46 protein-coding genes (2 of these 46 running past the window's edge) are annotated in these 57,671 nt (G+C 34.5%); 19 read left to right on the top strand and 27 right to left on the bottom strand.

Annotated elements, in window-relative coordinates; translation table 11 throughout:
• Both hemN and V7719_RS05200 read left to right on the top strand, forming a co-directional pair.
• Positions 1 to 1,289 carry the 3' portion of an oxygen-independent coproporphyrinogen III oxidase gene (hemN, locus tag V7719_RS05205; protein ID WP_335728814.1) on the top strand. It extends 76 nt beyond the left edge of the window, so 1,289 of the gene's 1,365 nt are visible here — the last part of the coding sequence; its start codon lies off the left edge, out of view; the stop codon is at positions 1,287 to 1,289.
• A gap of 52 nt (positions 1,290 to 1,341) precedes the next feature.
• Positions 1,342 to 2,163, top strand: a complete 822-nt coding sequence (locus V7719_RS05200) for a universal stress protein (protein ID WP_335728813.1) — start codon at positions 1,342 to 1,344, stop codon at positions 2,161 to 2,163.
• 82 nt (positions 2,164 to 2,245) lie between these two features.
• On the opposite strand, the gene V7719_RS05195 is transcribed toward V7719_RS05200, so the two are convergent.
• Together V7719_RS05195 and V7719_RS05190 are read right to left on the bottom strand one after the other, a co-directional pair.
• Positions 2,246 to 4,198, bottom strand: coding sequence for a S9 family peptidase (locus V7719_RS05195; protein ID WP_335728812.1), 1,953 nt, complete (start codon positions 4,196 to 4,198; stop codon positions 2,246 to 2,248).
• A gap of 21 nt (positions 4,199 to 4,219) precedes the next feature.
• Positions 4,220 to 7,462, bottom strand: coding sequence for a WD40/YVTN/BNR-like repeat-containing protein (locus V7719_RS05190; RefSeq protein WP_335728811.1), 3,243 nt, complete (start codon positions 7,460 to 7,462; stop codon positions 4,220 to 4,222).
• 201 nt (positions 7,463 to 7,663) lie between these two features.
• Between V7719_RS05190 and V7719_RS05185 the strand changes: the two genes are divergently transcribed.
• The 8 genes from V7719_RS05185 (at position 7,664) to V7719_RS05150 (ending at position 14,646) form a co-directional block, all read left to right on the top strand.
• The gene (locus V7719_RS05185; RefSeq protein WP_335728810.1) at positions 7,664 to 8,167 is read left to right on the top strand and encodes a c-type cytochrome; all 504 of its coding nucleotides are present in this window, start codon (positions 7,664 to 7,666) and stop codon (positions 8,165 to 8,167) included.
• Between the two features lie 6 nt (positions 8,168 to 8,173).
• Positions 8,174 to 8,752: a fasciclin domain-containing protein gene (locus tag V7719_RS05180; RefSeq protein WP_335728809.1), complete on the top strand. Its 579-nt coding sequence runs from the start codon at positions 8,174 to 8,176 to the stop codon at positions 8,750 to 8,752.
• Positions 8,753 to 8,779: 27 nt separating this feature from the next.
• Entirely contained in the window at positions 8,780 to 10,750 is a 1,971-nt protein-coding gene (gene nosZ, locus V7719_RS05175) for a Sec-dependent nitrous-oxide reductase (RefSeq protein ID WP_335728808.1), read from the top strand.
• Positions 10,751 to 10,862: 112 nt separating this feature from the next.
• Complete coding sequence (locus V7719_RS05170) at positions 10,863 to 11,462, top strand: hypothetical protein (protein WP_335728807.1); 600 nt, start codon at positions 10,863 to 10,865, stop codon at positions 11,460 to 11,462.
• Between the two features lie 30 nt (positions 11,463 to 11,492).
• Entirely contained in the window at positions 11,493 to 11,930 is a 438-nt protein-coding gene (locus V7719_RS05165) for a nitrous oxide reductase accessory protein NosL (protein WP_335728806.1), read from the top strand.
• Positions 11,931 to 11,934: 4 nt separating this feature from the next.
• Positions 11,935 to 13,170 carry a nitrous oxide reductase family maturation protein NosD gene (locus V7719_RS05160; protein ID WP_442969053.1) on the top strand — a complete coding sequence of 412 codons (1,236 nt, stop codon included), beginning with the start codon at positions 11,935 to 11,937 and terminating at the stop codon, positions 13,168 to 13,170.
• A complete protein-coding gene (locus tag V7719_RS05155) occupies positions 13,164 to 13,871 on the top strand; it encodes an ABC transporter ATP-binding protein (protein ID WP_335728805.1) in 708 nt (235 codons plus the stop codon). The genes V7719_RS05160 and V7719_RS05155 overlap by 7 nt, the downstream gene beginning before the upstream one ends.
• Complete coding sequence (locus V7719_RS05150) at positions 13,864 to 14,646, top strand: ABC transporter permease (RefSeq protein ID WP_335728804.1); 783 nt, start codon at positions 13,864 to 13,866, stop codon at positions 14,644 to 14,646. Before V7719_RS05155 ends, V7719_RS05150 begins: the two co-directional genes overlap by 8 nt.
• Positions 14,647 to 14,687: 41 nt before the next feature.
• Here the strand turns inward: V7719_RS05150 and deoD are convergent, their stop codons facing one another.
• The 12 genes from deoD to V7719_RS05090 all read right to left on the bottom strand — a co-directional run bounded on the left by deoD (position 14,688) and on the right by V7719_RS05090 (position 26,608).
• Complete coding sequence (gene deoD / locus V7719_RS05145) at positions 14,688 to 15,389, bottom strand: purine-nucleoside phosphorylase (protein ID WP_335728803.1); 702 nt, start codon at positions 15,387 to 15,389, stop codon at positions 14,688 to 14,690.
• A 46-nt stretch (positions 15,390 to 15,435) separates the two neighbouring features.
• Entirely contained in the window at positions 15,436 to 15,870 is a 435-nt protein-coding gene (locus tag V7719_RS05140) for an RrF2 family transcriptional regulator (protein ID WP_335728802.1), read from the bottom strand.
• 130 nt (positions 15,871 to 16,000) lie between these two features.
• Positions 16,001 to 16,420 carry a CBS domain-containing protein gene (locus V7719_RS05135; RefSeq protein WP_335728801.1) on the bottom strand — a complete coding sequence of 140 codons (420 nt, stop codon included), beginning with the start codon at positions 16,418 to 16,420 and terminating at the stop codon, positions 16,001 to 16,003.
• Positions 16,421 to 16,506: 86 nt separating this feature from the next.
• A complete protein-coding gene (locus V7719_RS05130; protein ID WP_335728800.1) occupies positions 16,507 to 17,952 on the bottom strand; it encodes a pyridoxal phosphate-dependent decarboxylase family protein in 1,446 nt (481 codons plus the stop codon).
• Positions 17,953 to 18,009: 57 nt separating this feature from the next.
• Positions 18,010 to 18,711 (bottom strand): sulfite exporter TauE/SafE family protein, encoded by a 702-nt coding sequence (locus V7719_RS05125; RefSeq protein WP_335728799.1) that lies wholly within the window; start codon positions 18,709 to 18,711, stop codon positions 18,010 to 18,012.
• A 12-nt stretch (positions 18,712 to 18,723) separates the two neighbouring features.
• Positions 18,724 to 19,170 carry a FixH family protein gene (locus tag V7719_RS05120; protein WP_335728798.1) on the bottom strand — a complete coding sequence of 149 codons (447 nt, stop codon included), beginning with the start codon at positions 19,168 to 19,170 and terminating at the stop codon, positions 18,724 to 18,726.
• A gap of 13 nt (positions 19,171 to 19,183) precedes the next feature.
• Positions 19,184 to 20,608, bottom strand: a complete 1,425-nt coding sequence (ccoG, locus tag V7719_RS05115; protein ID WP_335728797.1) for a cytochrome c oxidase accessory protein CcoG — start codon at positions 20,606 to 20,608, stop codon at positions 19,184 to 19,186.
• Between the two features lie 3 nt (positions 20,609 to 20,611).
• The gene (locus tag V7719_RS05110; protein WP_335728796.1) at positions 20,612 to 21,562 is read right to left on the bottom strand and encodes a cbb3-type cytochrome c oxidase N-terminal domain-containing protein; all 951 of its coding nucleotides are present in this window, start codon (positions 21,560 to 21,562) and stop codon (positions 20,612 to 20,614) included.
• Positions 21,559 to 21,744 carry a CcoQ/FixQ family Cbb3-type cytochrome c oxidase assembly chaperone gene (locus tag V7719_RS05105; RefSeq protein ID WP_335728795.1) on the bottom strand — a complete coding sequence of 62 codons (186 nt, stop codon included), beginning with the start codon at positions 21,742 to 21,744 and terminating at the stop codon, positions 21,559 to 21,561. The genes V7719_RS05110 and V7719_RS05105 overlap by 4 nt, the downstream gene beginning before the upstream one ends.
• A 24-nt stretch (positions 21,745 to 21,768) precedes the next feature.
• On the bottom strand, positions 21,769 to 23,952 hold the full coding sequence (gene ccoN, locus V7719_RS05100) for a cytochrome-c oxidase, cbb3-type subunit I (protein WP_335728794.1): 2,184 nt from the start codon (positions 23,950 to 23,952) through the stop codon (positions 21,769 to 21,771).
• Positions 23,953 to 23,955: 3 nt separating this feature from the next.
• Positions 23,956 to 24,144, bottom strand: a complete 189-nt coding sequence (gene ccoS / locus V7719_RS05095) for a cbb3-type cytochrome oxidase assembly protein CcoS (protein ID WP_335728793.1) — start codon at positions 24,142 to 24,144, stop codon at positions 23,956 to 23,958.
• A 91-nt stretch (positions 24,145 to 24,235) separates the two neighbouring features.
• Complete coding sequence (locus V7719_RS05090) at positions 24,236 to 26,608, bottom strand: heavy metal translocating P-type ATPase (RefSeq protein WP_335728792.1); 2,373 nt, start codon at positions 26,606 to 26,608, stop codon at positions 24,236 to 24,238.
• 107 nt (positions 26,609 to 26,715) lie between these two features.
• Between V7719_RS05090 and V7719_RS05085 the strand changes: the two genes are divergently transcribed.
• The 3 genes from V7719_RS05085 to V7719_RS05075 all read left to right on the top strand — a co-directional run bounded on the left by V7719_RS05085 (position 26,716) and on the right by V7719_RS05075 (position 30,111).
• Positions 26,716 to 27,393: a Crp/Fnr family transcriptional regulator gene (locus tag V7719_RS05085; RefSeq protein WP_335728791.1), complete on the top strand. Its 678-nt coding sequence runs from the start codon at positions 26,716 to 26,718 to the stop codon at positions 27,391 to 27,393.
• A 54-nt stretch (positions 27,394 to 27,447) separates the two neighbouring features.
• On the top strand, positions 27,448 to 28,575 hold the full coding sequence (locus tag V7719_RS05080; RefSeq protein WP_335728790.1) for a vWA domain-containing protein: 1,128 nt from the start codon (positions 27,448 to 27,450) through the stop codon (positions 28,573 to 28,575).
• 69 nt (positions 28,576 to 28,644) lie between these two features.
• Entirely contained in the window at positions 28,645 to 30,111 is a 1,467-nt protein-coding gene (locus V7719_RS05075; RefSeq protein WP_335728789.1) for a magnesium chelatase, read from the top strand.
• Here the strand turns inward: V7719_RS05075 and V7719_RS05070 are convergent, their stop codons facing one another.
• A complete protein-coding gene (locus V7719_RS05070) occupies positions 30,112 to 30,675 on the bottom strand; it encodes a YdeI/OmpD-associated family protein (RefSeq protein ID WP_335728788.1) in 564 nt (187 codons plus the stop codon).
• A 260-nt stretch (positions 30,676 to 30,935) separates the two neighbouring features.
• Here V7719_RS05070 and V7719_RS18790 point away from each other — a divergent pair, with 260 nt between their 5' ends.
• Both V7719_RS18790 and V7719_RS05065 read left to right on the top strand, forming a co-directional pair.
• Positions 30,936 to 31,100, top strand: a complete 165-nt coding sequence (locus V7719_RS18790) for a T9SS type A sorting domain-containing protein (RefSeq protein WP_442969052.1) — start codon at positions 30,936 to 30,938, stop codon at positions 31,098 to 31,100.
• A 426-nt stretch (positions 31,101 to 31,526) separates the two neighbouring features.
• Positions 31,527 to 32,336: a T9SS type A sorting domain-containing protein gene (locus tag V7719_RS05065; RefSeq protein ID WP_335728787.1), complete on the top strand. Its 810-nt coding sequence runs from the start codon at positions 31,527 to 31,529 to the stop codon at positions 32,334 to 32,336.
• A 205-nt stretch (positions 32,337 to 32,541) separates the two neighbouring features.
• On the opposite strand, the gene V7719_RS05060 is transcribed toward V7719_RS05065, so the two are convergent.
• Both V7719_RS05060 and V7719_RS05055 read right to left on the bottom strand, forming a co-directional pair.
• Positions 32,542 to 33,867 carry a M28 family metallopeptidase gene (locus V7719_RS05060; RefSeq protein WP_335728786.1) on the bottom strand — a complete coding sequence of 442 codons (1,326 nt, stop codon included), beginning with the start codon at positions 33,865 to 33,867 and terminating at the stop codon, positions 32,542 to 32,544.
• 13 nt (positions 33,868 to 33,880) lie between these two features.
• The gene (locus V7719_RS05055) at positions 33,881 to 36,079 is read right to left on the bottom strand and encodes a bifunctional alpha,alpha-trehalose-phosphate synthase (UDP-forming)/trehalose-phosphatase (RefSeq protein WP_335728785.1); all 2,199 of its coding nucleotides are present in this window, start codon (positions 36,077 to 36,079) and stop codon (positions 33,881 to 33,883) included.
• Positions 36,080 to 36,207: 128 nt separating this feature from the next.
• Between V7719_RS05055 and V7719_RS05050 the strand changes: the two genes are divergently transcribed.
• Positions 36,208 to 38,010 (top strand): glycoside hydrolase family 15 protein, encoded by a 1,803-nt coding sequence (locus tag V7719_RS05050; RefSeq protein ID WP_335728784.1) that lies wholly within the window; start codon positions 36,208 to 36,210, stop codon positions 38,008 to 38,010.
• 3 nt (positions 38,011 to 38,013) lie between these two features.
• Here the strand turns inward: V7719_RS05050 and V7719_RS05045 are convergent, their stop codons facing one another.
• The gene (locus tag V7719_RS05045; RefSeq protein ID WP_335728783.1) at positions 38,014 to 39,183 is read right to left on the bottom strand and encodes a DUF6265 family protein; all 1,170 of its coding nucleotides are present in this window, start codon (positions 39,181 to 39,183) and stop codon (positions 38,014 to 38,016) included.
• A gap of 9 nt (positions 39,184 to 39,192) precedes the next feature.
• Positions 39,193 to 40,476: a nuclear transport factor 2 family protein gene (locus V7719_RS05040; protein WP_335728782.1), complete on the bottom strand. Its 1,284-nt coding sequence runs from the start codon at positions 40,474 to 40,476 to the stop codon at positions 39,193 to 39,195.
• Between the two features lie 176 nt (positions 40,477 to 40,652).
• Between V7719_RS05040 and V7719_RS05035 the strand changes: the two genes are divergently transcribed.
• Together V7719_RS05035 and V7719_RS05030 are read left to right on the top strand one after the other, a co-directional pair.
• The gene (locus tag V7719_RS05035; protein ID WP_335728781.1) at positions 40,653 to 40,964 is read left to right on the top strand and encodes a BlaI/MecI/CopY family transcriptional regulator; all 312 of its coding nucleotides are present in this window, start codon (positions 40,653 to 40,655) and stop codon (positions 40,962 to 40,964) included.
• On the top strand, positions 40,961 to 42,373 hold the full coding sequence (locus tag V7719_RS05030; RefSeq protein WP_335728780.1) for an N-acetylmuramoyl-L-alanine amidase: 1,413 nt from the start codon (positions 40,961 to 40,963) through the stop codon (positions 42,371 to 42,373). Before V7719_RS05035 ends, V7719_RS05030 begins: the two co-directional genes overlap by 4 nt.
• 83 nt (positions 42,374 to 42,456) lie before the next feature.
• On the opposite strand, the gene V7719_RS05025 is transcribed toward V7719_RS05030, so the two are convergent.
• The 6 genes from V7719_RS05025 to purL form a co-directional block, all read right to left on the bottom strand.
• Positions 42,457 to 44,262, bottom strand: a complete 1,806-nt coding sequence (locus V7719_RS05025) for an acyl-CoA dehydrogenase family protein (RefSeq protein ID WP_335728779.1) — start codon at positions 44,260 to 44,262, stop codon at positions 42,457 to 42,459.
• Positions 44,263 to 44,289: 27 nt separating this feature from the next.
• Positions 44,290 to 45,483, bottom strand: a complete 1,194-nt coding sequence (locus V7719_RS05020; RefSeq protein ID WP_335728778.1) for an acetyl-CoA C-acyltransferase — start codon at positions 45,481 to 45,483, stop codon at positions 44,290 to 44,292.
• A gap of 4 nt (positions 45,484 to 45,487) precedes the next feature.
• Entirely contained in the window at positions 45,488 to 47,896 is a 2,409-nt protein-coding gene (locus tag V7719_RS05015) for a 3-hydroxyacyl-CoA dehydrogenase/enoyl-CoA hydratase family protein (RefSeq protein ID WP_335728777.1), read from the bottom strand.
• A gap of 1 nt (position 47,897) precedes the next feature.
• Positions 47,898 to 48,353 carry a MarR family winged helix-turn-helix transcriptional regulator gene (locus V7719_RS05010; RefSeq protein ID WP_335728776.1) on the bottom strand — a complete coding sequence of 152 codons (456 nt, stop codon included), beginning with the start codon at positions 48,351 to 48,353 and terminating at the stop codon, positions 47,898 to 47,900.
• 128 nt (positions 48,354 to 48,481) lie between these two features.
• The gene (locus tag V7719_RS05005) at positions 48,482 to 50,254 is read right to left on the bottom strand and encodes an AMP-dependent synthetase/ligase (RefSeq protein ID WP_335728775.1); all 1,773 of its coding nucleotides are present in this window, start codon (positions 50,252 to 50,254) and stop codon (positions 48,482 to 48,484) included.
• Between the two features lie 194 nt (positions 50,255 to 50,448).
• Positions 50,449 to 54,126 (bottom strand): phosphoribosylformylglycinamidine synthase, encoded by a 3,678-nt coding sequence (gene purL / locus V7719_RS05000; RefSeq protein ID WP_335728774.1) that lies wholly within the window; start codon positions 54,124 to 54,126, stop codon positions 50,449 to 50,451.
• Positions 54,127 to 54,294: 168 nt separating this feature from the next.
• Between purL and V7719_RS04995 the strand changes: the two genes are divergently transcribed.
• Positions 54,295 to 55,398 (top strand): bestrophin family protein, encoded by a 1,104-nt coding sequence (locus V7719_RS04995; protein WP_335728773.1) that lies wholly within the window; start codon positions 54,295 to 54,297, stop codon positions 55,396 to 55,398.
• Positions 55,399 to 55,453: 55 nt separating this feature from the next.
• Here V7719_RS04995 and V7719_RS04990 read toward each other — a convergent pair whose 3' ends face one another.
• Positions 55,454 to 56,593, bottom strand: coding sequence for an endonuclease (locus V7719_RS04990; RefSeq protein ID WP_335728772.1), 1,140 nt, complete (start codon positions 56,591 to 56,593; stop codon positions 55,454 to 55,456).
• A 97-nt stretch (positions 56,594 to 56,690) separates the two neighbouring features.
• Positions 56,691 to 57,671, bottom strand: partial view of an RsmB/NOP family class I SAM-dependent RNA methyltransferase gene (locus tag V7719_RS04985; protein ID WP_335728771.1) — the 3' portion only. The gene runs 234 nt beyond the window's last position; the window shows 981 of its 1,215 coding nt (coding positions 235–1,215); the start codon falls outside the window, past its right edge; its stop codon occupies positions 56,691 to 56,693.

Genomic DNA, 57,671 nt, shown 5'->3' with positions numbered 1-57,671 from the left:
ACAATGCTTCATTCTCACTAAAAAAGTGGAAAGAATCATTATCTGTGTCTTTTAACGAAAGCAATGCTTCGGAAGGCATAAGTCTTTACATTCATTTACCATTTTGCGAAAGCATGTGTACGTTTTGTGGTTGTAATAAGCGCATCACTAAGCGTCATGATGTAGAAGAGCCTTATCTTAAAGCAGTTTTAAAAGAGTGGAGTTTATATTGCGAACTCTTAAAAGGGCGTCCAAAAATTAAAGAGCTCCATATTGGAGGCGGAACACCCACATTTTTTTCTTCTGAAAATTTAGAGTTTCTTATAAAAGGTATTTTGAGAAAAGCCAATCTGGCTGAAGGTTACGAGTTTAGTTTTGAAGGACATCCTAATAATACGACCCGAGAACATCTTCAAACGCTTTACGATTTAGGTTTCTCGCGTGTAAGTTTTGGTGTTCAAGATTATAATGAAACGGTTCAAAAGGCCATTCATCGCATTCAACCATTTGATAATGTGAAACAGGCAACACTTGCAGCTAGAGAAATAGGTTATACTTCAATTGGTCATGACATTATTTTTGGTTTACCGTTTCAAACAGAAGTTCATGTCGCTAAAACCATTGAGCTTACTAAAGAATTGATGCCAGACCGTATTGCTTTTTACAGTTATGCGCATGTGCCATGGCTTAAAGGAAATGGGCAACGTGGTTATAAGGAAGCCGATTTGCCATCTGGTGCGTCAAAGCGCGCACAGTATGAATTAGGTAAGGAATTGCTAAGTAAGGCGGGTTACCACGAAATTGGGATGGATCATTTTGCTTTAGAAACCGATTCATTATATAAGGCTATGAAAGCCAATACCTTACATCGTAATTTTATGGGATATACAGCATCAAAAACACAAGCGATGATTGGTTTAGGTGTATCGTCAATTAGTGATAGTTGGTATGGGTTTTCTCAGAATGTAAAGGGTATTGAAGAATATTACCATTTAGTTGAACAAAACATTATTCCAGTATATAGAGGTCATATTTTAAGTAATGAAGATCTTCTAATAAGACAACACATTTTAAATTTGATGTGTCATTTTGAAACCAGTTGGACAGAAAAATCACTTTACATTGAAGAGTTAAAAGATATCGTTTTTAAGCTTAGAGAAATGGAAGCTGACGGCTTGGTAATCTTCGAAAAAGAAGGTATCAAGGTTACTCAAAAGGGACAACCATACGTAAGAAATGTGTGTATGGCTTTTGATGTCTTACTGCAACGAAAACAACCGCAAACCAGATTATTTTCAATGACCGTTTAAGTCATTACCACATTTATTTATAACATTAAAACAAACACTAAATATATTTATTATGGACAAGATAATAGTACCAATAGATTTTTCTGAATATTCTGAATACGCTCTAGAAACAGCAGCTATTTTAGCAAAACGAAATAATGCCGACCTTATCGTATTACACATGTTAGAACTCGATAAAGGAAGTCTTATCAGTTCTGGAAATGCACTAAACGAACAAATGGTGTTTTATTTAAAACTTGCCGAGCAAAAGTTTGAAGCCTATTTAGATAAGGCGTATTTAGAGAGTGTTAATGTGACGCCAGTTGTAAAACATTTTAAAGTTTTTAGTGAAGTTGCTGAAGTTGCTAAAGAACACAGCGCAGATTTGATTGTTATGGGGTCTCATGGTGCTAGCGGATTGTCTGAAATCTTCGTAGGATCTAATACCGAAAAAGTAGTGAGATATTCTGAAGTCCCAGTTTTAGTCGTTAAACAAAAACCAGAAAAATTAAACTTTAAAACCGTAACCTTTGCTAGTGATTTTTCTATGGAAATGGTGGAGCCTTACATAAAAGCACGCAAACTATTTGACAATATAAAATTAATTCATGTCAATGTACCAGGAGAAGGCTTTAAAAGTTCTGCTGAAATGGAAACTACAGTAGCTAACTTTCTTCAAAAAGCAGATGGTAATTTGAATAAGTTAAATGATGTGCATTATGCCTCTGATTATACCGTCGAAAGAGGGATTTTAAACGCATCAAACCTTTTAGGTGCCGACTTGATTGCTGTTCCAACTCATGGAAGAAAAGGTTTAGCACACTTTTTCACAGGAAGTGTTTCTGAAGATGTCGCTAATCATGCAACATTACCAGTAATAACATTTAAAATTTAGTTTTAGTTAGTTATTAGATTTTTACTAAAACAGAAAAGCTTGAGCAATTTGCTCAAGCTTTTTAATTTATTCTAATAAAACACTATTTTGTGTCCTCAACTTCAATTTCAGTACTTATTGTTTCGCCATCTACAGGCGCGTTTTCTTTTTTAAGATGCTTATCTAAAAACTTAAGTATTCTGCTGTAAGACTCTATTTGGTTCTCTTTTTTCACAAAACCATGTCCTTCATCTTCAAATAAAACATATTCTACTGGAACACCATTTTTTCTTACACCAGCAACGATCTCATCAGATTCAACTTGCAAAACTCTTGGGTCTTGTGCGCCTTGCAATACGATTAATGGTTTGGTTACTTTATCAGTGTGGAATAAAGGTGAAATACGCTTTAAACGTGTAGAATCTGCCGAATAAGGATCACCTAATTCTAGGTATAAAGATTCTCTAAACGATTCCCAATAAGGAGGAATACTCTTTAAAGTTCGCATCCAGTTGGTAACACCAAATAAATTAACACCGACATCAAATTCTTCAGGCGTATAAGTGAGTGCAGCCATCGTCATATAACCACCATAAGATCCGCCAATAATTCCAATTTTGCCACCATCAATTTCAGATTGCGTTGCTAACCAATTTTTGCCTTCTACACAATCTTGTAAATCTTTTTCTCCGTGGTTTAAGTCGTCCATTTTAAAAAAGGTTTTTCCGTAGCCACTACTACCACGATTATTCACGGCTAAAACGGCATAACCATGATTGACCATATACTGAATTAAAGAGCTAAATCCTTGACGAGTTTGTCCTCCAGGACCACCATGAACCCAAACCATTGCTGGCACTTTGTTTTCTTCTGAAGCTTGATGAGGTAAGTAATATATTGCTGGAACTATTGTGCCATCAAACGATTTAAATCGTATCACCTTAGCTGTTACTAAATCTTCAGCACTAATATCGTTATTAAGTACATTGGTTAATTTGTGTTGTTCTTTGGTTTCTAAATTGTAGGTGTATAAGTCTGAGGGTGAATTTGAACCGCCAACATACATACGCATCCATTTTTCATCATCGTTAAAGCTTACACTTGTAATACTTTTATCACCAAAATCTGGTAATTCAATTGGTGTCATGGTTGCTGCATCTAAAACTTCAATGGCATTTTTACCATCTTCATTAACATAAACCACTTTGTAAGTGCCTTGAGAAGTAAAACCACTTCCCATAATATCCCAAGATTTTTCAATAATTTTTTTCTTTTCTTTTGTTGTTAAATCATAGGACATGAGATACGAAAACTCACCACCATCATCAGTCGTATAATAGAACATCGAATTGTCTTTAGAAAAGTCTTGAGCCGAATTTGCACTCAGGTTTTCATTGATCTTAATCATTTCTTTAGTTTTTACATTATAAAGAGACAGGTCACTATCGTTCGTGTTTACCGATTTTGTTAACGCAAAATATTTCTCATCATTAGACATACCAGAAAAACTGAGTCCGCTGTCATTTTGATAAATCATTTCAGAAGCATAATCCTCAATCGACATTTTGTAGACATCAAAATATCTAGGATTTCTTTTGTTAGATCCAAAATATAAGTAATTGTCATCTTCAGACCAACCATAGAAACTTGATTTAGCTCCTACTTCTGGTGTGATGTCTTTGATGGTTCCGTCAAGTTCTCTTACGAATATGTGATCGATTTCATCTCCATTTCCGTCAGCACTTAATAACATTCTATTGTCATTTGGAAAATAGGATTCAGCATTTATCGAAGTGCTATCAGATGTGGTAATAGCTGTCATTTCTCCTCCTTTAGTAGGAATGGTGTACACGTTATAAATACCAGAACGGTTACTTGATACTAGTAAATTACTGTTATCTGCTGAAAAACTTCCGCCTCTAACAGCTTCATTGTCCATGAATTGTTCTATGGTATACTGCTGAATTTCACGTTCTACAATTGCTGTTTCTTTAGTCTCCTCTTTACAAGAAAACATCAGAGCTACTATGCATAATCCCAAAATTTTTGTTTTCATAATGTTTGATTTAGTGTTTGGTTAATCTAATTTAAATGTCTTAATATCTTTGAACGGATTGGCTTGGATCTGTTCCATTTTTGAACGATAAGGAGCCCAAGTATCATTAAAGAATGTATTTATTTCATTTAATACATCTTCGAGAGCTGCTTTTGCGTTTTTAATTAAAGTGGTTTCGGTTGTTGTAATTCCGTTTTGTCTAGATCCAACATAGCCTCTCGCTAGTCTTAATCGCTGCATAACAGTAACCTCTGGACTTCGTGTAATACCTTGACGCTTGTCTTCTTTACCTAAGAATTTGTCAACGATACTATCGATACTTTTAATAACTCCTTTAGACGATTTGATATCCTCTTTATACTTTTTTTTGTCTAATTTACTGAGTAATGATTGATAGTCTTTAGCAATGTTTTTGCTTTCAACCAATTGTTTCACGGCATCAGCAGCATTTTGCTGTATGATTTCTAGTTGTTTTGACGTCTCATAAACTTGGTTGATGTTTGCCATAGAAGCATTGACTCTTGGGTCTGATTCTATAGTTATCATCTCTTCGGAAGTTTGATCACCAAAATTCATCACTGCTTTATAAGTTCCTGGTTTTACCGAAACACCTCCAGGCTCATTATTACGCTTTCTAATAAGTCTGGAAGGAGAATATACACCTGCTTCATTCATAAACCAAGTCCATTTATACAAACCTGTAGAATCTGGTGCTTTTCGTTTTAATGTGCGAATTAATCGATCACCATCATAAATTTTAAGATGTATAGTGTCCCATTTCACTTTGGCTTCTTTAGCTTCGGAATCATTTTCTTCGTCCTCATCTTTCTCTTCTTCTTTTTTGTCTTTCTCATCATCGGAAGACTTTTTCTTCTCATCGATTTTTACGAAATATGAAAGTCTTGCACCATAGCCTCTGTTTTCACCTTGATACATGGCATCTGCTCCAAAACGACTTCCAGTTGGTTCTTGGTAAGCTGCTTGATAAGCCGTTGGTGGTTCAAAGAGTTCTAGTTTCTGATTGATAAGTTGTTTGTTTTTTGCTAATGCTCGTAACGGACGAATATCATCCAAAACCCAAGCAGCACGACCAAACGTACCAATAATTAAATCGTGTTCGCGAGGATGGATTACCAAATCTTTTACAGGTACAGTTGGGAAACCATTGGTCCATTTGGTCCATTTGTTTCCGGCATCAAACGAGATGTAAAGTCCGTCATCAGTGCCCAAGAACATCAAGTTTTTTTCTATTGGATCTTCAACGATTGAAAGTGTGTAGCTTTCAACATCTCCAGAATCGACTATGCGAGTCCATGTCTTTCCGTAGTCTTTAGTTCGATAAGCATAAGGTGTATAATTAAATCGTCTATAATCGTTAGCAATTAGTAAAGCTTCGCCTTTAGTTTTATTAGACGCTTTTATTTGAGCAATCCAACTTCCTGCAGGTAAGCCTTTGATGTTTTTTGTAACATCATTCCATGAATCACCACCATCTGTTGTATAATGTACTTTTCCGTCGTCAGTCCCAGCCCAAAGCATATTGCGTTCTAGGGTAGAAGGTTCAATCACCAAAATAGTGGTGTGATTTTCGGCACCAGTAGCATCCATCGTTAGTCCGCCACTTTCCGATTGTTTTTGTTTTTCTGGGTCGTTTGTACTTAAATCTTTAGAAATGATGGTCCAAGTATCTCCTTTGTCTGTTGATTTATGGACGAACTGACTTCCGAAGTAAATGGTACTATTATCAAACGGATCGATATTAATTGCAGAGTTCCAGTTGAAACGTAATTTGACATCAGGATCAGGATGAGTTGGTCTTACCATATAGTTATTTCCAGTTTGCCAATCGTAACGACTCACAAATCCTTGCTGACTCATAGACCAACCAAACCTTGAATCGTCTTTATCTGGAACCACATCAAAACCATCACCAAAACTAATTTCTTGCCAGTAGCTATTTCGAATACCTTGAGTTCGCCAAGTGTACGCTGGACCTCTCCAAGAGCCATTATCTTGCATACCTCCATAAACATTATATGGAATTTCGTTATCGACGCTAATATGGTAAAACTGCGCGACAGGTAAATTCCCTATAAATCGCCAAGATTTTCCTCCATCTTTTGTGATGTTCATTCCGCCATCATTTCCGTCTATCATAAAGCTTCCATCTGTTGGATGAATCCACCAGGCATGATGATCTGGATGGACACCGTTATCAACACCATAAGCAGGCATCAATTGCGTGAAGTTTTTTCCGCCATCTTCCGAAACATTGACATAGGTATAGACCGAGTATACACGATTTTCATTTTGAGGATCGACATAGATTTCAGAATAGTAAAACGGGCGATTTCCTATACCACCTGAGCCTCTTCCACTAGATTTATCATTTACTTTTTTCCAATTAAACCCACCATCTTCACTTTTGTAAAGTGCATTTTTCTTAGCTTCAACCAAAGCATAAATGATGTTTGGTTTGTTAGGTGCAATCGCTACACCAATACGGCCAAGATTGCCTTCAGGGAAACCTTCTTTATCTGTGATTTTTTCCCATGTTTTTCCACCATCATGTGTAATATGCAATCCAGAACCTTCACCACCCGAATTAAAGAACCAAGGATCACGTTTGTGTTCCCACATTGCAGCTATTAATTTGTTTGGGTTTGTTGGATCCATTATCAGATCTGCCGCACCTGTTTTGTTATTAGCGAATAGAATTTTGCTCCATGTTTTTCCACCATCAGTAGTTTTAAAAACACCACGTTCTGGATGCTCTCCCCAAGGCGAACCTATAGCTGCTACATAGACAATATCTGGATTTGTAGGATCGATAATCACACGATGAATATGCCGAGTATCTTTTAATCCCATAGCAGTCCAACTTTTTCCACCATCTAAGGATTTGAAAATGCCATAACCACCATTCAAACTATTTCTAGGATTACCTTCTCCTGTTCCAACCCAAATCACACTAGGATTAGATTGCTGAATCGCCACAGCACCAACAGAAGCTGTTACTTGATCATCAAAAATTGGTGTCCAAGTAATACCTCCAGACTGACTTTTCCAAAGACCACCAGAAGCCGTTCCTACATACATAACATTTGTATTCGAATGTACAACATCGATGGCTGTAACACGACCAGACATTCCGCCAGGACCAATGTTACGAGGTTTCATGTTTTTTAATACATCTAGAGAAATATCTTGAGCAAAGAGTGTTAGTGATGCTAAGAAAAGCATCAGGGAAAGTGATTTTTTCATTTCTGTTTGGTTTAGTTGCTTTAAAGATAAGAAAACATATGGTCAACTAATTAAAGAGGATAAACTTAAAGACAGTATTTATTAAGTAATAGGTTCTGAATTATGTTAAATTTTAATTAGGATAAAATTGTCCGAAATATGATAAATATCATATTAAGTACTCAGCTTAGTCACTAAATTTGCTTAATAAATCAAATACATATGAAGACAACACTAAAACTAATGACTGTATTATTTGTAACACTACTAATGAGTTGTGGAGGCAAGGAAGAAAAGAAGAAAGAGCCAATTTCTTTTGGTAGAAAGGAAGCTCCAGTTAAAATAGAAAAATCTAAAGAAACAATAACTCCTGCATCAAAAAGAATAACCTTAAATAATAAAGGTGTTGGTCCAATAACATCTTTGATTTTTGATACAGAGATAGACCAAAAAATGGCAACTGAAGGCGCAGAGGTTTTTAAGAAAATGTGTACGGCTTGCCATCGACCAGACAAAAAATTTATTGGTCCTCCACCAACAGGTATTTTAGAACGACGTTCTCCAGAATGGATCATGAATATGATTCTAGATCCTGAGGGAATGGTTAAGAACAATCCACTAGCAAAAGAATTATTGATGGAGTTTAATGGGTCTCCAATGGCAAATCAAAACCTAACAGAAAAGGAAGCTAGATCAGTATTAGAATATTTCAGAACACTTAAATAATTTATTATGAAAACAGCTAAAAGACTTATTTTAATATTTGCATTAGTCGCATTCGTCTGCTCATGTAAAAATAAAAACAAAGAAACATCAATTGTCTCTACAGAGACAGAAACAGAAGCCACATCTAATGAAAAAACTGGACAAGCTTTTATTAAAGATGATGAAAGTACACCAACAGTTTTAGATATCGCAATTGGTTCTAAAGATCATTCAACATTGGTAGCAGCGGTACAAGCAGCACAACTTGAAAATGTATTGGTTAATGCTGGTCCTTTAATGGTATTTGCACCAACTAACGAGGCCTTTGCCGCTTTACCTGAGGGAACAGTTGAAAATTTATTGAAACCTGAGAATAAAGACGCTTTGGCTAATATCTTAAAATACCACGTAACACCAGGGAACTATTCAAAAGACTTTTTAAAGAAGTTCAAAAAACTTGGACAAGCCAATAATCAATATGTTAAAATTGAAGTTATTGATGGAGAACCTATGATTGGAGGTGCAAAAATACTTGGAAGTGTCAAAGCAGGAAACGGTATTGTGCATGTCATTGATAAAGTATTGCTACCACCAACTGAAGAATAATAAAACACTAATCAAATTTATAATAAAATGAAAAACATAATAAAATCAACAATTGTAATTGTCGTTGTGTTATTTGCATTTACAAGTTGCAATAATTCACAATCATCAGACGGTAAATCTGGTGCGCTTGCGAGCAATGTTGCTGAAAGAGTGTACGTTGCTCCGGGAGAGCATGATGAGTTTTACGCCTTTATTTCTGGAGGTTATAGCGGTAACTTAACTGTTTATGGATTACCGTCAGGAAGAATGTTTAAAGAGATTCCTGTATTCTCACAGTTTCCTACTTCTGGATATGGTTATTCTGAAGAAACAAAACCGATGTTGAATACCTCTCATGGATTTATTCCTTGGGGAGATTCTCACCATCCAGACATTTCACAAACTAATGGAGAAATTGACGGTCGCTTTATTTTTATCAATGAAAATAATACACCAAGAATAGCGAAGATCGATCTAAAAACTTTTGAAACCACTGAAATTATAGAAGTACCCAATAGTGCTGGTAATCACAGTTCGTCATTTGTAACAGAAAATACTGAGTATGTTGTTGCAGGTACGCGTTTTTCTGTACCAATTCCACAGCGTGATATGCCAATTAAAGATTATAAAGGTAATTTTCAAGGTGCCTTATCTTTTATTAGTGTCGCACCAGAGACTGGAAATATGGATATAAAATTTCAAGTACTAATGCCAGGTTTTAACTACGATTTAGCACACCCAGGTCGTGGTGCTTCTCATGGTTGGTTCTTCTTTTCTACCTATAATACTGAAGAAGCAAGTACACTTCTAGAGGTTAACGCTTCACAAAATGATAAAGATTTTATTGCAGCTATAAACTGGAAAAAAATTGAAGAATACGTAAATAATGGTGGTGGTAAAATGATGCCAGCCAATTATGCACATAACGTATATGATGAGGGCACACATACGGCGACGTCTACGATGATAAAAGAGGTACGCGTTGTCAATCCTTCAGAGGTTCCTGGAGCTGTATATTTATTACCAACACCAAAATCACCTCACGGTTGCGATGTGGATCCTTCTGGAGAGTATATTGTTGGTAACGGAAAGTTATCAGCAAACTTAACAGTGCATTCGTTTACTAAAATGTTAAATGCAATAGAGAATAAGAAATTTGCTGGAGACGCTTATGGTATTCCAATCTTAAACTTTGAAGATGTATTAGCTGGTGTCGTCGAACAAGCAGGTTTAGGACCACTACATACAGAATTTGATGGTAAAGGGAATGGATATACCACCTTCTTTATTTCGTCTGAAGTTGTCAAATGGAAACTAGGCACATGGGAAGTTTTAGATAGACAACCTACTTTTTATTCTGTTGGTCACTTAACCATTCCTGGAGGAAATTCTGGAAAACCACAAGGGAAGTACATGTTTGCGATGAACAAAATAACGAAAGATCGGTATTTACCAACAGGTCCAGAGTTAGAGCATAGTGCTCAATTATATGATATTTCAGGAGATAAAATGGAATTGCTTTTAGATTTTCCAACGCACGGAGAACCTCACTATGCAGCTGCAATGCGTGCTGATATTATTAAAGAGCGATCTCAGAAAATCTACGATTTAGAGGAAAACAACCATCCATATGCCGCTAAATCTGATGATGATACAAAGGTGGTGAGACAAGGTAATGAAGTTCATGTTTACATGACCACTATTAGAAGTCACTTCTCCCCAGATAATATTGAAGGTATTAGGGTTGGTGATAAAGTATATTTTCATATCACAAACTTAGAGCAAGATTTTGATGTACCTCATGGTTTTGCGATGATAGGTCAAAATACGTCAGAGATATTAATTATGCCAGGGCAAACTAAAACTTCTATTTGGGAACCAAAACAAGTTGGAGTATGGCCATTCTATTGTACAGATTTCTGTTCTGCACTTCATCAAGAGATGCAAGGTTATGTTAGGGTCTCTGCAGCAAATGCTGATACGCCACTAAAATGGTCACTTGGAGAGGATATTGAATAAACAAATTAGGGAAATTTTGTTTTAGTGTTTATTTTCCTATGTAAAGGCGAGAGTTGATTTTCGCTCTCGCCTTTCTTTTTAAAACACTATTAAAACCACTAAATATTTTACGATGAAAAAGTCAAACATCATCATGCTTATTGCTTCCTTGTTACCTTTAGGTTTATTTCTTTTTCCTTTATGGAGAATTACTCTTGAAGCTCCTCAATATCCAATTCCATTAGCAATGAACATTCATATTAATGATTTTTCTGATGTCAATCCACACGATATTAAAAATATAAACCTGATGAATCATTATGTAGGGATGAAGTATATTCCAGATGCGATTCCAGAATTTAAGATATTTCCGATAGGAATCATAATCACAAGTATAATAGGTCTTCTTATAGCATTTAAAGGGAATTACAAATGGTTTTTAGGATGGTTTATTTTAATGATTGCTATGAGCGCAGCAGGTATGTATGACTTTTATTTATGGGAACATGATTATGGTCATAACCTGGATCCTAAGGCGATTATGAAATTTACGAATCCAGATGGTTCACAAATGGGATTTCAGCCACCGCTTTTTGGAAGTCGGGATATTCTGAATTTTAAAGCACGTTCTTACCCACAGCTGGGTGCTCTATTTTTAGCTCTAGGTATTGCCACAGGATTTATAGCTTACCTAATTGGAAAAAAAAACCATAAAAAATCGTTGACTATGTAGACAAGATCAAAACACTAAAACACTAAAATCATGCAAACACTAAAACACTATTTAATCATTGCACTGCTATTCCTTTTATTTAGCTGTAATGTCTCACCTAAACCCATAGATTATGGTAGCGATGGTTGTCATTTCTGTAAAATGACCATTGTAGATAAAGTTCATGCTGCAGAAATTGTAACCCAAAAAGGAAAGATCTATAAGTTTGATGCTACCGAGTGTATGATCAACTTTATGGATGAGTTTGATACTTCTGAGATTGCTCTTTATTTATCAAATAACTACTCTGCACCCGAAGCACTGACCGATGCGACAAAAGCCACATTTTTAATAACTGAAAATATCCCTAGCCCAATGGGCGCATTTTTATCGGCTTTTGAAAACCATTCTGATGCTCAAAAAACACAAGTAGATAAAGGAGGAACACTGTATAATTGGAGTGAACTACTAGCACATTTTAAAGACTAGTATCATGAAAAACATATTCATTTTTTTGATGGTCATTTTAATGACGAGTTTTGCTAATGCACTACAAATTGACGTTTGTAATACGTGTCCTATTTCAACATTAAAAGATGCCATTAGTCAAGCAAAAGATTTCGACACCATTATTGTAAAAAAAGGAAACTACAAAGAGCATAATATCGTAGTTGATAAACCACTAACTATAATTGGCAAAGACTATCCTATAATTGATGGCGAATTAAAAGGCGAGATTATCACTATCATTTCAGACCATGTGACCGTTGATGGTTTATTTATTATAAATGTTGGTACGAGTTATACTGAAGACTATGCCGCCATTCGGGTAAGGAGAAGTAAAAATTTTGTAATTAAAAATTTAGTACTTGAAAAGTTATTTTTCGGCATATATATCGAAAAATCAAGTTACGGAAAAGTCTTTCACAATAAAATTATTGGTGATGCTCTAGAAGAGTATAACTCCGGAAATGGGATACAATTGTGGTATAGTAACCATATCGAAATTGAACATAATTATGTAGAACATGTTCGAGACGGGATTTATTTAGAATTCTCTGATGACTGTGTAATCAAGAATAACGTGAGTGCTTTAAATATAAGATATGGTTTGCACTTTATGTTTTCAAATGATGATACTTATCAAGACAATACCTTCGAAAATAATGGAGCTGGAGTCGCTGTTATGTTCTCCAAAAAAATTAAAATGCTCAATAATACGTTTAAAGAAAATTGGGGTACAGCATCTTATGGTATGCTTTTAAAAGAGATTAATGATGCTGAAATTATAGGAAATACGTTTGAAGAAAACACTATTGGAATTAATATTGAAGGCTCTAATCGAATTATCTACAAACACAACAATTTCAAAAACAATGGTTGGGCAATAAAGGTACGTGGTGCTTGCTATGCCAATCAATTTATCGAAAACAATTTTTTATATAATTCTTTTGATATTGCCTATAACAGTAAGGTTAATGACAATGTGTTTGATAGAAACTATTGGAGCAATTATACAGGTTATGATTTAGATAAAGATGGTGTTGGTGATGTGCCTTACAGACCTGTAAAGCTATTTTCTTATATCGTAAATCGTACTCCAGAAACGATTATTTTATTACGTAGTATGTTTATTGATCTCATTGATTTTTCTGAAAAAGTATCACCGGTTTTTACACCAGATGATCTATTGGATAATCACCCACTAACAAAGAAAATAACATGGTAAGTATTCAAAATTTACATAAGAAATTCGGAAAGAATCACGTGTTAAGTGGTTTAGATCTGACCATTAACGAAGGCGGTATTTTTGCCGTACTTGGTCCAAATGGTTCTGGTAAAACGACATTGATTAAATCTATATTGGGTATGGTTATTCCTAACAAAGGAGAGATTAGTGTGATGGGAGTAAACGTAAAGAAAAGTTCAGACTACAGACATAAAATTGATTATTTACCACAAATAGCCAATTTCCCTAGTAATTTGAAAGTAAAAGAGTTAATCAAGATGATTAAAGATTTACGCAAACCTACCAATGAGGATGAACGCTTAATCGAACTGTTCAAGCTAGAACCTTTTTTAAATAAAAAATTGGGCAACCTATCAGGAGGAACGAAACAAAAAGTAAATATCGTACTCACCTTTATGTTTGATAGTCCGTTAATTATTTTAGATGAACCAACTACAGGATTAGACCCTATTTCCTTAATACGTTTGAAAGATTTAATTCAAGCCGAAAAAGCTAAGGGAAAAACGATACTTATTACGTCACATATTATGAGCTTTGTAGAAGAAGTGTCAGATGAAATTGTGTTTTTGTTAGAAGGTAATATTTACTTCAGAGGCTCAATTTCAGAATTAAAAACCAAGACCAATCAGCCAGATTTTGAACATGCTATTGCGTCTATATTAATCGATAACCATGCTTAAAATATTAAAATACAGTTTTTTTGATTTAATGCGTAGTCGTTGGAGTTACGTCTATTTTGCATTTTATTTATTGCTTGGTACTGTACTCTTGTTTTTAAATAATGATCTCTCTAAAGCAGTCATAACGTTAATGAATGTGATTATTGTTCTAGTGCCATTAATAGGAACCATCTTCGGTGTTATGTATTATTACAATTCTAAAGAATTCACCGAACTACTTTTAGCGCAACCCTTAAAACGATCATCCATATTTTTAGGACAATATCTTGGTGTGGCATTGTCGCTCTCAATGAGTTTAATTCTCGGATTAGGAATTCCATTTATATTATATGGATTATTTGAAAGTAATGCCATTTGGGATTTTTCACTACTATTAGTAACAGGAACTTTTCTAACCTTAATTTTTACGGCCTTAGCGTTTAATATTGCTTTATCAAATGAGAATAAAATCAAGGGCTTTGGTTATGCCATATTATTGTGGTTGTTCCTGGCAATTATTTATGATGGTTTATTCTTAATGACTTTGATATTTTTTGATGATTATCCATTAGATAAATTGTCGTTGGTTGGTACCATGCTAAATCCTATTGATTTGTCAAGAACACTTATCCTTTTAAAGCTTGATATCTCAGCGCTATTAGGTTATACAGGAGCTGTTTTTAAGCAATTCTTTGGAACCAGTTTTGGGCTTATCGTTTCTTTTGTCATGCTAACGATTTGGGTCATTTTACCCGTGTTGCGTATTATGTTTAAATCGAAAAGAAAAGACTTTTAAATATAACATTTACCTTCTTTTGTATATTCATATTTTAACAATCAATCTAGAGTAGACAACGCTATTTCTATCATAGTATTGAAAGTAGATTCTCTTTCTTCTGAAGTTGTATGTTCTTTAGTTACTAAAGAATCTGAAATGGTTAAAACAGAAAGCGCTCTTACATTGTATTTTGCAGCAACGGTATACAAACCAGCGGTTTCCATTTCTACGCATAATACACCAAAATCGGCCCATTTTTTATAGTCATCAAAATCATCTTCATAAAATTCATCAGAAGATAAAACGTTACCGGCTTTAATCTCGATATGATGTGCTTTGGCGTATGCTGTAGCTTTTATAAAAAGTTCAAAATTGGCGGTAGGTGCATAATCTGCATTTGGGAAGCGGGAGTTATTAATACCCGAAGTTGATGAGGCTGCCATAGCAATTACGATGTCTCTGATTTTTACATCTTTTTTATAAGATCCAGCCGAGCCAACACGAATTAGATTTTTAACGCCATAATCATTTATGAGTTCATGACAATAAATTAAACAAGAAGGAATACCCATTCCCGTACCTTGAACAGATACATGTTTGCCTTTGTAAGTTCCAGTATAGCCCAGCATTCCCCTAACATCATTGTATAATTTAGGGTTGTCAAAAAACGTTTCTGCAATCCATTTGGCTCTCATTGGGTCACCAGGTAGTAATACGGTTTCTGCGATGTCTCCCTGCTGTGCTTCTATATGTATGCTCATTGTAATTTAAGTATTTGTTCTTATTTAAGTGCTGCTTTATATCTGTCTAAATTTTTAAAAATGCGGATCCACTTTTCAAATCTAATGCAAGTTCTTTTAAGTTGGTATGCTCTAACATATCTCTTAAATCAATTCTTATATCTTTAAATTTAGTATGTAACGGACAAGGTTGTTGTTCATCACATTTTTCTAATCCTAATGCACATCCTTTAAAAGTCTTATCTCCATCAATAGCTTGAACGATTTGTATCAATTTAACCTTTGAGACATCTTCTTTCTCAATTTTAAAACCACCATGGGCGCCTTTCACAGACTTAATGACATTATTTTTTACTAGGGCTTGCAATATCTTTGCTGTAAACGCTGGTGGAGAATTTATTTCTTCAGAAATTTTTTTAGGACTAACAAGTTGACCTTCCAACGAATTTTTAGCAATAAAAATTGATGCTCTTATAGCATATTCACAAGCTTTTGAAAACATATAATTAGTAATTTATTACAAATAACAAATATTTTTTTTATCTGTATAATCTTATCCAAGTTTAAAACAAATCCCGAAAGATTAATTTTAAAAAAAATCTTTCAGGATTTTCCGTTTTAATGATGACACACTAAAACTGTTCAATCAAAAAATTTATTAAATCTGTAGTAGTTACAATACCAACCAACTTATTGCTATCTACTACCGGTAATGCATGAAACTCTTTTTTTGAAAGTATCTCTGCAACTTCTTTTATTGTTGAGTTTGAGTTTACGCTAATTAGGTTTTTTGCCATAACCTGTTCAATTGTAAACATATTATAAACTACAGTATCTACATCTTGTTCATGCTCGTCAATAGCATCTGCAAAACTAATTCTAAGTAAATCTGTATAACTTAGCATACCTATAATTTCCTCACCATTTACTACTGGAATATGACGAATGTTATTTTTTTTGAATAACGACTCGGCTAATTCTAAATTATCGTTAAGGTTTAGTGTGATGACATTTGTTGTCATTATTGCTGAAATTGGCATTCTTTTTTTCATGATCTTAGGTTTAAATTCTATACTAAAGTTACCATTTGATTATGTGGAAAAGTATGACAAATGTCAGCTTAAACTTAAATACAGGTTTAATTTTGGAGGAATGTTTCAGCAAAAGTTTCACATAATTCTAGCGTTTCTTTAACATCTTTAAGCGTTGTTCTGGGGTTTATTAAACACATTCTAAGGACTACTTGGTTTTGTAAAATAGTAGTCACTAATAGTGCTTCTCTAGAATCCACAATTTTTTTTGAAATTTGCTGATTTAGTTCATCTAATTTTTTTTCTGAAAAAGCTTTCCCTATTGGATTGTATCTAAAGTTTATCACTGCTAATGTTGCTGGTGATATAACTTCCCAGTTCTTGCTTTTTCGTAAATAGTCCTCAACAGTATCAGCTAAGTCTATAGAGTATGTCACTGCATTTTTAAAAGCGTCTAATCCAAATGTCTTCATAGACATATAAAACTTCAAAGCCCTAAAACGACGTGTCAATTGAATACCATGGTCGTAAAAGTTGATTTCTGATCGATTGCCCTCAATATCTCTAAGATACTCAGGCTTTTCACTAAATGTTTTGCTTAACCATTTATGGTCGCGTACCAATAAACATCCCATTTCATAAGGTTGATACAACCATTTGTGAGGATCTATAGTTAAAGAATCTGCTTTTTCTATTCCTTTTAATAATTGCTTTCCTTTTTTGGATAAAATAGCGGCTCCTCCATAAGCTCCATCAACATGAAACCATAAGTTCTCGGATTTACATATCTTTGAAATTTCGTCTAAAGGATCAACACTTCCCGTATTTGTTGTTCCGGCAGAAGCAATAATACAAAAAGGATGAAGTCCTTCTAACCTATCTTTAGCGATAGCATTTTTCAACTTGTTAATTGCCATTTTAAAGGCAAGGTCTGTTGGTATTATTCTCACCTGCTCTTTTTTGAAACCGAGTACTCTTATCGCTTTTATATTTGAAGAGTGTGTTTGGTCAGACATATAAATAATGGCTTTTGAATAATCATCACCACAACGTTGCCGTCTGGCTGTAACAAGAGCTGTTAGATTAGCCATAGAGCCACCACTAGTGAAAATTCCTCCCCCTTTTTTAGTTGGAAACTTAAATAGCTTAAGTAGCCAGTTCATGGTAACTATTTCAAGCTCGGCAGCAGCTGGAGATGCTGCCCATCCTCCAGAAAAAATATTGAATCCAGTTGCCAATGTATCGGCCATAACACTTACATAATTGCTAGGCCCTGGAACAAAAGAATACGATTTTGGATGGGATACAATATTACTATTTGGCAACACTTTTTTTATCACAAAATCGAATACTTCTTGAAAATCGGTATCTTTTTCCGGGATTTCAATATTAAAAAGTGTATCCATTTCATCTCTAGAAGCGTAAGCCACAGGTTTTTTTAAGTGCTCTGTATCAAAATGTTCTACAATGGCATCTATAACTTGATAACCATAGACTTTCATCTCTTCTTTTGAAAGTTGTAATTTGTTTTTGTTGGCTATGGGTAAAGACATAATTTGAGTTTTAAAAATCTTAAGAGTAATCTTTAGAGTAATATAAGGTTTAGTATTTTAATGACAATCTATCATACTAGAAGCCATTTCTACAATAGGAGTAGGGGATAAATATGGAATTCCTAACCCCATACCACGTACAATAAACAATAAACCAATAATGATTATAAATACCGGAATCGCTTTTTGAATACGTTGTTTTACGGTGGCATTTAAAAATTTACCAATGTAAATTGCTGTAGTCATTAGTGGAATTGTACCCAAACCAAACAATAACATATACAAACTACTTTGCACAGCATTTTGTGTCGCTATTGAAGCAATAACGGCCATGTAAACTAATCCGCAAGGTAAAAACCCATTAAGGAATCCAATGGTTAAAAAGGTGTCTGCTGTTTTCTTTTTCAGTGCTTTTCCAAGTGCCGATTTCACTTTGGAAATCAGCTTATATATGGGTTTAGAGAAATTGTATTTGTTGAATGTTTGCACAGGAATGAGCACAATGATAATCATTAGAACACCTATTGCAATTGATAATTGTTGTTGAATTCCGAAGATATACAAACTCTTACCTACCAATCCAAAGACTAGGCCAATAAGGCTATAGGCAAGTAGTCTTCCGAAGTGATAGGAGAAAATTTGAAATACTTTTCTAGTAGAATTACTTCTGTCTACAGGTAGCATAAAGGCAATAGGACCACACATCCCAACGCAGTGGAAGCTTCCTAATAGACCAAATATGAGTGCAGACCAAAGCATTTTTTTTGTGTTTTAATAGGTGATATCTTTTTTGTATAAATAGGATTGTCCTTTATATTCCCAATCTACTTTAATGTTCCAACGACCGTCTAACAAACGTCTGTCAGGTATGAGCAAATTGTGATTTGACAATGAAATTGTAGTTTCAAAGTCCACTTGTTCATTAGACGGTCTATATAGGAACACTTTTCCAGTGATTTGATTAGTATCCATAGATTTAGGAAATATGATTTCTAAACCTTTTTCTGTTCGTTTCCAAGTGATATTAGTTTCTAAATTCTTAGCATTTTTTTCTTTATCAATATCGTTTTGATATTCTAGCTCTGCTTCGTAATAATCTTCGGTTACTAATGATGTACTATATTTTTCAGAAATATTCATACTAATGACGAAATACATGATAAAGCTTATAAAGCCTATAAAAGCTAATACGATTCCGGTTCCCCAATTAAATTTCATAACGTTCTGTTTTTTAATTATAAGTTCTAGGTCCTAAGAAGTTGATGTTAGCAGTTTCAATTATTTCATCATCGCTATAAACCTCTATCATTAATTTGATTCTATCACCTGAAATTTCACTTTTATTAATTTCAATAAACAAGGTGCCTTCAACTGATCCTTGCGAAGGAATTTCAAAAGTGTCAGATCCAGATACAAGTTTGATTTCTCCTTTATACTTTCGCAATTTAAAACTTACATTGCTTTTAGTTTTAGTTGTTTTATTTATCAATTTATAGGTATACACATTGCTAATGATATCTCCTTGTTTTACCTCATACAATTGACCTGGTAACTTTAATATTCTGGCTTCGACATCATTTCTTAGTAAAAGCATTCCAGATAATACACCAGTTAAAATAAACAATACAGCTGTATAGCCTTTAAGTCTAGGTGTAAATTCAAATTTCTTTTTCTTTTCAATATTATCTTCACTTGCATACCGAATTAGGCCTTTTGGTAAATTGATGCTGTCCATAATATGGTCGCATTCGTCAATACAAGCCGTACAGTTTACACATTCTAATTGTGTACCATTTCTAATATCTATTCCTGTTGGGCATACATGTACACATTGCAAACAATCGATACAATCGCCATGACCAAGTGCTTCTCTGTCTTCATTTTTTCTGAATTTTTTTCGTCCATTGTCGGCTTCACCACGTTTGTGATCATAAGCGACAACTATAGATTTATTGTCTAAAAGCACACCTTGCAATCTTCCGTAAGGACAAGCAATAATACATACCTGCTCTCTAAACCAAGCAAAAACAAAATAGAACACTCCTGTAAAAATGATGAGCGGAAATAGAGTACCTAAATGCTCAAAAGGGCCATCTATTACATATCTTAGGAGTTTGTCACTTCCAATTAAATAGGCTAAAAATACATTAGCGATTAGAAAAGAAATCACTAAAAAAATAAACCACTTTAGCAGGCGTTTTCTGATTTTATCCGCATCCCATTTTTGTCTGTCTAATTTTCGTTGTTTATTTCTATCACCATCAATCCAATATTCTATTCTTCGGAATACCATTTCCATGAAAATGGTTTGAGGGCAAATCCATCCGCAGAAAATTCGTCCAAAGCCCACAGTAAAAAGTGTTACAAAGATTACGCCTATGAGCATTGAAATCACAAACAGGTAAAAGTCTTGGGGCCAAAATGGTAACCCAAAGACATTAAAGCGACGTTCTAGGACATTAAATAATAAAAACTGATTACCACCAATTTTAATAAATGGTGCAACAAATAAAAATGCTATAAGACCGTAACTAACTATTTTACGCTTTTCGTAATAACGACCACTAGGTTTTTTTGGATAGACCCAAGCACGTTTTCCATCATCGGTTAGAGTTCCGATAGTGTCTCTAAAACTTTCGTTACTGGGTGTTTCCATGGTTTATTGTTCTTCTACCGAAATGATAGAATCTGTTTTTACTTCAATAGCTTCAGTTGGTGCTACTTCAACAGGAGCTTCTTCGTTTACCCAAATATCACCATCAGGAGCTTTAGGTTCTGCAGGTATTGTACCTTCAAATTGTAATACATAACTCGAAACTTGAGCAATTTCAGAAGGTTTTAAACTTTGTTTCCAAGCAATCATACCTTTACCGTCTCGGCCACCTTCAGAAACAGTTTTAAAAACATTCTGAATTCCGCCACCAAGTACCCAATACTTATCGGTTAGGTTTGGGCCAATTCCGCCGCCACCATCAGCTTTGTGACAAGCGACGCAATTGAGTTCGAAAATTTTCTTGCCATTTGCTAAATCGGAGGCATCTGTTAGTACAGTAACCGTATTAAAATCGACTAAATCTTTGGCATTCTTTTTATATTCTTCAATATCAATTTTTGCTTGAGCGATTTCAGCATCTAACTCTTGGTACTGATCTTCTCCATTAAAAATGTGATATTTTGCTAAGTATACAAATGCAAATATGATGGATGCATAAAAGCCATATTTCCACCAAGGTGGTAAATCGTTATCTAATTCTTTAATGCCGTCATAATTGTGGTCTAAAACAAGGTCATGTTCTTCTTCTATTGGTTTTGTTCCAGCAAGTTTTATGTAAGTCTTATTTAACCAACTTACAATTTTTGAGGGCTCACTTAGTTTAGCATCATATCTAACCTTAGCTGCTTCGTCCAAACTTTGGTAAAGTACATTGTTTATGGCTCCAACTATAGCTTCTATTGCAACTAGAATTAAAAAGACAAGTACTAAGAATAATGATACTAATGGCTCAGCTATAAATGCTGGTTCGTCACCAGAGTCTATAAAGAATTCTGTTAGTGCGAAAATGAAAAAGAATACAACAGGTACTCTTATCCATGATGGTATATTTCTCATAATTCTGATGGATTTTGGTTATCTAACGGAATATCACTCATTCTAGTGATATAGTCTTTTTTTGCAGTAATTACCCACCAAAATAAGATGACAAAAAAACTGAAAAATATAAGTAAGGAAATCAAAGGATAAATTTCTATTCCTGAGATGCTTTCCATGTGATTTTTTACGAATTTTAGCATGATTTATTTATTTTTTGTGGTTGTTTATTCTTCTATATCTGATACTTTAATATCAGTTCCTAAACGTTGTAAATAAGCTATAACAGCTATAATTTCACGTTCTTTCATTTCAATATATTCTTCTCCTTTAGCTAAGGCTTCTTTTTTGCCTTCTTCAAAAGAGATTTCTAAATCGGGATCCTCTTTTAAGTTCTGGAATATAGTTTCAGCTTGAGTGTTCATATTCTGCTGAGCATTGGCTATTTCTTCTTCAGAATAGGGGACACCCAATTTTACCATAACTTTCATTTTAGCTTCAGTTTGCGATTTGTCCAATCCATTCCTTATGAGCCATTGGTATGCTGGCATTATCGAGCCATCTGAAATCTCTTGAGGGTTATACATGTGTTTGAAGTGCCATGAATCTGTGTATTTTTTACCAATTCGATGTAAATCAGGGCCTGTACGTTTACTTCCCCAGAGGAAAGGATGGTCGTATACAAATTCTCCAGCTTTAGAATATTCGCCATAACGGGCTACTTCATTTCTAAACGGTCGTACCATTTGAGAGTGACACCCAACACAACCTTCTCTAATATAAATATCTCTTCCTTCCAATTCTAAAGGTGTATATGGTTTTACACTTGTAATTGTTGGTATATTTGATTTTACTAATAGGGTTGGAACGATTTGAACGATACCACCAATAAGGATAGCTATTGTCGCAAAAATGGTTAATTTAACAGGCTTACGTTCTAACCAAGTATGCCATCCTTCACCGGCAACACGTTTTTTAGACACACGTTTAAGCGCGGCAGATTCAGCTAATTCATCACTTACTTTACTACCATTTCTAATCGTGATAATGACATTTACAATCATGATAATCATACCTGTGAGGAATAATGTACCTCCAATAGCACGCATCCAATATAATGGCATAATAGCAGTAACTGTTTCTAAAAAGTTGCCATATTCTAGATTTCCATCAGGACTAAATTGTTTCCACATAGCCCACTGTTGAAAACCTGCAACATACATCGGTAATGCGTAGAAGATGATTCCTAATGTGCCAATCCAAAAATGTAGATTAGCTAAAGCCAAGGAGTGTAATTTTGTTTTAAATAATTTCGGAACTAAGTAATAAATCATTCCGAAGGTTAAAAAGCCATTCCAAGCTAAAGCACCAACGTGAACGTGAGCGATAATCCAATCTGTATAATGCGCCATTGCATTCACACTCTTTAGCGATAGCATTGGTCCTTCAAATGTGGCCATACCATAACCTGTAATGGCTACGACCATAAATTTTAAAACGGGATCTGTACGAACTTTATCCCATGCACCACGAAGTGTTAGGAGTCCGTTAATCATTCCGCCCCAAGAAGGCATTAATAACATTATAGAGAATGCAACGCCTAAATTTTGTGCCCAGCCAGGAAGTGCAGTATATAATAAATGGTGAGGTCCTGCCCATATATAAATAAAGATTAAAGACCAAAAGTGAACAATCGATAGTCTGTAAGAGTATATAGGTCTGTTGGCCGCTTTAGGAACAAAATAATACATTAATCCTAAAAAGGGTGTTGTTAAGAAAAACGCTACCGCATTATGACCATACCACCATTGTACTAAAGCATCTTGAACACCAGCATAAACTGAATAACTTTTAAGTGCGCTTACAGGTAAAGCTAAACTATTGAAAATATGAAGTACCGCAACGGTAACAAATGTGGCTAAATAAAACCAAATAGCGACGTATAAATGACGTTGACGACGTTTAAGAATTGTGCCAATTAAGTTCCAACCAAATATCACCCAAATAAGAGCGATGGCAATATCAAATGGCCATTCAAGCTCTGCATACTCCTTTGAACTGGTATACCCTAATGGTAATGTAATGGCAGCACCTACGATGATGGCTTGCCAACCCCAAAAATTGATCTTACTCAAGGTGTCGTTAAACATTCTTGCTTTTAATAAACGTTGTGTAGAATAGTATACACCAGCAAAAATGGCATTTCCAACAAAGGCAAAGATTACTGCATTGGTATGTAATGGCCGTAAGCGACCAAAGCTTAACCACGAAATACCGTCAGTAAGGTTTGGGAATATAAACATTAATGCGAGTAGTAAACCTACCAACATTCCTACCACTCCCCAAAGCATAGTGGCATAGAGGAAATTTTTAACGATTTTATTATCGTAGTGAAACTGTTGAACTTCCATAATTTAATTAGTCTTTTTTATTTTAACTGATGGTTTTGGTTGCTCTTTAACGAGTTCGTCCTCAAAAAGCATTCTAACTGAAGGTGTATAGTTATCATCAAACTGTCCTTTTTTTACTGCAGTTATAAACGCAATAAAGAACACAAGAGCAACAATAATGCTGATACTTAATAAAATATATATAACACTCATACCTATTAGAAGTTATAGTTCAAAATTACATTTGAACAGGTTCTTAAAACATGACATAAATCATATTTAGAAAATTATTTACATTTTTTTTCTAATTTAATTTTCTACCCAAAAGATTAGTAGCGATTGTTGTGAATACCACAATGCTAATAGAACTTAAAGGCATTAAAATGGCTGCAACTACAGGTGCTAACTGGCCTGTAACAGCAAAATAGAGCCCGATAATGTTATAAATAAATGACAACACAAAACTCCATTTTATGATTTTGATAGCACTTTTTGAAGCGCTTATAAATTGGTCTAATTGATTAAATTTTGAAGCATCTAAAATGACATCGCAAGCAGGTGAAAACACATTGACATTTTCTGATAAAGCGATACCAACATTACTTTGGGCCAACGCTCCAGCATCATTAAGTCCGTCACCAATCATTAGCACTTTAGCGCCTTCAGTTTGGTGGTATTTGATATACTCTAATTTATCATCTGGTTTCTGATTGAATATCAGTTTTGTTTTTGAAGGTAATAGCTTTTTGAGATTTTCATATTCACCTTCATTATCACCTGAAAGAATCACCAAATCATATTGTTTTTTTAGTGAGTTGAATAATTTAGATAAGCCTTTTCTGTAGCTATTGTAGAACGTAAATTTACCTTTGTATTGGTTATTTGTACTCACATGTACCGTTGTGTTTAAAACGGAAGCTTCACTAGCACCAACAAAGCTTGCAGATCCAATTTTGATGTGGTTATCACTATGAGTGGCTTCAATACCCTTGCCTAGATGTTCTTCAAAATGATTAAGCGAAATAATATTATGCTCGTCAAGAATATCATACAAGGTTCTACTTAACGGATGATTTGAACCACGAAGCGTATTCTTTAGTAGTGTTTCTTCGGAATGACTTAGCGCAACACCTTCATAATTAGCTGTGCTTTTTTTATTAGATGTAATCGTTCCGGTTTTATCAAAAATGATGGTATTAATCGCTGCTAACTGTTCAATAACAGACGCGTTTTTGACATAGAATTTTAACTTTCCGAAGATACGTAGCAAATTCCCGAAGGTAAAAGGAGCAGAGAGTGCAATGGCACAGGGACAAGCAATAATCAGGACAGCAGTAAAGACATTCATGGCTTTTGAGGCATCAGTTAAAAGCCAATAAATTGTAGCTATAACAGCAATACTGAGCACTGTGATTGTAAACTGTTTACTGATTTTATTAGTCAAGGTCGTAAAACTATCTTCTTTGTTTTTACTGAACACATCGTTACTCCATAATTGTGTGAGGTAACTTTGCTCAACAGATTTGATAGCTTCCATTTCTATGACTCCAGAGGTTTGTTTTCCACCAGCAAAGAGTTTGTCTCCAGATTGTTTGTTGACAGTTTCAGATTCTCCAGTAACGAAGCTGTAGTCGATTCGTGCTTTTCCGTTGATATGAATGCCATCAACAGGAATGAGTTCTTCATTTCTAATGAGTAGTCGATCCCCTTTTTTTATATCGTACACTTGAAGAGACGTTTCTTCACCTTTCGTAGTTATTTTTGTCACTGCAATTGGGAAATAGGATTTGTAATCGCGTTCAAATGATAAAAACGAGTATGTTTTCTGCTGAAAGAACTTGCCGAGTAATAAAAAGAATACGAGCCCTGTTAAGCTGTCAAAAAATCCGGAACCTAAATCTAAAGCGATTTCAAATGTGCTTCTGATAAATAAAACCGCAATACCTAATGCGATTGGAACATCTATATTTAATAATTTAGAGCTTATACCCTTGTATGCCGATATGAAATAATCGCGTCCAGCGTAGAAAACAACGGGAATCGAAAAGGCAAACATCAACCAACGAAATAGTGGTTTGTAGTGTTCAATCCAGAAACCATCAACTTGAAAATACTCTGGAAATGATAAGAACATCACGTTTCCAAAGGCGAAACCAGCAATACCTAGTTTGTAAATAAGGCTTCTGTTTACATGTTGTTGTCCTGTTTTAAAATCGTCTAGTGAAATGTATGGTTCATAGCCAATTGAGCTTAATAAAAGCACAGCTTCTTTTAGTGTGTAGTTTTCCGAATTGTAAGTAATACGAACAGTTTTCTTTCCGAAGTTGACCTGAGACGATGAGATATTCGGATTTAATTTATTGAGGTTTTCTAAAATCCAAATGCATGAACTACAGTGAATATGCGGAATGTATAAGTTTGTGATTTGAGTGTTTCCATCATTAAATTCGGTAAGCTTTTCAATAATATTCTCTTGTGATAAGAAATCATATTTGCCTTGAATTTCTTTTGGAATAGCACCTGGAGACGTCTGTAAGTCATAGTAACAGGTAAGGTCGTTTTCTGAGAAAATCTCATAAACCGTCTTACAGCCATTACAACAGAAGTTTTTATCATCAAAGGAAATAATTGTTGCAATACAATCATCACCACAGTGGAAACAAGTAGTTTGTTCCATAATATTTGCTCATTTATACCTGGAACAAAAGTCATAAAACATGTGATTTTAAAATATGATATTTGTCATGTTTTAATTATTTTTACAAAACGACATAAAACAGAGGTATGAGTAAATGTGAACAGTGTATCGTTAGACAGTTTAATTCCCTTAAAGCATTATCAAAGGAAGAGTTGTTACGTATTTCTAGCTGTAAAACTTCTAGAATTGTAAAAAAAGGAGAGGTTATTTTTGAAGAAGGAGATACTATTAATGGCGTGTTTTGTATTAAAGATGGAGTTTGTAAATTGTCAAAATTAAGTCCGAATGGGAAAGATCAAATTATAAAACTTGTTGTTAAAGGAGATTTACTTGGTCAACGTTCTTTAATTGGAGAGGAATCTGCAAATTTAAGCGCTATTGCTCTTAACGATATGGAGGTTTGTTTTATTCCGAAGAGTGAAATAATGTATGATCTTCAAAAAAATCCAAAGTTTTCGTTAGACATGCTACAACAAATGGCTCATGATTTAAAAGAGTCTGATAATACCATAGTAAATATCGCACAAAAATCTGTTAAGAATAGAGTAGCAGATGTATTGATCTATTTGAATGCCCATTTTGGTGTTGATCAAAAAGGATACTTATCTATTAATCTATCAAGAGAAGATTATGCTAATATTGTGGGTACTGCAACGGAATCTGCTATCAGAATTCTATCACAATTTAAGAAAGATGGATTGATTTCTACGCAAGGAAAACAGATTAAAATAGAGGATTTTAAAAAATTGGAACGCGTCGTGTAGTTTTATAAAAACTTTACCAAAATTGAATTGTAATAGTTGTATTTTTATGCTGCTATGACAGACAAAATTAATTTTAAAAAGGGCTTTGTTTTTAAACCCTATGAAGCGCCAAATCAATCGCCTTTTGAAAAGCTTTTTGAGATTTTCAAAGAGTTAATCACACATACATCTGGTGATTTTGAAGAAGCCATTTCTTGGCTTCGAGAACTTGATAAAGAATACGAATTAACAACTGCCGAATATACTATTGACGATTTTATTGAAGACCTAAAAACGAAAGGGTATGTCAAGGAAGAAATTGACCCAAATGGTAATGGTAGTATGGCTATTACAGCGAAAACAGAACGTGCTATTCGCCAGCAAGCATTAGATCATATCTTCGGAAAAATAAAACGCAGCGGACAAGGAAACCACAAGAGTAAAAGTGCGGGAATAGGAGATGAACATACAGGAGACTTTAGAAACTATCAGTTTGGAGATGCTTTAGATAAAGTCTCAATGACCGAAAGTCTTAGAAATGCACAAATTAATCATGGTATTGACGATTTCAGTATAACTGAAGACGATTTGGTAGTTGAAGAAACACTGCATAAATCTCAAATGAGTACCATTTTGATGATTGATATTAGTCATAGTATGATTTTGTATGGGGAAGATCGCATCACTCCAGCCAAGCGAGTTGCTATGGCTCTGGCCGAATTGATAACCACACGTTATCCTAAGGATACTTTGGATATTCTTGTATTCGGAAATGATGCTTGGCAAATCGAAATCAAGGATTTGCCGTATTTAAAGGTTGGACCTTATCATACGAATACAGTTGCAGGTTTGCAATTAGCGATGGACTTACTTCGACGAAAACGTAATACGAATAAGCAGATTTTTATGATTACGGACGGAAAACCAAGTTGCTTGCGTCTACCAGACGGACAATATTATAAAGATAGCAATGGTCTCAATCCATACATCACCAACAAGTGTTATGCGATGGCACAACAAGCTCGAAAATTGCATATACCAATTACGACATTCATGATTGCTCAGGATAGATACTTGATGCAATTTGTTGAAGAATTCACAAGAGCTAATCAAGGGAAAGCCTTTTATACAGGCTTAAAAGGTTTAGGGGAAATGATTTTTGAAGATTACGAAACAAACAGAAAAAAAAGAATTAAAGGATAAATTAAGTGATAAGGGAAACGTTAAAAGTGAAAAGTTTTCACTCTTGCGATTTTCCGATTTTAAAAAACTATGGAAATAAAGACTATAAAAACTTTTGGCGATTTAAAGAAAACGGGCTATCAGTCAAAATCTATTAAAGATGAATTGCGTGATAACTTGATTGTAAAAATAAAGAATAAAGAGGTTGCTTTTGAAGGCGTTCATGGCTATGAAAATACAGTAATCCCTGAGTTAGAACGTGCGATTCTTTCTAGACATAACATCAATTTATTAGGACTTCGCGGACAAGCAAAAACTCGATTGGCGCGTTTAATGTTGAATTTATTGGACGAATACATTCCTTATGTTGAAGGTTCTGAAATTAATGATGATCCATTCAATCCTATATCACGTTTTGCTACCGAATTAATTGCTGAAAAAGGCGACGAAACACCTATTTCATGGTTGCATAGAAGTGAGCGTTTTGCTGAAAAATTAGCAACACCTGATGTAACTGTTGCTGATATTATTGGAGATGTTGATCCAATTAAAGCGGCCAATTTAAAATTGAGTTATGCAGATGATCGTGTGATTCACTACGGAATGATTCCAAGAGCTAACCGCTGTATTTTTGTTATTAATGAGTTGCCCGATTTACAAGCTAGAATACAAGTAGCATTATTCAATATTTTACAGGAAGGTGATATTCAAATTCGCGGATTTAAATTAAGATTACCGTTGGATGTACAATTCCTTTTTACAGCAAATCCTGAAGATTATACCAATAGAGGAAGTATTGTAACACCATTAAAAGATAGAATAGGGAGTCAGATTCTAACCCATTATCCAGTAGACATTGAAACGGCTAGATTAATTACAGAACAGGAAGCTAAATTGGTAGAGAGTCAGAAGGATGCTGTCCTTGTTCCGGATTTAGCTAGAGATTTATTGGAGCAAATTGTATTTGAAGCCCGTGAGAGTGAATACATTGATGCTAAAAGTGGCGTGAGTGCACGTTTGAGTATTACGGCTTTAGAAAACTTATTGAGTACTGCGGAGCGCAGAGCTTTAAGGTCAGGAGATGATAAAACAGTATTGAGATTGAGTGATTTTGTTGGGATTATTCCATCAATCACAGGTAAAGTAGAATTGGTATACGAAGGTGAACAGGAAGGCGCTGCTATGGTTGCCTATAATTTAATTGGTGAAGCGGTTAAAAGTTTGTTTCCTGAGTTTTTTCCGAAGATAGAAAAGTTAAAGAAAGAAGATGAAGACACGCCTTATGATGCTATTGTATCTTGGTTTTTTAACCAACAAGATGGTTTTGAAATCTTAGACGATTTAAGAGATAAGGAATACAAGGCTTTGCTGGATGTTGTGTCACCATTAGATGATTTATTAGGACAATACCAACCCAATCTTAAAAAAGAGGAAAGCTATTTCGTGAAAGAATTTGTGCTTTGGGCTTTAGTAGAGTTTAAGCAATTGAGCAAATATCGTTTTACAGAAGGCATACAGTTTAAAGATCCTTATGGGAGTTATATTAGTGGGATTTAACTACCAAGTATCTCTACTTTTAATATTAGCATCGCAGAGTTTGATAATCTCTGCGATTCTTTTTTCTCTTGTAGTTTCACGTTTGGCTTGATTTAACCAATAGAGATAGCTCTTTCTGTATGAAGGTGCAAAGTTGTTGTAGTTTTCAAAAGCTTTTGGGTTTTTGTCTAATGCTTGTTGTAATTCTTTTGGAATAATGCCTTTTTCAACACTATCTAAAGCAGTCCAACTTCCATTTTCTTTAGCGATTTCTATTACTATGAGTCCGCTTTTGTGCATTAGTTTTTCTTTCTTAAGCTCAGTAATATATCTTTTATTAAGTGCGCTCCAAACGCTTTTTTGCTTCCTCCGACAGAAATATTGTCTTCGTTTTCCATTTCCTAAACTCTTAACAGTTGAATCTATCCAACCAAAGCAAAGTGCGACTTTTACAGCATCTTCCCATCGCATAGATGCTTCTTTGTTTTCGACTTTATAGAATATCAAATAAATACCATTTTCGGTATGGTGATTTTCTTGAAGCCAATGTCTCCATTCTGTCCCTGTTTTAAAGTAATATTCCATTATAGATTTTGACGTTTTTGGATGTATTTCATCGAATATATAGCTCTTTTAATATCGATTTTTAAATTATGGTTATTGACTATAAGTTTTGTTTTACAATCGATATTGAAATTGTATCCTTTCGTTACATTTAAATATGTGGCCCCAAGCCTATGAAACAAAAATACCTATTTTAAGTAGTAACAGCAGTAACGTTATGTTTTTCTTTCCGATTCTGTTTAACAGATATTCCAGAACCTGATCAATGTACTTTAATAGGAATGAAATTACCTAGAAGATACATTCCGGTCGGTCAATCTGTATTTGCTACAGAAGACTCAATCACTGCTAGCGAATTTAAAATAAAAACATTAGGTGCGGGCGCTTACATAGTAAGGTTAGACACTGAGACAGAAATTTTCTCCAAGAAAATTATAGTTAATTAGTTGGTATTTTAATTTTATGTCAACTTAAAGACTGCCTTCTAAAGGTGGCCTTTTCGTTTTCTGACATATCTTATAAATATATCTCGATGAAGTTCAATAATCGACGTTAATCGCTTGAAAACAGCTGATTATATTTAGTGTAGGATGATGCTTTTATCGATATTTTTTGCATGTTTTGTTCCCATAACGAGTATTTAATTCATATGGTCGAGTATATGCAAATTTCAATGCACTTCACTTTAAATTTGGATGTGATTAGTAATGTACGTCTGTATATTTTCAAGGTCACAATTAATCCAAATGCTTTTCATAATAGTAAAGTATTCTCCCTCAAAGTATTATTTGGTAATTATCAGTAATACAATATTTAATTTGAAATAAGAGAATTTAACTAAACATGGTGCTAGCACCAGAAAACCTATTATTATGAAAAAAACTACTTTTTTAACATTGCCAAAAATCATTAAGACATCAATCTTATTTGTCTGTTTAATGCTTGCAACATCTAGTTTGTTTGCTGAATCTTTTCAAAGTGATCCAGAATCTGGTGATTTAACCATGAAAATCGGATTAACGTTTGATTCTGCAAACTCATACCTTAGAAAAATAGATGTTATAGCAGATGAGAATGCGACTTTAGGATATGATTCTGATTATGATGTTGCACTTGAAAGCGTTCAAGAAGATGATATGTATTGGTTAATCAATCAAAATAGATTTTTAAACCAAGGTATTAACGAATTTAATGATAGTACAATTTTGCCGATAGGTATTAATACTAATTCAAATGGAATACATGTTATCTCAATTGATAAGTTAGAAAACATACCTACTGATATGAATATTTATGTTCACGATAAAAGTATAGGAATCTTTCATAATATTAAAGAAGGAGCTTACCAAGTGAACTTAAATGTTGGAACATTTACAAATCGTTTTGAAATTACGTTTAAGGCACAGGAAACATTAAGCACAAATGAGTTTGATGCTAGAGATAAATCAATCGATATCTCTTTTGATATTGCAGCAGATCAAATTAAAGTATTGAATAATTTAAATTCAAAAATAGAAGCTATACATGTATATTCTATACTTGGTCAAACGGTTTATAAAAATAACAATACGACGACTAACAGCGAGATAAGAATTAATGCTAATACAATGACAACTGGTGCTTACATTGTCATTATCAAAGCAGATACAGGAATTAGTACAAAAAAGATTTTAGTTAATTAGTTAGTTTTTTTAAATTCAAAAACCTTAAAGACTGCTTTCGAGCGGTCTTTTTGTTTTAATGAAACATCAATTCTCAACAGGTATGACTAGATAATCCAATAGCTTCTACTTTTTTGTAGGTATTGATTAAGTTCTACCAATGAGCATTCTTTTTGAACATAAAAACAACAAACGAAAAGAGTGATGAAGACAATAAAACCTTTCATTATCTCATGATTTGATTCGGAAAAACAACAACACTTTCGTAACCATCGTCATCAACTGAAGCAACACCAAAATAAAAATTATCAATTACAATACCTTCCAAAGTAAACTCGGTGACATCACCAACATATCTACTATGGTCCCAAGTAGGAGAGGTTGTATCTCTCCAGTAAATTTTATAACCATTAGCACCATATACCGCATCCCATTTTAACTTTACAGCAGGTTCTACAATGCCACCAATCGCAACTGTTGATGGCGCTGGAGGAGCAGAGGCTAAACTCGCTATGTTAATGGCGTTTACAGCAGTTAACTTTTTAGCATAACCAAAGTTGACATGCTCGAAGGTATCACCATATTTAATCTCGTTTTCGGTTCTAATATCTTGATGTTGTTGTGTGTAATTCTCGTGTGCTTCCATGATTCTAATACCTGGAAATCCTAAATCATTAAATGGTCTATGATGTCCACCACGACCAAAACGGTCTAAACGATAGACCATCATTGGGTTCATTTCGGGCATATATGTTTTTACAGTGTTGTGAACATAACGTGCTAACTGACGTGAAATTCCATCTACTTCACCACCATAAAAACGTCGCGCATTACGTTGACGCTCAGTTTCAGTAGGAGGTATAGGTTCAGAGAATATTCTGAAAGTACGATTATCAATCACACCATCAACGCCTTCAATATTTCCAATCATGTCGTTATTTAAAATACCTATAATCTCCCAACCTTTATCTTGCGCGTATTTTGCCAAGCCAGCGCCACCAAATAGGCCTTGTTCTTCACCAGATAATCCAACATAAATAATGCTACTTTCAAATTGATACTTTGATAATACTCTTGCTGCTTCTATGGCTCCAGCCATACCAGAAGCATTATCGTTTGCGCCTGGAGCATCTGTAGTGAAATCCATAGTATCACTAGCTCGAGAGTCAATGTCACCACTCATAATAATATAACGATTAGGATATTTTGTACCTTTTTGAATCGCAACAACATTAACTACCCAAGCATCATGTGGGACACGACGATTACCTTCTTTGGTTACAAAATCTTTTTGGTAAAACACATCAAGACAATTGTTACACTCTTTAGAAACGCTTTCAAATTCATTCTTTATCCAACGTCTTGCAGCTCCTATACCTCGCGTGGTGCTAACGGTATCGCTAAAGGTATTTCTTGTGCCAAATTCGGTGAGTGTTTTTACGTCTTGCTTCAAACGTTCTTCGGAAACGGCATCGATAATATCATATAGTTTTTGATTGGTTTGGGCAGAAATAACTGTACTTACAAACAGAAAAATAAATAATAATTTCATCTTAAAAGGGGGTTTATTCTATAAATTTATATAAAACATTTCGGACTTCATCCGTGTTTTTAATATAATATCTAGCATTTGTTTTTTTGAAGCCAACTTTAATAGTGTATGCCGATTCTGGTAGCTCTTGAAACATATATTCATCGGTCCAATCATCGCCAATACAGAATATAAAATCGTAGTCAGAATTAGTTAAAAGCCTTGAAGATGCTCGGCCTTTATTAACACTACTACTTTTTATCTCAATCACCTTATTGCCTTTCAACACCGAAAGATCATTATTAGAGATTAAGCTGGTCAAAACTGTGTCAATTTCTATAGTTCTTATTTGCGCAAGTTCTGGGTCTGCTTTTCTATAATGCCAAGCGAGCGAATATTTTTTTTCTTCGATAAACGTTCCTGGAGTTCTATCCACAAAGGTTTCAAGAATAGGCTTAATATTATCCATCCAATCATTCTTAACGCGTTCTAGAGCTTCCCACTGTTGATTAGCATCTTTAAACCAAACACCGTGATCTGTAATGAGTTGGTAGTTTTTATGCCCAAACCAATTTGTAAAGGTTTCACGATCTCTGCCACTAATTATGACAACATGATTTTTAGGGTTTGAGCTAAGTTGATCTAAAAGGTTATAAAGTTGATCATCAGGACTTGCATCTTTTGGATTATCTTTAAAACTGGCTAGTGTCCCATCATAATCGAGCAGAAATAATCGACGTTGTTTACTCTTAAATTCTGAAATTATCTCGCCCTGAATATCTTGTGTTAATCGTTTAGCTACGATAATTGAGGCTAAGTTTTTTGTAGCGTCTAAAGATTGCATGAATTCTTTAGCCCATTTTTCAACGGTGTAACGTTTTAATCGTGTTTGAAGAATCTTCATTCGATCTTTCTGTTCACTTTTAGGCATTTCTAAAGCATATTTTAAAGTATCTGCAATTTGTTCAAAATTATTGGGATTTATCAACATTGCCTCGTTCATTTCTTTAGCTGCTCCCGTCATCTCACTTAAAATCAAGACACCGTCTTGTTCAGTTCTTGTGGCTACATATTCTTTGGCGACTAGGTTCATTCCATCTCGAAGCGGTGTGATCATGGCAACGTGAGATGAGGTATAAAGATCGATGAGATTTTCAAAAGGCATAGAGCGATAAAAATACCAAATTGGCGTCCAACTGACAGTCGCAAATTGACCATTGATTCGACCGACGAGTTCATCGGTTTCACGCTTTAGTTTTTTATATTGTGGAACGTTTGATCGTGAAGGAACCGCTAGCATAATCAAACGTACTTTTTGTTTAAATTGTGGATACTTATTCAAGAAATATTCAAACGCTCTAATACGGTTGGGAATGCCTTTTGTGTAATCCATACGGTCAATAGAGAGTATCATTCTTGCATTTGAACCCGACTGGATATGTTCATCTAACCGCATTTGAAGCTCAGACTTTTCTTCTGTTTTTCGTTTTATGGCAGATTGATGAAATTTCTCGTAGTCTATTCCCATTGGGAATGAATCAACTTTTATAATCCTATCGTCATATGTGATTTCGTTAAAATTGACATCTAATCTTAATATTCTCTTGACAGAACTCAAAAAATGACGCTCATAATCATAGGTATGAAAGCCAATAAGATCAGCGCCCAACATGCCATGGAGTAATTCCTCACGCCAAGGAAAGGTTCTGAAAATTTCATAAGATGGATAGGGGATATGTAAAAAGAAACCAATAGTGGTATTTGGTTTTTTGTCCTTTATAAGTTTTGGTAATAATAGGAGTTGATAATCATGAACCCAAACGGTGTCGCCATCTTCTATGTGCTCTAAAACAACATCTGCGAATTTTTGATTAACGGCCTTGTAAGATTCCCAATGTTTGTTTTCGAATTCGGTATATTCCATAAAATAATGAAATAACGGCCAAAGTGTTCTATTACTAAAACCATAGTAGAAGTTTTCGAGATCGTCCTCTGTTAATGACACCGTAGCACATTTTTCTTTCTTAACAAGTGTTTTTACTTGCTGCCTTTGTTTATCATTGAGTTCCTCATCTGTAAGGCCTGACCATCCAATCCATAAACTATTCCCTTCTTGATGCACAGATTTTAATCCTGTCGCCAATCCACCTACACTCGCCTTGACTTCAAGCTTATTATCTTCAATTTTAATTTGTAATGGTAGTCGATTTGAAATAATTAATGTTTTATTCATGAGTATATTTTTGTAGGTAAGATGTATTTTCGTTAATTTAAAAAAAAAACCTCAGCCCATCTCTAAAAAGCAGATAAACTAAAATAAATTTGAAATACAACCATTATTAATCAAAAAAATCAAAACTATTGAAAAACAATTTAGATTACGGAATCATAGGAAATTGTAGAAGCGCGGCATTAATATCTAAAAATGGATCCTTAGATTGGTGTTGTCTTCCTGAGTTTGACTCCTCGTCAGTTTTTGCAAAATTATTGGATGAAGAGATTGGTGGAAGCTTTGAATTTAAGGTGTCTAGTGATTATTCAATCACGCAATCTTATCTTGATAATACCTCCATTCTAATTACATGTTTCATTTCCGAAGATCATAGTTTTGAAGTTCATGATTTTATGCCGAGATATAAGAAGGAAACAGAAGATTATTATGCGCCACCAGAGGTTATCAGATATATTAAGCATATCAAGGGGAAACCCGAATTTATCGTAACGTATAATCCAAAGTTAGAATACGCTTTAGGGACTACTCATACCTTCATTAAAGATGATTTTATAGTGAGTCTTACAGATAAGGAGAAGTATGATACCTTGTTTCTTTATACATCCTTTGATAAACAGAAAGTAGTTGAAGGTAAGTTAATAGTCCTAGAGGAAGATGGTTTTTTTCAATTTGGTTATAATGAGAAATTATTTGTGCCTGATATCAATAAAGTCGCTTTAGAATTAGAACGCACCAAAGTGTATTGGTTAAATTGGATGGAGCGTACGCCAAATTATAAATTGTATAATAAAGAAATTGCAAGAAGTGCAATGACGCTAAAGCTACTGAGTTATGAAAAAACAGGAGCTGTTTTAGCTGCAGCTACGACATCCTTGCCTGAAACGATTGGGGAAGTTCGAAATTGGGATTATCGTTTTTGTTGGATAAGAGATGCGTCAATGGTGATTAAAGTGGTCTCTCAATTAGGTCACAAACGAATGGCGAAAAAGTATATGAAATTTATTACAAATCTCATTCCTGATAAGGATGAGAAATTACAAATCATGTATGGTATTAATGGCGAAAAAAAACTAACCGAACTCCAATTAGAGCATCTTAGTGGTTATCAAAATTCGAAACCTGTACGGATTGGAAATGCTGCCTATTCGCAACGACAAAATGATATCTACGGAATTTTAATGGACGTCATCCACCAGCAGCTCGTAAGATTTAGAACAGATATTGAAAACGGTGAAGAGCTTTGGTCGATTACCAAAGGGATTGTATGGATTGTAAATAAACATTGGAAGGAAGCCGATAAAGGAATTTGGGAGTTTAGGACTGAAGATCGTCATTTTACATTTTCAAAGGTGCTTTGTTGGGTGGCTGTTGATAAAGCCATTAAGGTTGCTGAAATACTAGGAAAATCACATAAATTAAGTAAATGGATAGCCTTAGAAGCAGAAATTAAAAAGGACATAATGGAAAACGCATGGAATGATGATGTCAATGCATTTACCCAAAGTTATGGCTCAGCAGATTTGGATGCCTCCGTTTTACTTATGGAGCCCTACGGTTTTATTGATGCAAAAAGCCCCAAGTATATAAGTACTGTAAAGGTGATTGAAAAGGAATTAAGTAACGACGGACTTCTATACAGATATAAAAATAAAGATGATTTTGGGTTGCCATCTTCGTCTTTTACCATTTGTACGTTTTGGTTTATTAATAGTTTATATAAAATAGGTGAGGAACGAAAAGCAAAAGCACTTTTCGATCAGCTGTTATCCTATAGCAATCATTTAGGTTTGTTTAGTGAGGATATCGACTTTAAAACTAAGAGATTATTGGGTAATTTCCCTCAAGCCTATTCACATTTAGCGTTGATTGAAACCGCAATAAACCTATCAAATATAACAGAAGAAGAGAAGGTGAAAGTTGTGATGAATTGATGTTTATTTGACTAATACCAAGGTTCCAAATATATGAGCATCTATCCATCCTCTGTTTTTGTTTTCACCTTCAACAGCAATAGACCCAATAAAATTTTCACGATTAGTACTCGTGTCATTATCACAATAAGCAAGAGCAAATCCAATATTTTTATTTGGCATTAATCTAACAGGTGAATTCATCCCATCATCTGTATAGGTGTCATCATAAAGCGAAAGTTTAACTTCCCATGTTGAGGTATTTCCTTCAGTCTTTAGTTTCGATTCGATATGAGAATTATAGAGCTTACCTTTTTCTGAAGTTGACATGTCTACAACATTTCCATCTAAAGCCACATGATAAGCAAAGGCATTATGCGTAAATTGATGATTACCACCACTGTTGTCTTCATCAATGAAAATCTCTAAACAGTCGTCATCCCACCATGCAATTAAGGGATCTTGTTCGTTATCCACAAGGACATCATCTTTGATTTCAGCTAAAAGATAAAGTGCATCATTGGTCCAAGTCAATTTGTAACGACCTTGGAAATCATTTTTTGAATATGCGTTCCCTAACCACAATTGATCTATAGGATGCCATTCAGATTCGCTCCAGATGGCTTCGTTTGCAATACCATCTATAGTAGGGTTTGTTTCAGCTTGTTTCACTTTGATAAGCTGTTTAAGTGGTTTGCTTTGTTTTGGCGCTTTTCTATAATTAAATTTTACAATTTCTACGTCACCTTCTTCATTTTCGATATCGACATACACATTCATTTCATTATCGCTAACTTTTTCAAAAGTCATGCCTTCAAAAATAACTTGGTTAGCTGTGATTTTTTTTAATGGAAAATCAACAGTTTCATTTTTGGTTTCCCAACCTTTTAAATCATTATCAAAGTGTTTGAGTTGAAGGATTAGCGAATTTTCGATTTCACGAATAATTTCAATTTCATAAAATGATACTTTGTCGTCGTTGATGAGTTTGAATGTTGCCATCATCGATCCTCCTGAAGGTTCGCTCCAATGTTCTTCAGTTTGACCACCAAAAGCTTTGCCTTTCCAATTTCCCGAAATCCATTTAATATTTTCGAGTTTAGGAGCAATTGTATCTTCTAATTGTGTTTCTTTTTCAGTTTGAGCAGAAATAGATAAACTAAATAATAAGATGAGACTATATAAATACTTCATGAGTTGCTTTTATTGAATGAATGTGACTTTAACTATTTTACCATTTTCTACTTCATAAATGGCTACCGCATTAAAAATTTTCCCATTGGCAGTGACTTGCTCCTCGTCTATGACTTTATTGCCAATAACAATTCGTTTTTTTACAAAAGCTCTTAAATCTGGAACGCGATCAAACCAGTCGCTATAACTTTTTCGCATAGCATCTTTACCCTCTGTTTGTAGGGTGTTAGGATAAGCATATAATTTTACATCATCGGAATAATCTTTCATAAAAGCATCAATATCCCTAGCATTATAGGCCTCAAGATTTTTTTGAATAATAGCTTCAATTTGAGAAGTGTCGGTATTACTTTCTGTAGTTGGTTCTTCAGAGGTAGTTGTTTCGGTTTGATTTGTGTCTTCTGTGGTTTCAGTAGTTGTTGAGGTTGCACTCATATCTCCAGCAATTAATAATTTGTTAGATTCTGGATTAGACGCCAAACGCGTGATTTTAGCAATTCCGTTGGAAGACAAATCTGTGACTTGCTTCCAATCGTTGGCTTTTTGTAAAGTTAATTTGTATAAAATAGCTTCCTTTCCAGAGAGAATTGTTTTACTATTTAACCAACAAATGTCTTCCACACCTTGTATGGTATTGGCAATAACTTTTGTTGTTCCTGTTGTGGGATTTAGGGATTTTATTTGCCAAGAATTTTTGTTTTCTTTTGAAACAAAACCCACTAAGTTGGAATTTGGAATTCTATGAAGTGAGCGCCCAACGTTGCTGGCATATTTTCGACTTCGTCCATCTAGCAAGTTGGTCACATATAAGTTTAAATCGTCACCTTCTATTACCGAAGAAACTATTGTGTTTTCATCAAACCAAGTATAGTAGGCCACAACTAAGTCTTGTATAAGTTCGTTAGAATCACCATTACTCATGTTGTAAGCATACAATCGCTGTTTGCCATCTTTGTCTAATCGTACTGCGGAAACTTCATTTTTATTAGGAACTTTTAGTGGTGTGTATTCGCCGCCTTCAGAAAAATTAAGCCACGACTTTGAATCATATCGCATATCATATTTAGCGATATCTGTTTGTACTTTCCTAGTAGAAGCGAACAAAACATAACGATCATTTAGAAACGAAGGCTGATTGTCGTAGCCTTCATTTTTTGATAAATTTTTAGCGTTTTTTAACTCGATTTTTGATGAACTAACTTCTAAATCGAAGAGAAAAACTTCGGTGTTGGATTGTGCGTTAATTGTAAGAAAACCTATAGAAAAAGTGAATAGTAAAGCAAAAGATTTCATAAAAGGTGATTTATGATAAAGATAAGAAAGTTTTAATATCGATTTTACAAAAAATTTGCACATTTAAATTTTATTACTACATTTGTAGTATTAAAACTATACTTGTGGACATAGAACAGTTGAATAAAACCGAATTGCAAATCATGAAATATTTATGGATTCTAAAAAAAGGATTCATGAAAGATATCGTCGAGCAATTTCCAGAGCCAAGACCAGCTTATACAACGACTTCAACCCTTTTGAAACGTATGTGTGATAAGGATTATATTGGTTTTGAGAGATTAGGAAGAGACAAATTATATTATCCTGTTTTAAATAAAAATGACTATTTCTCAACGCAAGTGAATGGAATGATTAGACATTTTTTTAATGATTCTAAATCTCAATTTGCATCTTTTTTCACCAAAAATGCTGATTTGTCGATGCAAGAATTAGAAGAACTTCAGGAGCTTTTACAAAAGAAAATTAACAAAAAAAGAAGTAAATGATTAACTACCTTTTTTATACAATAGTAAGTTTAGGCTGTGCATATTTGGTGTATTTATTTTTCTTGAAGAAGCAAAAAACGTTTCAGTTTAATCGTTTTTTTCTTTTTGGAAGTTTACTGCTTTGTATGTTAGCTCCAGTAACGGAAATAAATATGTTTAATGCTGTCCCAAGTATCACAGAAATTTCGTTACAACCTTCCGAAGAAAAAATAGTTGTGACTGAAATCTTAAAAGGGGTTACAGTCGCAGAGATCCAAAGGCCCAGTCATACATTATCTTACATTCTTTGGTCTTTGTATTTAGGGATAATGGTTTGCTTCATGTTTAGATTTATCAAGAATTTATTTGGTATTATAAAACTTACAAAACGAAGTCATACACGTATTGGAAACCTTAAGTTGGTTGAGACTAACGACAATGAAAATGCATCGAGCTTTTTTAATTATCTATTTATCAATTCTGAAAGTTTAAATGATGAACACTATTCAAAATCTATGATTCAACACGAACTTGTGCATTGCAATCAGAGGCATACTATTGATGTTATATTACTTGAGTTATTGCTATGTGTATTTTGGTTTAATCCATTTATGTGGTTGTATAAGAAAGCAATAGTACAGAATCACGAATTCATTGCAGATACGTATACCGTTGATGCTGGAATTGACATCGATAATTATTCTCAAATCATTATTAATTCAAGTCATATGGAACACCGCGTTCCACTAACAAGCGGATTTAATTTCATTCAAATCAAAAACAGAATTATTATGTTACATCAATCAAAATCATCAGTATTAAAACGAACATTAAAAATTACAACAGCATTAGTTTTATTCTCCGGAATATTTATGTTGACTTCATTCAAAAACGTAGACAAGGCTTTAGTGGTTGTTGTAGATGCTGCTCATGGAGGACATGATTCTGGGAATTTAAACGAAAAAGATATCGTGCTCAATATCTCAAAAGCATTAGCGAAATTAAGTGATAAAAAAATCAAAATCATTACCTTAAGAGATCAAGATGAATTCTTATCACTAAAAGATAGGGTTAAATTTATCAATGCTCAAAATGCAGACCTAATGCTAAGCTTACATTGTAATTCAAGCAGTAATACTGAAGCAAATGGAGTAGAGGCTTTTTATTATGACAAAAATGAATACGATAAACAATCCTTTAATTTTAGTGAAATTCTAGTTAAGAATCAATTGCAATTGTTTTCTAAAAGAGGAACAGTAAAAAAGGCAGGTTTTTATGTGCTCAAAAATGTTAATTGTCCGGCAGTTGTGTTAGAACTAGGTTTTCTTTCTAACGCCAAGGATAAAGCAATTTTAGTCAATGAAATGAATCAAAAAACAATAGCGATATCTATTTACGAAAGCTTAATGAAAATAAGACGAGATAAATAATTATAAAATCTAATACATAAAGAAAGCCAATTCCGTTAGTGAATTGGCTTTCTTCGTTAAAAAAAATTGAACTAGTCTAAATTTTAAAAGCAATATTTATTTTCTGCTTTTACCTTTTCTGCAATCTCATCACGTAAATCTACAATATCTGGATAGTTTTGATATTTTGTAAAACGTTTAAGTCCCATTAATAACATACGTTGCTCATCACCTTCAGCAAAAGAAATAATACTCTCTTTTCCTTTTTCTTCAATGATATCAACAGCGTGATATAAGTATAATTTTGACATTGCTATTTGAACAGATTGTGCTTCTTCGCCAAAACGTTGAGCATTCTTTTCAGTTCTTAAAATCGCAGATTCTGCCATATAAATTTCTATTAAGATATCTGCAGCAGCAATGAGTAATTGTTGATGATCTTCTAATTGAGGACCATATTTTTGAACGGCTCCACCTGCAACCATTAAGAAGGTCTTTTTTAGCTTCTTAATCATTTCTTTTTCTTCTGAAAATAATTCAGAATAATCAGGAGTATCAAAAGAAGGTATACCCATTAATTCTTCCTGTACTTTTTGTGCAGGACCTAATAAATCAACGTGGCCTTTCATCGCTTTTTTAACCAGCATTCCAACAGATAACATTCTGTTGATTTCATTGGTTCCTTCGTAAATACGAGCGATACGAGCATCTCTCCAAGCAGCTTCCATAGGAGTTTCTTCTGAGAATCCCATTCCGCCGAAAATTTGAATACCTTCATCTGCTGCGTTCTGAACATCTTCAGAAACCGCTACTTTCAAAATAGAACACTCAATGGCATATTCTTCAACACCTTTAAGTTCTGCCTCTTGATGAGTGTTTCCAGCAGCTTCACGTAAAGCGATGCGATCTTCAATATTTTTTGCAGCTCGATACGTTGCAGATTCACCAGCATAAGCACTTGTTGCCATTTCTGCCAACTTCACTTTAATAGCTCCAAAATCTGAAATACGTGTTTTAAACTGTTTACGCTCATTGGCATAATTTACAGCAATAGATAAAATACGACGTTGTGAATCCAAACAAGCTGCAGCGAGTTTAATACGACCAACGTTAAGTGCATTCATGGCAATTTTAAATCCTTCGCCACGGCCAGCTAACATGTTTTCTGCAGGAACAACTGTGTCATTGAAAAATACCTGACGTGTTGAAGATGCACGAATACCTAATTTGCGCTCTTCTTCTCCCATTGTTATTCCGTTAGTTTTATCATTTTCAATAATAAAACCAGTAATATTTTTATCGTCTTCAATACGAGCAAAAACAATCATTACACTGCAAAAACCTGCGTTTGAAATCCACATTTTTTGCCCATTAATTTTGTAAGACTTCCCATCAGCAGATAACTCAGCAGTAGTTTTACCAGAGTTCGCATCAGATCCTGCTCCAGGCTCCGTTAAGCAATACGCTCCAAACCATTCTCCAGTTGCTAATTTAGGGACATATTTTTGTTTTTGTTCTTCTGTTCCGTAAAGCGTAATTGGCATCGTTCCAATTCCGGTATGTGCACCAAAAGCGGTACTAAAAGAACCAGTTCCACTAGAAATATAATCACATGTTAAACACGTAGACACAAACCCCATTCCTAATCCGCCATAAGCTTCAGGAACCGAGACACCTAAGAAACCAAGTTCACCTGCTTTAACCATACATTCTTCCGTTAGCGCATAATCTTTAGCTTCAAAACGTGCTTTATGAGGAATGACTTCACGGTCATTAAATTCCATAACCGCATCTTTCATCATTTTTTGTTCTTCCGAAAAATCTTCAGGAGTAAATACGTCTTCGCATTTTGTTTCCTTAACTAAGAATTGTCCACCTCTTAATAATTCTTTGTCTTGAGTTGCTTCCATAACTATATAATCTTAATGTTCTTTTTTCTAATTTAAAAATTCAAATACGCCACAAGCACCTTGTCCAGTACCAACACACATTGTTACTGCTCCATATTTGCCTTTCATATCGCGCTTACGCATTTCATCAAATAATTGTACAGATAGTTTAGCTCCTGTACAGCCTAAAGGATGACCAAGTGCAATGGCTCCACCATTAACATTGATGATATCTGGATTTAAATCTAATTCTCTAATTACAGCTAATGATTGTGAAGCAAAAGCTTCGTTTAACTCGATAAGTTCTAAATCACTTTGTTGTAACCCAGCTTGTTTTAAAGCCTTAGGGATAGCCTTTACAGGTCCAATACCCATAATACGTGGCTCAACACCTGCAGCCGCATAGTTTACTAGTCGTGCAATGGGTTCAAGGTTTAATTCTTTCACCATGTCTTCGCTCATAACCATAACAAAGGCTGCTCCATCACTCATTTGTGACGAGTTACCAGCTGTTACACTTCCGCCAGCAGCAAATACTGCTCTTAGTTTTGCTAAAGCCTCTTTACTAGTTCCAGCACGAGGACCTTCATCTTTAGTTACGGTATAAGATTTTGTGGCTTTTTTTCCGTTAGCATCAACATAAGTTTGTTCAACTTCTATTGGTACAATTTGGTCTTGAAAACGATTTTCGGCTAGTGCTTTTAAGGCTTTCATATGAGAGTTGTATGCAAATTCATCTTGATCTAAACGAGATACTTTGAATTGTTTTGCAACTGCTTCTGCAGTATTTCCCATTCCCCAATAGTAGTCTTCGTGACCAGCTTTTACAATCGCATCGTAATTTAATTCTGGTTTAAAACCTGTCATTGGTACACTGCTCATACTTTCAGCTCCACCGGCAATAATACAATCGGCCATTCCAGCTTGAATTTTTGCAGTAGCCATTCCGATAGTTTCTATTCCAGAAGAGCAAAAGCGGTTTACAGTTACTCCAGGAACATCAATAACTTCTAATCCCATTAAAGAGATTAAACGCGCCATATTTAGTCCTTGAGAACCTTCTGGCATTGCGTTACCAACTATAACATCATCAATACGTTTCGGATCTAAATTTGGCAATTCTTTCATCATATGTTTGATGGTTTCTGCTGCCAATTCATCGGTTCTTTTAAAACGGAACACGCCTTTAGGTGCTTTACCAACTGCTGTTCTATATGCTTTTACTATATATGCTGTTTTCATTTTCTTAGTTTCTTAAAGGTTTTCCTTTGGTTAACATGTGTTGGATACGTTCTAATGTTTTACGCTCTGTGCATAAGCTTAAGAAGGCTTCACGTTCTAAATCCAATAAGTATTGTTCGCTTACTAGTGTTGGTTCAGATAAATCACCACCAGCCATAACGTAAGCTAATTTATTAGCGATTTTCATGTCATGCTCACTAATATAGTTAGAGTCTTTCATCGCATCTGTTCCTACTAAAAACATACCTAGAGCCTGTTTACCAAGAACTTTTACATCAGTACGTTTTACAGGTTGTGTATAACCCATGTCTGCCATTAATTTAGCGTGTTGTTTTGCAACTGCAATCTGACGGTCCTTATTTACCACAACGACATCTTTTCCTTTTTGAAGGATTCCTAAATCGAATGCTTCGTAGGCTGAAGTTGCTACTTTTGCCATACCAATTGTAAGAAAGTATTCTTGAAGTGTGTTTAATTGCACATCTCCTTTTTTGAATGTATCAGATGCTCTTAAAGCCATTTCTTTAGAACCTCCACCACCAGGAATCACACCAACACCAAACTCTACAAGCCCAATATATGTTTCTGCTGCTGCAACTACTTTATCAGCGTGCATTGATAGCTCACAACCACCACCAAGTGCCATTCCGTGAGGAGCAGCAACAGTTGGGATTGATGAATAACGCATACGCATCATTGTATCTTGGAAATATTTGATAGCCATATTAAGCTCATCATATTCTTGCTCTGCAGCCATCATGAAAATCATACCGATGTTTGCTCCAACGGAAAAGTTAGCCGCTTGGTTACCAACAACTAATCCTGCAAAATCTTTTTCAGCCAAGTCAATAGCTTTATTTAATCCAGCAAGGACGTCACCACCAATGGTATTCATTTTAGATTGAAACTCTACATTTAAAATTCCATCACCTAAGTCTTCTACTACAACTCCAGAATTTTTAAAGACTTCGGAAGTTTTCCTAATATTATCTAATATGATAAAGCTATCTTGACCAGGAATTTTTTCTTGTGTTTTCTTCGGAATATCATAAGCGTAAGTCGCCCCGTTTTTAACTGAATAGAATGATGTGCTTCCTGATGCTAACATGTCATTTACCCAAGAATTAGGCTCTAAACCTTCAGCTTTCATCATTTCAATTCCTTTTTCAACACCAATGGCATCCCAAATTTGGAAAGGTCCATGTTCCCAGCCAAATCCAGCTTTCATTGCATCGTCAATTTTATATAAATCATCAGTGATTTCCGGAATACGATTAGACACGTACGTAAATAAGGCTGCAAAACTCTTGCGATAGAATTCACCTGCTTTATCTTTTCCTTTTATTAATACTTTAAATCGATCTGCTACTTTATCAATTGTTTTAGTTAATTCTAAAGTTGCGAATTTTGCGCGTTTAGCAGCACGATATTCTAATGTGTTTAGGTCTAGAGATAAAATTTCTTTTTTACCTTCAGCTGAAACAGTTTTCTTGTAGAACCCTTGTCCGGTTTTGCTTCCTAGCCATTTGTTTTCCATCATGGTATTGATGAAATCAGGTAATTTAAAAAGCTCTAATCGTTCGTCGTTAGGACAGTTATCGTAAATGCCGTTTGCCACATGAACTAATGTGTCTAGGCCAACCACATCAACGGTTCTAAAGGTTGCCGATTTTGGACGACCAATTACTGGGCCTGATAATTTATCGACTTCTTCAATAGTTAGATCCAAATCTTTTACGGCGTGAAATAAACTCTGAATACTAAAAATACCAATACGGTTTCCAATAAAAGCAGGTGTGTCTTTTGCAATAACTGATGTTTTACCTAAGAATTGTTCACCATAACCATTTAAGAATTCTAAAACTGAAGCATCCGTTTTCGGTCCTGGTATAATTTCAAATAATTTTAAGTAACGTGCTGGATTAAAGAAGTGCGTTCCGCAGAAATGCTTTTGAAAATCTTCACTTCGTCCTTCACTCATAAATTTGATAGGAATACCAGATGTATTTGATGTGATTAAGGTTCCAGGAGTTCTATGTTGTTCTAATTTTTCAAAGACTTGTTGTTTGATGTCTAAACGTTCAACAACAACTTCCATAATCCAATCTACAGTTGCCACTTTGGAGATATCATCTTCAAGGTTACCTGTAGTGATGCGATTTTTAAAAGATGGATGATAAAGTGGTGCCGGTTTAGATTTAATAGAAGCTGTAAGCGCGTCATTCACCAAACGGTTTCTAACAACTTTATCTTCTAAAGTTAATCCTTTAGCTTTTTCTTTATCATTAAGTTCTCTAGGTACGATGTCTAATAATAAGACATCAACACCAATATTAGCAAAATGGCAAGCGATACCGCTTCCCATAATTCCCGAACCAATAATGGCTATTTTTTTAATTCTACGTTTGCTCATTTTATTTTAAACTGTGTTCTTTTTGGTTGTATATCTGTTTGTTAGAAATCATATTATTAATGATTTCGGCAACTTTATAGAAGTGCATCAGTTCTTCTTCTGAAACGTTATCTTTAATAGTTTCATTGAACATGAGTACTTTCTCTTTGGAATAGTCTCGTTTTTCTATGCCAAATTGGGTGAGATGAATTAAAACACCTCGACCATCTTCTGGATTTGGTTTTCTTATGATTAGCCCCTTTTCTTCCATGGTTTTTAAAGTTCTGGAAAGGCTAGTCGCTTCCATTCCCATTTTTGGACCAAGAGAAGTAGAAGGTGTGCCTTTTTCAGGGTCTATACTTAGCAAAGCAAAGCCAGTAGCCATTGTTGTATCAAATTGAGAAGCTTCTTCGTTGTACATCTTGTTAACTGCTAACCATGTGGTTCTTAATACGTAATCGATGGTTTTATCCTTCATGCTTTGAATTTTAGAAAATCAAAGATAATAAAAAATACTATGCACGCATAGTATTTAATAAAAAATTATGCATGCATAGTATTTAGATGTTTGGATAGAGAGGTCTAGTAATAAGAGGAAGTGATTTTTTAAGCTCTATATATCTTATCATAAAGATCTTGATAAATCCCTTTTATGATGTCACGTTTCATTTTCATGGTAGGTGTTAAATGCCCACCATCAATTGACCAGACATCAGGTGTGAGTTCAAAACGTTTGATTTGTTCCCATTTCCCAAAGTTTTTATTGTACTTGTCTATTTCTTTTTGAATACGTTTAATCACAACTTCAGAAGTTACAATTTCTGCATTTGAAGTGCCTATAGGGTGTCCTTTATGGTCAATCCAGTCTCGAACAAATTCGAAATTAGGTTGTATTATTGCTGCTGGCATTTTTTCACTTTCGCCAACGACCATAATTTGTTCTATGAAAAGCGATTGCTTCATTTCGTTTTCTAAAAGCGGAGGAATCACATATTTTCCACCAGAGGTTTTAAACATTTCTTTTTTACGTCCAGTAATTTTTAAAAATCCGTCATCATCAATTTCACCTTTGTCACCTGAATGGAAATACTCACCAGTCATAACACTTGCTGTTTTTTCGGGATCTTTAAAGTACCCTTTCATAACATTGGGGCCTTTAATTAAAATTTCGCCATCTTCGGCAATTTTAACTTCGACATTTTTTATAACCTTGCCAACAGTACCTATTCTAAAGTGATTGTCTTTATACATTTCTACTGAAACTACAGGAGATGTCTCAGTGAGACCATAACCTTGCATGACTTTCATCCCGGCAGCAGAAAATATTCTAGATAATCTTGGTTGAAGTGGTGCGCTACCTGAGACCATTGTAGATAATTCGCCTCCTAAGGCTTCTCTCCATTTACTGAAGATTAATTTACTAGCAATTTTTAGTTTGAATTCATACCAAGCTCCATTTGCACCATAGGGTTCCCATTGTTCTCCTAACTTAACAGCCCAAAGGAATAATACTTTTTTAATGCCTTTAAGTTCTTCTCCTTTAAGCATTATTTTATCAAAAACTTTTTCAAGTAATCGTGGTACAACGCTCATTAAATTAGGTTTGATTTCCTTTGCATTGTCTCCAATTTTATCGATGCCTTCTGCGAAATAAATTGATACACCAGCATGTTGATATACATATATAAGGACGCGTTCGAAGATATGACATATTGGTAGGAAGCTCAATATTCTTGAATTTCCTTCAGATAATGGTAATCTAGGAATACTATTTAATACATTGCTCGTTATGTTATCATGGGTCAACATTACTCCTTTTGGTTTTCCTGTAGTTCCAGAGGTGTAAATTATTGTTGCTAAGTCATCTGGAGTTACTTCATTCTTTCTGGCTTCAACGTCTGGTTGATTATTTTCGTCTTTACCGAGTTCAAATAATTCAGAATAATGTTTACAACCCTCAATATGATCAAAAGAATAGACGTCTTTTACTTTCGTATTAGCTATAACTTTCTTTACTTTTTCGTAGACTTCAATATCTGAAACAAAGCAATAAATCGATTCACTATGGTTTAATACATATTCGTAATCTTCGGCACAAATGGTTGGATAGATTGGAATGTTTTGAGCTCCAGTTTGAAGAATACCAATGTCCATGATGTTCCATTCAGTTCTATTGGTAGATGAAATAACTGCAATTTTATCATTTTTTTGAATTCCGAGTTTCAATAAGGCTCTACTTATCGCATTGGCCTTGTCTACGTATTCTTGAGTGGATGTTTTTACCCATTTCCCGTCATACTTAGTAACTAAAGCGGCGTCCAAATTATGAACTTCTAACTGATAGTATGGAAAATCAAAAAGTCTGGTTATTTCTGTCATTAAATAATTTGATAAGATTGTAGTATTGCAAAATATGAAATTAATAATGAATTTCATATGTGAACACAAAAAAAAGGAGCTACAATGACATAGCTCCTTTTTTATTGAATTTTAACTAAAACTAATAAACCTTCTCTATTAATTTTTCGATTTCATTTCAGAATTTTTAATTGGAGACGAAAAGGGTTTGATTTTTAATTATCAATCCATTTTCTAGCATTTTCAAAAGCTTCTAGCCATGGCGACACCTCGTCTGTTCTGTTTTCAGGATAATTTGCCCAATTCCATTGAAATGTTGAACGTTCAATATGTGGCATCATGACTAAGTGACGACCAGTTGTATCACATAGCATCGCTGTGTTATAGTCTGAACCATTTGGATTTGCTGGATAACTATCATAACCATACTTAGCAACAATATTATAGTCACTTTCGTTCTTTGGAAGATTAAACTTTCCTTCGCCATGACTTATCCAAACTCCTAACGTTGTATCTTTTAATGTAGACAGCATCACAGAATTGTTATCTTGAACGGTTACTGAAGTAAATGCGCTTTCATGTTTTTTAGAATCATTATGTAGCATTTTTCCGTGTTCATCATGTTCTGGATTAATAAGCTCCAATTCCATAAATAACTGACAGCCATTACAAATACCAACAGATAGGGTGTCTTCTCTTTCAAAGAAACTCTTTATGACTTTGTTTGCTTTTTCGTTGTATTTAATAGCTCCTGCCCAACCTTTTGCAGATCCTAAAACATCACTGTTTGAGAAACCTCCAACAGCACCTAAAAACTGAATGTCTTCTAGAGTTTCACGACCCGAAATTAAATCGGTCATATGTACATCCTTCACATCAAAACCAGCCAAATACATCGCATTTGCCATTTCGCGTTCAGAGTTACTTCCTTTTTCACGAAGAATAGCTGCTTTTGGTCTTGGTTTGCTGGGATCTATAATTGGTAATTTTCCTGTGAAATTCTTCGGAAAATTATAAGTTAAAGGCAATTGCGCATAATTGTTATAACGTGCTTCCGCCAATCCGTTTGCTGTTTGTTTTTGGTCGAGTAGGAAAGAGGTTTTATACCACATGTCTCTCATTTCAGAAACATCAAAAGAGAACGTATCTTCATTATTTATGATGGTTACTTTTTCTGAATCATTTACAGTTCCTATATTGAAAAACTCAATATTATTTTCTGATAAAATTGTTTCTACAGAACTGTCTGCTTGAAAAACAATTCCTGCGTTTTCTGCAAATAGTACTTTTATAGAATCTTCTTCATTTAAAGCTGATATATTAAAATCTGCGCCTAATTTTCTATCAGCAAAACACATTTCTAATAACGTTGTAATTAATCCACCAGAGGCAACATCGTGCCCTGCAGAAATTTTATCAGCTTTAATTAGATTTTGAATTGTATTAAAAGTGTGTTTTAGAAAACTAGAATTTTTAACATCCGGAGCTTCATTTCCGATAGTATTTAATGTTTGATTAAAAGCACTTCCGCCTAATTTAAAACCATCTTGTGAAATATTGATATAATAAATATTTTCTCCATTTTGTTGTAAAACAGGTTCTACAACTTTAGAAATTTCATTACAATTTGCTGTAGCCGAAATAATCACTGTTCCTGGAGAAATGACTTCCCCATCAGGATATTTTTGTTTCATAGACAACGAATCTTTTCCAGTTGGAACATTGATTCCTAAATCTATTGAAAAATCAGATATAGCCTTTACGGCTTTATATAAACGAGCATCTTCACCTTCATTTTTACAAGGCCACATCCAGTTGGCTGAAAGTGAAACAGATTGTAAATTATCCTTTAAAGGCGCCCAGATAATATTAGTTAAAGATTCAGTAATACTATTTCTACTTCCAGCTTCAGGGTTTATTAAACCAGAAATAGGAGAGTGTCCTATAGACGTTGCAATTCCTTCTTTTCCGTTATAGTCTAATGCCATAACACCAACATTATTTAAAGGAATTTGCAAAGAGCCAACACATTGTTGTTTAGCAACTTTACCACCAACACATCGATCCACTTTATTTGTTAGCCAATCTTTACAAGCAACAGCTTCTAACTGTAAAACTTGTTTTAAATAGATTTGTAAGTTTTTGGTTTTATACCTAGGGTTTTTGTAGTTTCTTTTAACTGTTTGATCGGTTAGAACAGTTTTTGGAGAGCTACCAAACATATCTTCTAAGGCTAAATCCATTGGTTTGTCTCCTTTGGTTTTAGATTCAAAAGTAAATCTGTCATTACCTGTAACATAACCAACTGTATACATTGGAGAACGTTCACGCTCTGCTATTTTTTGTAAAGTATCTATATGTTTTTCTGCAATAACTAATCCCATACGTTCTTGAGATTCGTTACCAATAATTTCTTTTGCTGAAAGTGTTGGGTCTCCAACAGGTAATTTATCTAAATCAATATATCCACCTGTGTCTTCTACTAATTCTGAAAGACAGTTTAAGTGTCCACCAGCACCATGATCATGAATAGAAACAATAAAGTTTTCTTCACTTTCTACCATGCCACGAACAGCATTAGCAGCGCGTTTTTGCATTTCTGGATTAGAACGTTGTACAGCATTTAACTCAATACCAGAAGCAAACTCTCCTGTATCTGCAGAGGAAACTGCGGCTCCACCCATTCCAATTCTGTAGTTTTCTCCACCAAGAATTACAATTTTATCTCCTTCTTTAGGGGTGTCTTTTAAGGCTTGTTCTGCTTTGCCATAGCCAATACCGCCAGCTTGCATAATGACTTTATCATAACCTAATTTTCTAGCTTTTGACGCACTTGATGAAGCGTTCTCTTCATGCTCAAAAGTTAAAACAGAACCCGTAATTAGCGGTTGCCCGAATTTGTTACCGAAATCTGATGCTCCGTTTGAAGCTTTTATTAGAATATCCATTGGCGTTTGATATAGCCAATCTCTAGCTTCAAATTTTTGTTCCCAATGCCGATTAGCTTCCAAACGCGAATATGATGTCATATAAACGGCTGTTCCAGCTAATGGTAATGACCCTTTTCCTCCAGCCAATCGATCACGAATTTCTCCACCAGATCCAGTTGCAGCACCATTGAAAGGTTCTACTGTTGTTGGGAAGTTATGTGTTTCGGCTTTAAGTGAGATTACAGATTCGAATTCTTTTTTCTCATAGAAATCAGGAACATCAGCACGTTTTGGTGCGAATTGTTCAACCTTTGGGCCTTTAATAAAAGCGACATTATCTTTATACGCCGAAACAATGTCATTCGGATTTTGCTTAGCCGTTTCTTTAATCATCTTGAAAAGTGAGGTCGACTTTTCTTCACCATCGATAACAAAGGTTCCGTTAAATATTTTGTGACGACAGTGTTCTGAATTCACTTGTGAGAATCCGAAAACTTCAGAGTCGGTAAGAGGTCGTCCAATTTTTTTTGAAACGCCTTCTAGGTATTCAATTTCTTCATCATTTAAAGCCAAACCTTCTTGTTGATTGTAAGCCGAAATATCTTCAATGTCTAGAATGTCTTCAGGTTGAATATCAATCGTAAAAGAATCTTGATGTAAGCCATTGTATTTTTCAGAAATCATTGGATCATGACCATTGTAATCGGTCTCGCAAGATTCAAACTCTTCAATACGAATAATGCCTTCGATTCCCATATTTTGGGTAATCTCAACGGCATTGGTACTCCAAGGTGTAATCATCGCAGCACGTGGGCCAACAAAACAAGCATCGAGAGATTCTTGTTCTAATTTAGGTTGGTTGCCAAATAACCATGTCAATTTTGCTATGGTGTCTGTTGATAATTCTTTTGTTGCTTGAACAGCAAATATTTTACTGTTTTGGTTTCCGAAGAAATGAATCATTATATCGTATTTTGTGTTGTTTTTTTGAAAGCCCAAATTTAAGCTTTTTCAATGTAACTTATTTAGATTATGTTATTGAAAATTGAGAGTTATTCACTAAATAATTCACATGGGCATATTCTTATTCTAATCTAATTTATTTACTTTTAGTTTTTTTAAACCAATTCTATGTATACTAAACGAATATTTCCTGTAGCTGGCGTTATAAAATGGACACGTCGTCATATTTTTTTATTCTTAATCTTATCGACCATTCCAGTTATTTTATTTGATGTTATTGGGCTTAAATGGTTGCATGTGCCTTGGTTGCCTTTGGGTGTTATGGGTACAGCTGTAGCCTTTATTATTGGTTTCAAAAATAATGCATCTTACGATAGAATGTGGGAAGCCCGTAAAATTTGGGGAGGCATTGTAAATGCATCGCGCTCTTGGACAATAATGGTTAAAGATTTTATTAATAATGACCACACTAAAGCGCCTTTATCTGATAATGATTTGCGTACAATTCATAAAGAGCTGGTTCATAGACATGTAGCGTGGTTAACTGCTTTGCGTTACCAGATGCGTGCAGACAAGCCTTGGGAACAGCACTTGAAGACCGGTAAATCAAATCTAGAATTTAGAGAGAATTACTATTGGGTTTGCGAGGATACGATGCCTATTGAAGAGGCCATTAAGGGTTATATTTCTGAAGAAGAATACAAAGAAATTTTTGCTAAAGGAAACAGAGCCTCGCAATTATTAGGTGTGCAATCAAGACGATTAAAGGAATTGATGCAACAAGGTGCAATTGAAGATTTTAGGCATATGGAAATGGCTAATATGCTTGTTGAATTTTACACTTTACAAGGGAAGAGTGAGCGTATCAAAAATTTTCCATATCCAAGACAATTTGCAACACTCAATTATATGTTTGTTTGGATATTTATTATTCTACTGCCTTTTGGTATTATGCAAGAGTTTGAGGCGATTGGTGAACATATTACTGCAGATTTAGTAAACCATGAATCACATACGTCAACTCTGCATAGAATACAACAGTTTATCGCAACACATTTTGTGTGGTTCTCAATTCCTTTTAGCACACTTTTAGCTTGGGTGTTTCATACAATGGAAGTTATTGGAGAAAATACTGAAAATCCTTTTGAAGGTGGGCCAAACGACGTCCCAATTACTAATATGAGTCGTGGTATTGAGATTGATATAAGACAGTTAATTGATGACACTAATATTCCAGAACCTTATGTATGGAAAAATGATATAATTATGTAACAAAAAAAGCGTCCCGAATTATCGGGACGCTTTTTTTTATAGTCTAAACAATACGTTATTGTTTGATTAATTTTTTTGTCGTGCTACCTTCTATTGAATTTAGTTTCACTATGTACATCCCCTTTGATAATCCAGAAATATTTAATTTCCTTTGATTTGAAGTAATGTTTTGAACGGTCACTTTTTTACCTAGAATATCATAAACTTCAGCAACAATATCTTGGTTAGATTGAATAGTAACCTCATTTCCGTTAGCTGGATTAGGGTACATTTTTATGTTTTCAACAGTTTCAAATTCTTCAGTAGACAATAATAGTTGCCAAATATCGAATACATATTGTGGATTATCAATAAAAGGATTCCTGTTGTCTTGTCTATCAAAAATAGCATTGTTTCTATCAATTTCTCTTTGAGAAACTGGGTCATTTATGTGCCAGTTATATAGAATGTCTAAAAACGGCTGGTCGATAGCTTGATTCGATGAACCATCAAACATAACATAATTGAAACCAGCTATTTGATCTTCATAACGCGTTACAAAGAAAAAATGCATTCTAGCGATATCGCCTTTAAATTCTTCAATTGGTTCAAAGACATCTCCAGAGTATCCAGCTGAAACTCCAGAATTTTGATTATCACCTCTTAAAGTTCCGTTAGTATATTCATCATTTTGAAGTGATGTATTAACAATACCATAAGGTAAATTTCCTCTTTGAGCATTTACATATTTATCAGATGGAATCACAAAATGTGCATCGTTTCGCATTGGAGAACCACTATTAAAAGAAGACTGTGGAATAGTATGCTCTCTATTGTAACGTTGTCCTTCTGCTGTCCCCATAGTGCCATCATCTTGATTTACACCAAAGGTATACTCATAAGCATCTGGTAAATTCGTACTTGAATTATCTGGATTTTGAGTAACTCTTTCGGAGTACATGTCTAATATAGTCCCATTGTTTTCAAAATATATATCAACATCAGAATTTTGATAAGTCACATATAATGCAGAATACCCTAAATCTTGAGCGATAAACTCGTTAGAGAGTCCGTCATTATTGTTGTCAATAATATCCTTTAATTGGGTTTTTAGTGTAAAGCCAGTTCCTGTAGCAGAACTATAATATCCTGAAGGGATTTGAGCTGAAGCTGTTCCAGCAATCAATAATGCGATTATAAAGTAAATGTGTTTCATGTGTTTATATTTATTGCTTTTCAATGGTCACATTCTGTTCGCTATTAATCATTTCCCTTGGGTGATAGGCTTTTAATATGCTCGTTTCATTGTGATTTTATTTCTTCTTTTCTAATAGAGCCATATAGAATCCATCATATCCTGATTGATGTGATAATATGCTTTTATCTTTTACAAAGGTAAAATCTTTTCCTAATTCAGATGTTAAAAATGCATCAATCTGTGCTTTGTTTTCTGAAGGAAGTATAGAACATGTAGCATACACTAGTTTTCCACCATCTTTAACAATTCTAGAATATTGTTGTAAAATTTCTTGTTGTGTAGTCTTTATCTTTTCAATAAATTCGGGTTGTAATTTCCATTTGGCATCAGGGTTTCTGCGCAGAACCCCTAATCCAGAACAAGGTGCATCAATTAAAACACGATCGGCTTTGTCATATAATTTTTTTACAACTTTAGTCGATTCAATTGGTCGTGTTTCAATATTAAAAGCACCATTACGTTTTGCTCGACGTTTGAGTTCATTCAATTTGTTTGCATAAATATCTAGAGCAATAACTTGACCTTTATTTTCCATTAACGAGGCGATGTGAAGTGCTTTTCCACCAGCACCTGCGCAAGCGTCAACAACTCTCATTCCAGGCTTTACGTCCAAAAATTCAGCTACTAATTGTGATGATGCATCTTGTACTTCAAAGAAACCGTTTTTAAAAGCTTCGGTTTGAAAAACATTGGCTCTTTCTTTGAGTTTAAGTGCATTTGTGTACCCCTTGATGCTTTCAGTTTCAATCTGATCGTCAAATAAAAGGGACTGTAATTTATCTTTTGTAGTATTAAGTGTATTAACTCGTAGGATCACATCTGCTTGTTCATTTAGAGCAGCGATTTCTTTAGTCCAAATAGATTCTCCTAATTCTTTTACACCTAATTCATCTAACCAATCTGGAATAGATTCTTTGAATTTTCGAGTTTTAGAAAGTTCATCAAAACGACCTTTTATTTTTCTAAGAGGTGTATTTTCAAAATAGCTCCAATCTGGTAATTTTATCCCTCTTAGCGTTGCCCAAACTGCAAAAAT

Origin of the sequence: Psychroserpens sp. (genome assembly GCF_036960315.1) — a bacterium.
Classification (GTDB): domain Bacteria; phylum Bacteroidota; class Bacteroidia; order Flavobacteriales; family Flavobacteriaceae; genus Psychroserpens.
This window is presented reverse-complemented; position numbering and strand designations above follow the sequence as displayed.

Bases quoted from the DNA above. Each gene is read 5' to 3' on its own strand.
- V7719_RS05105 (WP_335728795.1), bottom strand. From the start codon at position 21,744: ATGCTAAAATTCGTAAAAAATCACATGGAAAGCATCTCAGGAATAGAA.
- V7719_RS05170 (WP_335728807.1), top strand. From the start codon at position 10,863: ATGAAAAAGTCAAACATCATCATGCTTATTGCTTCCTTGTTACCTTTA.
- V7719_RS05135 (WP_335728801.1), bottom strand. From the start codon at position 16,420: ATGAAAAAAAGAATGCCAATTTCAGCAATAATGACAACAAATGTCATC.
- V7719_RS05065 (WP_335728787.1), top strand. From the start codon at position 31,527: ATGAAAAAAACTACTTTTTTAACATTGCCAAAAATCATTAAGACATCA.
- V7719_RS05165 (WP_335728806.1), top strand. From the start codon at position 11,493: ATGCAAACACTAAAACACTATTTAATCATTGCACTGCTATTCCTTTTA.
- V7719_RS18790 (WP_442969052.1), top strand. From the start codon at position 30,936: ATGAAATTACCTAGAAGATACATTCCGGTCGGTCAATCTGTATTTGCT.
- V7719_RS05025 (WP_335728779.1), bottom strand. From the start codon at position 44,262: ATGGAAGCAACTCAAGACAAAGAATTATTAAGAGGTGGACAATTCTTA.
- V7719_RS05195 (WP_335728812.1), bottom strand. From the start codon at position 4,198: ATGAAAACAAAAATTTTGGGATTATGCATAGTAGCTCTGATGTTTTCT.
- V7719_RS05085 (WP_335728791.1), top strand. From the start codon at position 26,716: ATGAGTAAATGTGAACAGTGTATCGTTAGACAGTTTAATTCCCTTAAA.
- V7719_RS05120 (WP_335728798.1), bottom strand. From the start codon at position 19,170: ATGAAATTTAATTGGGGAACCGGAATCGTATTAGCTTTTATAGGCTTT.
- V7719_RS05130 (WP_335728800.1), bottom strand. From the start codon at position 17,952: ATGTCTTTACCCATAGCCAACAAAAACAAATTACAACTTTCAAAAGAA.
- ccoN (WP_335728794.1), bottom strand. From the start codon at position 23,952: ATGGAAGTTCAACAGTTTCACTACGATAATAAAATCGTTAAAAATTTC.
- V7719_RS05080 (WP_335728790.1), top strand. From the start codon at position 27,448: ATGACAGACAAAATTAATTTTAAAAAGGGCTTTGTTTTTAAACCCTAT.
- V7719_RS04995 (WP_335728773.1), top strand. From the start codon at position 54,295: ATGTATACTAAACGAATATTTCCTGTAGCTGGCGTTATAAAATGGACA.
- V7719_RS05110 (WP_335728796.1), bottom strand. From the start codon at position 21,562: ATGAGAAATATACCATCATGGATAAGAGTACCTGTTGTATTCTTTTTC.
- V7719_RS05180 (WP_335728809.1), top strand. From the start codon at position 8,174: ATGAAAACAGCTAAAAGACTTATTTTAATATTTGCATTAGTCGCATTC.
- V7719_RS05045 (WP_335728783.1), bottom strand. From the start codon at position 39,183: ATGAAGTATTTATATAGTCTCATCTTATTATTTAGTTTATCTATTTCT.
- V7719_RS05140 (WP_335728802.1), bottom strand. From the start codon at position 15,870: ATGTTTTCAAAAGCTTGTGAATATGCTATAAGAGCATCAATTTTTATT.
- V7719_RS05005 (WP_335728775.1), bottom strand. From the start codon at position 50,254: ATGACAGAAATAACCAGACTTTTTGATTTTCCATACTATCAGTTAGAA.
- V7719_RS05155 (WP_335728805.1), top strand. From the start codon at position 13,164: ATGGTAAGTATTCAAAATTTACATAAGAAATTCGGAAAGAATCACGTG.
- V7719_RS05055 (WP_335728785.1), bottom strand. From the start codon at position 36,079: ATGAATAAAACATTAATTATTTCAAATCGACTACCATTACAAATTAAA.
- V7719_RS05090 (WP_335728792.1), bottom strand. From the start codon at position 26,608: ATGGAACAAACTACTTGTTTCCACTGTGGTGATGATTGTATTGCAACA.
- V7719_RS05015 (WP_335728777.1), bottom strand. From the start codon at position 47,896: ATGAGCAAACGTAGAATTAAAAAAATAGCCATTATTGGTTCGGGAATT.
- V7719_RS05070 (WP_335728788.1), bottom strand. From the start codon at position 30,675: ATGGAATATTACTTTAAAACAGGGACAGAATGGAGACATTGGCTTCAA.
- V7719_RS04990 (WP_335728772.1), bottom strand. From the start codon at position 56,593: ATGAAACACATTTACTTTATAATCGCATTATTGATTGCTGGAACAGCT.
- V7719_RS05040 (WP_335728782.1), bottom strand. From the start codon at position 40,476: ATGAAATCTTTTGCTTTACTATTCACTTTTTCTATAGGTTTTCTTACA.
- ccoG (WP_335728797.1), bottom strand. From the start codon at position 20,608: ATGGAAACACCCAGTAACGAAAGTTTTAGAGACACTATCGGAACTCTA.
- V7719_RS05020 (WP_335728778.1), bottom strand. From the start codon at position 45,483: ATGAAAACAGCATATATAGTAAAAGCATATAGAACAGCAGTTGGTAAA.
- V7719_RS05060 (WP_335728786.1), bottom strand. From the start codon at position 33,867: ATGAAATTATTATTTATTTTTCTGTTTGTAAGTACAGTTATTTCTGCC.
- V7719_RS05200 (WP_335728813.1), top strand. From the start codon at position 1,342: ATGGACAAGATAATAGTACCAATAGATTTTTCTGAATATTCTGAATAC.
- nosZ (WP_335728808.1), top strand. From the start codon at position 8,780: ATGAAAAACATAATAAAATCAACAATTGTAATTGTCGTTGTGTTATTT.
- V7719_RS05035 (WP_335728781.1), top strand. From the start codon at position 40,653: ATGAAAGATATCGTCGAGCAATTTCCAGAGCCAAGACCAGCTTATACA.
- V7719_RS05160 (WP_442969053.1), top strand. From the start codon at position 11,935: ATGAAAAACATATTCATTTTTTTGATGGTCATTTTAATGACGAGTTTT.
- V7719_RS05190 (WP_335728811.1), bottom strand. From the start codon at position 7,462: ATGAAAAAATCACTTTCCCTGATGCTTTTCTTAGCATCACTAACACTC.
- purL (WP_335728774.1), bottom strand. From the start codon at position 54,126: ATGATTCATTTCTTCGGAAACCAAAACAGTAAAATATTTGCTGTTCAA.
- deoD (WP_335728803.1), bottom strand. From the start codon at position 15,389: ATGAGCATACATATAGAAGCACAGCAGGGAGACATCGCAGAAACCGTA.
- V7719_RS05125 (WP_335728799.1), bottom strand. From the start codon at position 18,711: ATGCTTTGGTCTGCACTCATATTTGGTCTATTAGGAAGCTTCCACTGC.
- ccoS (WP_335728793.1), bottom strand. From the start codon at position 24,144: ATGAGTGTTATATATATTTTATTAAGTATCAGCATTATTGTTGCTCTT.
- V7719_RS05030 (WP_335728780.1), top strand. From the start codon at position 40,961: ATGATTAACTACCTTTTTTATACAATAGTAAGTTTAGGCTGTGCATAT.
- V7719_RS05185 (WP_335728810.1), top strand. From the start codon at position 7,664: ATGAAGACAACACTAAAACTAATGACTGTATTATTTGTAACACTACTA.
- V7719_RS05010 (WP_335728776.1), bottom strand. From the start codon at position 48,353: ATGAAGGATAAAACCATCGATTACGTATTAAGAACCACATGGTTAGCA.
- V7719_RS05075 (WP_335728789.1), top strand. From the start codon at position 28,645: ATGGAAATAAAGACTATAAAAACTTTTGGCGATTTAAAGAAAACGGGC.
- V7719_RS05150 (WP_335728804.1), top strand. From the start codon at position 13,864: ATGCTTAAAATATTAAAATACAGTTTTTTTGATTTAATGCGTAGTCGT.